The following is a 57671-nucleotide window of genomic DNA, read 5'->3' on the forward strand; positions in this document are numbered from 1 at the left end:
CTTCCTTTGTACTCACCCGAGAATCTCTCTCGCGGCTTTCCTCCGGGCGCTTCCCTTCGGTCTTGCGTTTCCGACTCTATCAGATCTTTTCTCGACCTGATCCCCAGTCAGCGGGGTTTGTCTTCCCGGCCCTTCGGCCGTTCCGACGTCTCAAACCTTAGCGGATCCTCTCGGTGATTCCCAATCGAGCCGATCGGGGTCGTCGAGTCCCATTCGGAATTCAATTCGGGCATGCCGAAATTGTTCCCGTGGGAAGGTCGTGCTGGTGGTTTGATTGCCGCTCGCGCGGCGGGAGGTGCTGCCGGAGAACCGTTACGGCTCCGCGGCAACCCGAAGAACTTTACGGATCGGGCGGGCCACTGTCAAGCACCGCCTGTCCATCCCCTCGTAAGGAGCGGGAAGCCCTGGTCAGTCCAGGTCGCTGAGGCGACCACCCGCGTCCGGCTGCGCGTGCTCCACCCGGCGGAGGAGCCTGGTGAGGACCTCGCCGAGGGCAGTCCGGTCGTCCGGGGACAGGTCCTGGAGGAGGTCCTCCTCGAAGACCGTCGCGAGGCGCATCGCCTCCAGCCACTTCTCGCGTCCCTCGGCGGTCAGCTCCACGATCACGCGTACCCGGTTGTTCTCGTCCCGCTCCCGGGTCACCAGCCCCTCGGCGACCATGCGGTCGATCCGATGGGTCATCGCGGCCGGCGTGAGGCCGAGACGCTTCGCGAGTTCGCTGGGGCCCATCCGGTAGGGGGCGCCGGAGAGGACGAGTGCCTTGAGGACCTCCCACTCGGCGTTGCTGATGCCGAGGGCCGCGGTCTGGCGGCCGTAGGCGACGTTCATACGGCGGTTGAGCCGCGACAGCGCCGAGACGATCTTCTCGACCTGCGGATCCAGGTCCTGGAACTCGCGCTGGTAGGCCGCGATCTGTTCTTCGAGGGTCGGCTCTGCGGCTCCGGGGGTGTCGCCCATGGATCGAGTATGGCACGGGCCCGTTGGCGTTGAAGTCCTTCTGTATGTACTCTTTACATTCGAAGTTTAGCTTCGAAGTCTTCAGTCCTAACCTCTGGAGACTTCACGATCCTGAGAGAGGTGAACGTGACCAGGGCGATGGGCGCAGCGATGCGCCGGATCCACGTGGGTAACGCACTCAGCGCCTTCGGGCTCGGCTTCACCGTCCCCTATCTGTACGTCTATGTGGCGCAGGTGCGGGGACTGGGGGCCATGACGGCGGGGCTGGTGCTCGCCGTCTTCGCCGTTGCCGCGCTGATCGTGCTGCCGTTCGCCGGGCGTGCCATCGTCCGGCGCGGCCCGCTGCCGGTTCTGCTCGCCGCCCTGGTCACCGCCGCCGTGGGGGCGCTGAGCCTGGGGCTCGCGAGCAACGCGACCGCCGTACTGCTGTCGGCGGCGGCGCTCGGTGCCGGGCAGGCCGTGATGCAGCCGGCGCTGGCGACGATGATCGTGGACTGCTCGTCGGCACAGACGCGGTCGCGGGCGTTCGCGACGCAGTTCTTCCTGCAGAACCTCGGGCTCGGCGTGGGCGGGCTCATCGGAGGGCACCTCGTCGACGCCACGCGGGTGTCGTCGTTCACGCTGCTGTTCGCGATCGAGGCGGCGATGTTCCTGCTGCTGGTCGTGGTGATGGCGACCGTGCGGATGCCGCGCTCGCCGCGGATCGAGGAAGCCCCCGCGGCCGCCGCCTCCGCGAAGGGCGGCTGGAAGCAGCTGCTGGGGAACCGGGCGATGGTGCAGCTGTGCGTGCTCGGGTTCGTGCTGTTCTTCGCCTGCTACGGACAGTTCGAGTCGGGGCTCAGTGCGTACGGCGTCGAGGCCGCCGGGATCTCCACGTCCGCGCTGGGGACCGCGCTGGCCGCCAACACCGCGATGATCGTCGTGGCGCAGTTCCTGGTGCTGAGGTTCGTCGAGCGGCGCCGGCGGTCACGGATGATCGCCCTCGTGGGACTGATCTGGGCCGTGGCCTGGCTCACCGCGGGGTACGCCGGGCTGGGGCACGGCAGTCAGGAGATGGCGACGGCCGCCTTCGTCTCGACGTACGCGCTGTTCGGGCTCGGTGAGGCGATGCTGTCGCCGACGGTGGCCCCGCTCGTCGCCGATCTGGCGCCGCGGGGGATGGCGGGGCAGTACAACTCCGCGTTCGCCCTGGTGAAGCAGCTGGCGCTGGCCGTCGGGCCGGCGGTGGGCGGGCCCATGGGGGCCTCGCTGCACGCGCCGTACATCGTGACGTTCCTGCTGTTCTCGCTGGGCATCACCGTGCTGGCGGTGCGGCTGGGGCGGCAGCTGACCGAGGCGCAGGACCAGCCGTGGCGGGCGCGCAGCCGTGTCGTCACCCGGGGCGGGGCCCAGGAGCCGGTGCCGGCGGAGGCGTAGCCCTCGCCGGGGCCACGCCGTCGGGCGGTGTCAGGTCGTCCGAGGGGTCATGCCTGCTTGTTCGGCAGGGCGAACTCGCACCACACCGCCTTTCCGCCGCCGGGTGTTCTGCGGCTGCCCCAGGCGGAGGCGATCGTCGCGACGATCGCGATGCCACGGCCCGACTCGTCGCCCGGTTCCGCCCGGCGGCGACGGGGCAGGTGGTCGTCGCCGTCGGTGACCTCGACGATCAGACGGCGGTCGGTGCGGCGCAGGCGCAGCCGCATCGGTGGGGTGCCGTGCTGGAGGGAGTTGGCCACCAGTTCGCTGGCGGCCAGGACGCCCAGGTCGTGCAGCTCGGCCGGGAAGCGCCAGCTGCTGAGGACGCCGGAGGCGAAGGCACGCGCGCGGGGGGCCGCTTCGACGCCGCCGAGCAGTTCCAGCGCGGCGTTGCGGAAGAGCTCGCCGTCGGCGCCGGTGCGCGCCGGGTGCTGGAGGACCAGGACGGCCACGTCGTCGTCGTGGTCGGCGGTGACGCCGGCCGAGCGGAGCAGGCGGTCGCAGATCACCTGGGGCGTGCCCCTGGCCCCGGCCAGGGCGCGCTGGAGCGCCTCGATGCCCTCGTCCAGGTCGGCGTCCCGGCGTTCGACCAGGCCGTCGGTGTAGAGGACGGCCGTGGATCCGGGGGCGAGCGGGACCGAGCCCGAGGCGTGCATCCAGCCGCCGGTGCCGAGCGGCGGGCCGTTGGGCTCGTCGGCGCGCAGGACCGTGCCGTTCTCGTCGCGGACGAGGATGGGGAGGTGGCCCGCGGACGCGTACACCAGCCGGCCCTCGTTCGGGTCGTGCACCGCGTACACGCACGTGGCGATCTGGTTGGGGTCGATCTCCGTGGCGAGGCCGTCGAGCAGCTGGAGGACCTCGTGCGGAGGGAGGTCGAGGCGGGCGTAGGCGCGGACGGCGGTGCGGAGCTGGCCCATGACCGCCGCGGCGCGCACGCCCCTGCCCATGACGTCCCCGATCACCAGGGCGGTGCGGCCGCCGCCGAGGGTGATCACGTCGTACCAGTCGCCGCCGACCGCGGCTTCCGTGCCGCCCGGCTGGTAGGCGACGGCGATGCGCAGGTCGTCCGGCTGTTCGAGTTCCTGGGGGAGCAGTGACCTCTGGAGGGTCACGGCCGTCTCGCGCTGGCGGCGTTCGCTGGCTCTGACCCGCTCGGCGGCCTCGGCGTGGTCGGTGACGTCGGTGGCGAAGACCAGGACGCCGGCTCCTTCGCCGTCGGCCACCGGGGTGCAGGTGAAGGTGTAGGAGCGGCCGTCGGGGGCCTTGCGGGACTTGACCGTGCGGGGCTTGCCGCTGCGTAGGACCTGCTCGAGGAGGGGCAGCAGGCCGAGCTCGCGGAGTTCGGGGAGCGCGTCGCCCGCCGGTTCGCCGACCTGGCGGCCGCCGAAGGCCGTGGCGTAGGCGTCGTTGACGTAGGCGAGGCGGTGGTCGGGGCCGTGGACGAGGGCGACGAGTGCGGGGACGCGCTCCAGGACCTCGCGCACGGGCAGTTCGTCGACGGCGGGCGTCGACGGCGGGTCGTCGGTCAGCTGTTCGGCGCGGGCCGCGGGAACGGAGCCGTCCCCGCGGCGGTCCGGCGTGACCGCCTGGTCGGTCCGCGCTGCGGCGCGGCGCTGCGTTCCGGGGAGCCGGGCGCTCCAGCGCGTGAAGTTCACGAATCCTTGCCTCGTGTAGTCGTCGTCGACCGGCTCCGGACCTGGCCCGGTCCCCCGGGGGTGGCACGGCGGTGGCCGTGCCGTGTCATGACCCCTGGGAAGTGCAGCACTTGGGAAAAGCCTCGTGGGTTCGGTGGCCGGGGTGGGCGTCGGGCCGCCCCGGCGCGGGGACCAGTCTGGCAGTGTGGCCGACCGGGCCGACATCCGTCAGACGCGGGGGTGGCCGTAGGAGTTCCTCGGGAAGGTCAGGTCGACCCCTTCGGGTCGTAAGGAGGCTTTCCACCGGCCGCGAGTTCGAACTCCGCTCGGGGATGTTCGAGTGAACCGAGGGAGACGATCTCCCGTTTGAAGAGGCCGGCGAGGACCCATTCGGCGAGCACGCGCGCCTTGCGGTTGAAGGTCGGCACCCTGCTCAGGTGGTAGGCCCGGTGCATGAACCACGCGGGGTAGCCCTTCACCTTGCGCCCGTAGACGTGGGCGACGCCCTTGTGCAGTCCGAGGGAGGCGACCGAGCCGGCGTACTTGTGCGCGTACGTCCGGAGGGGTTCGCCGCGCAGGGAGCGGACGACGTTGTCGCCCAGAACCTTCGCCTGGCGGAGCGCGTGCTGGGCGTTGGGGGCGCACTCCGCGCCGGGCGCGCCGGCCGTGACGTCGGGGACGGCGGCGGCGTCACCGGCGGCCCACGCGTGCGCGTGCCCCTCGACGGCAAGTTCCGGGGTGCAGCGCAGGCGGCCCCGGCCGTTGCGCGGCAGGTCGGTGGCGGCGAGCAGGGGGTGGGGTTTGACGCCGGCCGTCCAGACGACCGTGCGCGTGGGGAAGCGCTGGCCGTCGCTGAGCACCGCCACCCGGTCCGCGCAGGACTCCAGGCGGGTCTCCAGGAGGACCTGGATGTTGCGGCGGCGCAGCTCGGTGATGGTGTAGCGGCCGAGTTCCTCGCCCACCTCGGGGAGGATGCGGCCGGTCGCCTCGACGAGGATCCACTTCAGGTCCTCGGGGCGGATGTTGTGGTAGTAGCGCGTGGCGTAGCGGGCCATGTCCTCCAGCTCGCCGAGGGCTTCGACGCCGGCGTAGCCGCCGCCGACGAAGACGAAGGTGAGGGCCGCGTCGCGGATGTCGGGGTCACGGGTGGAGGAGGCGATGTCCATCTGCTCGAGGACGTGGTTGCGCAGGCCGATGGCCTCCTCGACGGTCTTGAAGCCGATGCCGTGGTCGGCGAGGCCGGGCACCGGCAGGGCCCGCGAGACCGAACCGGGGGCGAGGACCAGTTCGTCGTACGGCAGCGGTTCGAGGCCGGCGCCCTCCTCCTCGGTGGCGAGGGTCGCGAGGGTCGCCAGGCGTTTGGCGTGCTGGACGGAGCGGACCTCGCCGACGATCACCCGGCAGTCGGGCAGGACGCGGCGCAGGGGCACCACGACGTGGCGCGGGGAGATGGAACCGGCGGCCGCCTCGGGGAGGAACGGCTGATAGGTCATATATGGGTCGGGGGTGACGACCGTGATCTCGACCTCGCCCCGACCGAGCTCCCGCCTCAGCTTCCGCCGCAGGCGCAGGGCCGTGTACATCCCGACGTAGCCGCCGCCGACAACGAGAATGCGCGCACGTTCCTTCACCATCCCATGACGCACCCGGCGCTTGCGTTTGTCCACAGCCTCGACAATTTGTGTGACCGGGCCGGGAGCGAGCCCATGGTTGGCCGAAACGACCGGCCGTGCGGGAGTCGCGCAGGTCAGGAGGTGTAAGCCGGGTGGAGCAAGGGGGCGCAATCGGGACGTATACGACCCGTACTCCGATCGGGGGGCGCTCCGTGCGGAACCTGCCCCTTCTGAATTGACTGCCTCTCAACTATGTTCGTGTGTCGACGGGGTGTAGGGGGATGCGCTCGTCGGTTCTCGGGTTCGCGACGGGCGGCCCGGTGGCCCGGCGGGCAGGCTCGCGGTAGGGGCCTGTTCCCGGCGCTCCGGCTGCCGAATGCGGGGAGTGTCTCCGGGGGGAGACATCATTACCGGGGGATTTCGTATGCAGATTCAGGACTCTCGTTGGTCATCCGCGACTGCCGTCGCACCTGGTGGCGCGGTCGCGGCGGCGAGCAACGGACGCGGGGACGGCCCGCGGACCGCGCCGCTGCGGGTGGACGCACAGCGCAATCTCGAACACGTACTGCGGGCCGCGCGCGAGGTCTTCGGCGAGCTCGGCTACGGCGCGCCGATGGAGGACGTGGCACGCCGCGCCCGCGTGGGCGTCGGCACGGTGTACCGCCGCTTCCCGAGCAAGGACGTCCTGGTGCGGCGGATAGCCGAGGAGGAGACCTCCCGGCTGACCGACCAGGCCCGGGCGGCGCTCGGTCAGGAGGACGAGCCGTGGTCGGCCCTGTCGCGCTTCCTGCGCACGTCGGTGGCGTCCGGCGCCGGGCGGCTGCTGCCGCCGCAGGTGCTGCGGGTCGGCGTCACCGAGGAGGACGAGCTCGACGGGGCGCGCGTGCCGCAGCAGCGGACCCAGTCCGGCGGCGGTGAACTGCGGCTGGTGCCGGAGCCGTCGACGGCCGGGGACGACGCCGGTGCGGCGGCACTGCTCGACGTGGTGGGTCAGCTCGTGGAGCGGGCGCGCGCGGCGGGCGCACTGCGGCCGGACGTGTCGGTCTCCGACGTCCTGCTGGTGATCGCGACGGCGGCACCGGCGCTGCCCGACGCGGCGCAGCAGGCGGCGGCCTCGGCACGGCTGCTGGACATCCTCCTGGAGGGCCTGCGGTCGCGGCCGATGTGACGGCGGGCGTGGGCGTCACCCGCCCACGCCTCGTCCGCACGTCTTCCGCACCCGGACCGTGCTTCCTCCCCTGCCCGACCCGGTTGCCCGGGTGGTCTGTTGCCCGCCCCGAACGGCTGAGTCCTAGCACTGGCTCACGACCGGCCGCCACGGACGGGTGGATGGTTCCTGCGACCACCTCCTGAACAAAAGCCAATATGGCAACCTGGCCCCTGATCGGGACGGGTTGGGCAGGCGGCGGGGGCTTTCCGCGATGAGTTTTGACGGGCGGGACGGGTCACGCGGTGACCGGGACGGGTCACGCGGTGACGGGGACGGCGAGGCCGGCGGCCTGCCCGCGCCCCAGGTGCCGGCACAACGCGACCGGCGGGAGGACGGCGTCCTGCCGCCGCCGATCGAGCTGCCACCCTCCGACGCCGAGTTGCTCGGCCGGATGCGCGCGGGCGACGACAGCGCCTACGAGGAGCTGTACCGCCGCCACGCGGAGGCCGTACGCCGGTACGCGCGCACGTGCTGCCGTGATCCGCACACCGCCGACGACCTCACCGCCGAGGTCTTCGCGCGCGTGCTCCAGGCGGTGCGCGGCGGACACGGCCCGCAGCACGCCGTACGGGCCTATCTGCTGACCACCGTCCGGCGCGTGGCCGCGAACTGGACGAACACCGCGCGACGCGAGCAACTGGTGGACGACTTCGCGGTGTTCGCCGCCGAGGCCGGCCGGGCCTCCGAGGTGTCCGACACCGACACCATGGACCTGGGCGCGGACGTGCGGGCCATGCACGCCGCCGAACAGTCGCTGGCCATGCGGGCGTTCCGTTCGCTGCCGGAGCGCTGGCAGGCCGTCCTGTGGCACACCGAGGTCGAGGAGGAGTCGCCGAGCGAGGTCGCCACGCTCTTCGGGCTGGACGCCAACGGCACCCGTGTCCTCGCCAGCCGCGCCCGCGAGGGTCTCAAGCAGGCCTATCTCCAGGCCCATGTCAGCGCCACGCTCACCAGCGACGAGGAGTGCGCCCGCTACGCCGACCAGCTCGGCACGTACGCCCGGCGCAGGCTGCGCACCCGGGCCGAGCGGGGGCTGCGCAAGCACCTGGAGGAGTGCGCGAAGTGCCGGCTGGCGGCGAGCCAGATCGAGGACCTCGCGAGCAGCATCCCCGCAGTGGTGCCGGTCGCCGTCATCGGCTGGTTCGGCGCCGCCGGTTACGCGAAGGTGGCCGGGCTCGTCGCGGGCGGAGCCGGGGCGGCCGGGGCGGCGGGGGCCGTTTCCGCCGCGGGCGGCGCGGCGGCGGGCGGCTCGGGAGCGGGTGGGGCGGCTGCCGGCGGCTCGGGAGCGGGTGGGACGGCTGCCGGCTCGTCCGGTGCGTCCGGTGCCGGCGGCGCGGCGGCGGGCGGCTCGTCCGGCGGGGGCGGCGGGGGCGGCGCGGCGGCGTCGGAGGGCCTCGGAGCGCCCGTGAAGGCAGGGATCGCCGCGGGCGTCGTCGCCACGGCGATCGCGGTGGTGGCCCTAGCCCTGGCAGGCGACGACCAGCCCGCCGACGGCAAGCCGGCCGCCAAGCCCCCCGCCTCGGCCCCGGCGGCCCAGCCCGAACCGCCCACGCGCACCCCGTCGGAACCGGCCCCGCAGCCGCCCCTGGCACCCCCCGCGCCGCCCGCGCCGCCGGTCGTGCCGGCGGCCGACCCGCCCCCGAGGCCCACCCCCTCCCCGGCCCCCAAGCCCAGCCCCGCACCCACGCCCCCGCCCGAGCCGTCCCCGACACCGCCGCCGTCCCCCACCCCGACGCCGGCCCCGACTCCGCCTCCGGCGCCCGCGCCTCCCCAGCCGCCCGCCTCGTACCACCTCGGCGAACTCGCGTACGACGTCGTGGGCGACGGCACCGAGCCCGAACTGCGGCTGAGCGGGAGCAGCTGGGTCTGGCAGCGCCACGGCCTGTCGATCGGCGGGACGCGGTACGCGCACGGGGTGACCGTGCACGCCCGGTCGTCCGTCACCGTCGACCTCAATCGCGCGTGCACCTCGTACGAGGCCCTGGTGGGCGTCGACGACTCGACGCTGGGCCTGGGGCGGGTCCACTTCTCCGTCTACGCCGACGGCACCCTGCTCTGGAAGTCCGGACTGATCCGGGGCGGGGACGCGGCGACTCCCGTGGAGGTGAACCTCACCGGGCACCGCACGGTGCGCCTGGTCGTCGAACCGCACGGCCCCTTCGACAGCCTGGCCGTGGCGGACTGGGCGGACTCGAAGTTCCGGTGCGGGTGACGCTCATCCGCCGGACGCCAGTGCCCCCCGGCGTGGTGTGATCCCCGAGGGCACCGCACGCGCGCGTGCCGGTGTCCCGGTCCAGCAGGTGCCCCGCCGGGCCAGCAGCCGCCGTAGCCACAGCTCCAGGGACACGAGGTCCGCCAGGCCGTCCAGGGGGAGCGGCTCGCCCTGGGTGGCGGCGCGCAGTGCCTTGCGGACGACGCGTGCCTCGACCAGGCCCGCCTCCGCCAGCAGGGGCGTGTCGAACAGCGTCATCAGGGAGTCGACCGCGACCCGGAGGCCGGCCCGGGCGGCGGCCGCAGCCGGGGCGTGGGAGGGCGCGCCCCAGCCGGGCGGGAGCTCGGTGACGCCGGCGCCCTGCAGGACCCTGCGCAGGATCGAGGCGCGCGCCCCGGGCTGGACCCGCAGGGCCTCCGGCAGGGCGCGGCAGGCCCGGACGACCTGGTTGTCGAGGAAGGGGGCGTGCAGGCGCTGGAAGCGGATCTCGGCGGCCTGTTCGAGTACCCGGATGTCGGCGGCCGTGCGGGCGAGGGCGGCCCGCGCGCGGAAGTCGCCCGGCCGCTGGCCCGGTCCGAGCCCGGCGCCGGAGCGATGGGTGGCCCCCTGCAAGCGAATCGATACTTCAGCCAGTGCCTCTCCCGTCAGCCATCGGGCCGCCGGACCGGGCCTGGCCCAGGTCAGCGCGGCGAGTGAGGCACCGACCGCGCCGCCGGGTTCCTCGAAGCGCTTCTGCAGCAGCCGCTCGGCGAGGTGCTCCAGGCCCGACCCGTAGGGCGTGCGGGCGAGCCGCCGGGCCGCGGCGTACACGCGCGCGGGGACCAGTACGGACCCGTCCGCCTTCGCGAGGGCGGCCACCGGCCGGACCAGATGGCGCCTTTGGCGGTCCATCAGCAGGTCGGCGAGGCGGGCCGGGTGGGCGTCCAGCACCTGGCGGGCGCCGTAGCCCGTGAGGTGGTCCGCGCTGCCGGACGCGAGCCGGGCGCGGTGCCGGGCGGCCGTCACCAGGCTGGCGCCGGGCTCGTCGGTCAGGGGGCCTTCCAGGGCGGCGTACGGCAGGGTCTCCTCGCCGCCCGCCACCACCACGTGGTGGAAGCGCGGGTTGGCGGCCAGCGCTCCGGCCCGCTCCAGTTCGGCCTCCCGGCCGCCCACCGCCAGATCGTTGAAGGTGACCGCCAGCAGCCGCTCGCCGGCCCCCGTGCCGTGTCCCAGCACCGTCCCCGGCCTCCCGGGCAGCCCGGCCGCCAGCAGCGCCAGCGTCCCCGAGGCGGACCCGCCCGACAGATCGGCCCCGATGCCGGGCACCGGCATCCCGCGCGCGGCACGCCGTTCGGCGGGGCCCATGCCGGGGACGGGCCCGGGGTCGATGTCGGCGCCGGGCACGTGCCGCGGGGCGGCGAGGCGGGCGCGCACGGCCTCCACCAGGGCGTCACGGACGGCGTCCACCGCGCGGTCGGGGTCGGCGGGCGGCGCGGCGACGGCCAGCGAGGCGACCTGTTCGTAGCCGGCGACCTCGCGGGCCCCGGCGCGCAGGATGAGCGCGTGTCCCGGCGGGATGCGGCGCACCCCGTCGTACGGGGTGGAGTCGTGCAGGGCGGCCGGTACGTCGGGGGCGGCCAGCAGGGCGGCGAGGTGGCCGAAGTCGAGGTTGGCCTCGATGAGGTCGGCCAGCGGCAGGGCGGCGGTCGCGTAGGCGGTGCCGCCCGCCCAGGGGGTGTGGAAGACGGGTCTCGCGCCCGCCAGATCGCCGCAGACCGTGATGCGCCGGCCGGCCTGGACGACCGCCGTGTAGCTGCCCGGCCAGGCCGTCAGATGGCGAAGTGCCCCTCCGCGCGCGGTGAACAGTCCGAGGCGCAGCTCCTCGTCGCTGGCGCCGCAGGTGCCGAGGACGGCGATGCGGGTCTGGGCGTCGGCGGAGACCAGCCGGACCTCGTCGGGACGCCAGTCGCCGACGGCCCACAGCGGATCCGGGTCGCCCCAGAGGAGTTGGGAGCCGACGGGGTGCAGGGTCTCGCCGTCGAGACCGGTCGCGCCCGCCGAACCGATCCGGGCGGCTCCCGCGGCGGTGCTGCTCCACCCCACCAACCACCGCATCGACGCCTCCACAGGCTGTGGACAACCAGTGCACCGAACGAACCGGTTCACCATGCTGCCACGAAGAACGCGCCGCAGAGCGGCGGCGGTGCCGCTTGTGATCCCCTGAATGCGCCCCGCGCACCGCCTCGCGCGACCCCGGAACATCCCGGAGATACCCCGGAATCCGCCCGCTGACGCATCGCGGCTGCCCCAACAGCCGCTGGCCGTACGGCAACCGCGACGCGAATGCGCCCCTGATACGCCCCCCGTAGAACACCAACGCGCCCTCAAACCCCGTGGTGGACGCGGAAATACCGCACAGGAGGCGAGGTTGATTTTCGGCCAAATCGACACCGGGCAGGTGCACGTGCATACGCTTCGTGCACGCTCCGTACAGGCTCTGCGCACCGATCGGGCAGCGCACGGTCCGGGAGGCGGAGTTCGCCTCCCGGACCGGTCCACCGCCCGCGGGGATTGAGGCGGCGGTATCCCCCAGCCCACTGGTCCAGTACAGCGGGCCGACCCACGCACAGCCATGGAACCGCTCCCCCGATGGCCGGAGAAGAGCGCACGGACGGGCGCACGGCCACACAACGGGAGCACGCCACAACTGTGCGTATCGGGACCGTACTTCCGTACGGACCACAATCCCGCCATCCGGAACAATGCCCCTTAACGCTTGGGATGCGGCGAACTACGCTGGGTTTACGAATGCCGCGTGGTTATGCCATCGCGGCAGCCGTCTGTGTCGAGGGGTGGCGCATGTCCAGGGAGCAACGCGGGCCGAACGAAAAGCTCGGCGCCGTTCTCGCCCTCGCGGGAATCAGCAACGCGGGACTCGCACGACGCGTCAACGACCTTGGCGCCCAGCGCGGGTTGACGCTTCGCTACGACAAGACCTCGGTCGCGCGCTGGGTGTCGAAGGGCATGGTGCCGCAGGGTGCCGCGCCCCACCTCATCGCGGCCGCGATCGGGCAGAAGCTGGGCCGTCCGGTGCCGCTCCACGAGATCGGGCTGGCGGACGCGGATCCCGCGCCGGAGGTGGGCCTCGCCTTCCCCAGGGACGTCGGGCAGGCGGTGCGTTCGGCGACCGACCTGTACCGCCTCGACCTGGCCGGGCGCCGGGCCGGCTCCGGCGGCATCTGGCAGTCGCTCGCCGGCTCGTTCGCGGTGAGCGCGTACGCCACGCCCGCCTCACGATGGCTGATAACCCCGGCCGACAGCTCGGTCGCGCGCGAGGTGAGCCCGGCCGAGGGGTCCGGCGCACCGGCCAAAGTCGGCCACAGCGATGTGCAGAAGCTGCGCGAGGCCGCGGAGGACGCGCGGCGCTGGGACTCCAAGTACGGGGGCGGCGACTGGCGTTCGTCGATGGTGCCGGAGTGCCTGCGGGTGGAGGCGGCACCGCTGCTGCTCGGCGCCTACTCCGACGAGGTCGGGCGGGCGCTGTTCGGGGCGAGCGCGGAGCTGACCCGGCTCGCCGGGTGGATGGCCTTCGACACCGGCCAGCAGGAGGCCGCGCAGCGGTACTACATCCAGGCCCTGCGGCTCGCCCGGGCCGCGGCGGACGTGCCGCTCGGCGGCTACGTCCTGGCCTCCATGTCCCTCCAGGCGACCTACCGGGGCTTCGGCGACGAGGGCGTCGACCTCGCGCAGGCCGCGCTGGAGCGCAACCGCGGTCTGGCCACCGCGCGCACGATGAGCTTCTTCCGCCTGGTCGAGGCACGCGCCCACGCGCGGGCCGGTGACGCGCAGGCGGCCGGTGCGGCCCTGAAGGCGGCGGAGAGCTGGCTGGAGCGCTCGCGCGACGGGGACAACGACCCGTCCTGGCTGGGTTTCTACTCCTACGACCGTTTCGCGGCCGACGCCGCGGAGTGCTACCGCGATCTGAAGGCGCCGCGCCAGGTGCGGCGGTTCACCGAGCAGGCGCTGTCGAGGCCGACGGAGGAGTTCGTCCGCTCGCACGGGCTGCGGCTCGTCGTCTCCGCGGTCGCCGAACTGGAGTCCGGGAACCTCGACGCGGCATGTGAGCAGGGGGTGCGGGCGGTGGAGGTCGCGGGGCGGATATCGTCCGCGCGGACCACGGAGTACGTGAAGGACCTGCTGCACCGGCTGGAACCCTACGGGGACGAGCCCCGGGTGGTGGAGTTGCGGGAGCGGGCCCGGCCCCTGCTGATGACCCCGGCGTAGGGCGTCGCGCGGCGCGCCGGGCGACGCCCCCGCGGCCCCGTGGCGGGCCGGCGGGTTTGAGGGCGTTGTCAGTGGCGCAGTGCACTATCGAGAGCGGGAGGTGGTGCGGGTGCGGGCCGTCGCTTACGACTGTGACGTGCTGGTGATCGGCGGCGGGATCGTCGGCCTGTCGGCGGCGTACGCCCTCACGCGCGCCGCACCCGGGACGCGGGTGACGGTGCTGGAGAAGGAGGCCGGTCCGGCCCGGCACCAGACGGGGCACAACAGCGGCGTCATCCACAGCGGGATCTACTACCGCCCCGGCTCGCTCAAGGCGCGGTACGCGGTGCGGGGCGCGGCCGAGATGGTGAAGTTCTGCGCGGAGTACGACATCGCGCACGCGGTCACCGGCAAGCTGATCGTCGCCACCGAGCGCGCCGAGCTGCCCCGGCTGCACGCCCTGGTGCAGCGCGGGCGGGAGAACGGCATTCCGGTGCGGGAGCTGGTCGCGGGGCAGATCACGGAGTACGAGCCAGGAGTGCGGGGACTGGCGGCCATACAGGTCGGGACGACCGGGGTGTGCGACTTCGTCGCGGTCGCGCGGCAGCTGGCCGAGGCGTCGGGCGCCGAGATCCGCTACGGCGCGGAGGTGCAGCGCATCGACCGGCGCCCGGACCTGGGGGTCGCCGTGCGGACGGCGGACGGCGACGTGGTGCGCGGGCGGGTTCTGGTGAACTGCGCCGGGCTGTACTGCGACGAGATCGCCCGGATGACCGGCGACGATCCCGGCATGCGGATCATCCCCTTCCGGGGGGAGTACTACGAGCTGGCGCGGCCCGAGCTGGTGCGGGGCCTGGTCTATCCGGTCCCCGACCCGGCGTTCCCCTTCCTCGGCGTGCACCTCACCCGCGGCATCGACGGCGGCGTCCACGTCGGTCCCAACGCCGTCCCGGCACTCGCCCGCGAGGGCTACGACCGTGGGGTGGTCCGGCCCCGTGAGCTGGCCCGGACGCTGGCCTGGCCCGGAGCGTGGCGGATAGCGGGCCGGCACTGGCGCTACGGGGGCGGGGAGCTGTGGCGCTCGCTGTCCAAGGCCGCGTTCGCCCGGGCCGTACGCAGACTGCTGCCCGCGGTGACGGAGGAGGACCTGGTCCCGTCGGCGGCCGGGGTGCGGGCCCAGGCGGTGCTCCGGGACGGCACGCTGGTGGACGACTTCCTGATCCATGAGGGCGCCCGCGCCGTCCACGTCCTGAACGCGCCGTCCCCGGCGGCGACGGCGTCCCTGCCGATCGGCCGGGAGGTGGCCCGCCGCGCCCTGAACACGCTGAACCACATCTGACGCCCCCCACCGCCCACGCCAACACCAGCACGCCCCGGCCACCCACACGCGCCCACGGTGCAGCCACCACGCCCTTCGACCCGCCCACCGGCGCCACACCCCCGCTGCCCTCCACGCCCCGGCGCCCGCACGCGCCCGCCGCCCCCACGCCCGGCACCCGCAGATCCCGGCTGCCCGCACACCTGACCCCTGCACACCTCCGCCGACTACACGCGCCGGCCGCCCCGTGCCTGGCCGCCCGCAAACTCCGACTGCCGCACACGCCTGCCACCCCCACGCGTGGCGCCCGCAGATCCCGGCTGCCCGCACACCCCTGCACACCTCCGCCGACCACGCGCCGGCCGCCCCGATGCGTGGCCGCCCGCAACCCCCGGCCACCCGCACACGCCCACTGCCCGCACACCCCCGACCTGCACGCGCCCGCCGCCCCGGACCTGTGCCCGCCCCTGCCGGCCCCGCCACCCCGCGCCTGCCGCCCGCACCCCACCGCACCCACACCCTCGCCGCCCCACCCCACCGTCGTCCCCGCCGCCCCCGACTCGACGAGCGTCGGGAACGCCACGGAGTCGCTCGGCTCCGACCCCGTAAAATCGACCCCACTGTGTCTGACTCGCTGAACACCCCCGAAGCCCCTCACCCCACCCTCGATGCCGTCGCCGGACGGGTGCGGGTCAAGGGGGAGCCGCGTTTTCCGGACGGCCCGAAGGCGGACCCCGCCGGGTCGCACTTCGAGCGGCGGATCCGGAGTTTCCAGCCGCGGCGGAGCCGGGTGACGGCGGGGCAGGCGGACGCCTTGCAGCGGCTGTGGCCCCTGTGGGGACTGGACATCGACGGCTCGCGGGTCCTGGACCTCGCCGAGCTGTACGGCAACGACAACCCCGTCGTGCTGGAGATCGGCTTCGGCATGGGCGAGGCCACCGCCCGGATGGCCGCCGCCGACCCGGACACCAACATCCTCGCCGTGGACGTCCACACCCCCGGCCAGGGCAATCTGCTCAACCTGGCCGACCAGAGCGGCATCGGCAACGTCCGGGTGGCCAACGGCGACGCGATCATCCTGCTGCGCGAGATGCTCCGCCCGGACTCCCTCGACGGGCTGCGCGTCTTCTTCCCGGACCCCTGGCCCAAGAAGCGGCACCACAAGCGGCGGCTGATCCAGCCGGACTTCCTCACCCTCGCCGCGACCCGTCTGAAGCCGGGCGCGCTCGTGCACTGCGCGACGGACTGGGAGCCGTACGCGGAGGTGATGCTGGAGGTGCTCACCGCGCACCCCGCGTTCGCGAACACCCGGCCCGGCGGAGGTTTCGCGCCACGTCCCGGCTTCCGCCCCCGCACCCGTTTCGAGGGGCAGGGCCTGGAGAAGGGTCATGTGGTGAACGACCTGCTCTTCCGCCGTGTGCGCCGCGAAGGTCAGCCATAAAACCTGCCCTCGTTCGCCTCCTCGCTCGTTAGGGTCAATGCCGTGGCGACCAGTCCCCCGTACCCGACGCACCCCGGCATACCGGCCGGCGGCACCCTGCGGCACGCGCACTGGTGGCACAGGCGGTGGGTGCGGTACGGCGCGCTGATCACGCTGCTCACCCTGTCCGGCCTGGTGATCCTCGCCCTGGTCCGCGAACAGACCGGCACCGAGGGCTTCCTCGTCGGACTCGGCCTCGCGATCCTGCCCGTGCCGCTGCTGATAGCCGTCTTCCGCTGGCTGGACCGGGTCGAGCCCGGACCCTGGCGGAACCTGGTGTTCGCCTTCTCCTGGGGCGCCTGCGCCGCCGCGCTGGTAGCGATCATCGCCAACAGCTTCGCGACCCGGTGGATAGCGACCGCGACCGCCGACCCGACCAGCGCGGACACCTGGGGCGCCACGGTCATAGCCCCGGTCGTCGAGGAGTCCGCGAAGGCGGCCGCGATCCTGCTGCTCTTCCTCTTCCGGCGGCGCGATTTCACCGGCATCGTGGACGGCGTGGTGATAGCGGGCGTCACCGCCACCGGCTTCGCCTTCACCGAGAACATCCTCTACCTCGGCACCGCCTTCGGCACCGACCAGCTGGCCGGTCACAGCGGCATCGCCTCGGTGACCGCCGCGACCTTCTTCGTGCGGGTCATCATGTCGCCGTTCGCGCACCCCCTGTTCACGGTGCTCACCGGCATCGGCTTCGGCATCGCCGCCCTCGCCGGGGAACGCCAGCGACTGCGCCGCGTCCTGCTGCCCCCGGCCGGGCTGCTGCTCGCGATGGGCATGCACGCCTTCTGGAACGGCTCGGCGACCTTCGGCGACTACGGCTTCTTCGCGGTGTACGGCGGCTTCATGGTCCCCGCGTTCGGCCTGCTGACCTGGCTGGTGATCTGGACGCGCCAGCGCGAGCTGCGGACCGTCCGTGAGGAACTACCGGCCTATGTCGTCGCCGGCTGGCTCTCGCCCGCCGAGCCGTTCGCCCTCGGCTCGATGCGGGCCCGCCGGCTGGCCCGCGAGTACGCCGGCCACCACCTCGGCAGACCGGCGGGCCGCACGGTCGCGCAGTACGAGGCGTACGCCACGTCTCTCGCCTTCCTCCGGCGCCGGGGCCGCCTGGGCCGTGCCCGCGCGGACTTCGTCGTACGGGAAGGCGAGCTGCTCCAGGAGCTGTGGAACCGCCGGGACATCGCCCGCCCGGCCCTGGAGTACGCGGCGCGGGCGACCGCTCCGCCCGTGCCGGTGCTGCTGCCGCCGGTCCACGGCTGGGCGCCCGTGCACGGGCCGGCGACGCCCTACCCGGCGTACAACCCGTACCGGACGTAGGGCGAGGACGGCGGCGCGGGGGCGCCCCGGACAGACGAAAACCGGCAGTCCTGACGTCGGGGGGTTGCCGTCAGGACCACCGGAGTTCGCGTCGGACCCGGGTCGGGAGCCTCAGGGGGTGAGGCCCTTGCTCTGCAGCCAGGCCATCGGGTCGATGCCACCGCCGCCGGTGTGCACCTCCAGGTGCAGGTGGGCGCCGGTCACGTTGCCCGTCGCGCCCACACGGCCGATCACATCGCCGGTGGCGACCTTCTGGCCGACACTGACGCCGATCGACGACTGGTGGGCGTACCAGATCTCGGTGCCGTCGTCGAGGGTCAGCACGGTCTTGTAGCCGTACGAGCCGTTCCAGCCGGCCTCGGTGATGGTGCCGCTGTGCACGGCCTTGAGAGGCGTACCGGTCGGCGCGGCGAAGTCGAGACCCGTGTGGTACCCGGAGGACCACAGGGCGCCGGCCTGGCCGAAGGTGGAGGTGAGGGTGTACGACGAGGTCGGCAGCGTGAACTGCTTGGCCAGCGCGGCGAGCCGCTCGGCCTCGGCCTTCTGCCGGGCCTCCTCCTCGGCCTTCGCCTTGGCGGCGGCGGCCTTCTCCTTGGCCTCCTGCTCCGCCTTGGCGGCGGCCTCGGCGGCGGCCTTCTCGGCGGCGGCCACGGCCTCCGCGGCGGCCTTGCTCTCGACCTGCTCCTGCTGCTGCTCGGCCTGCGCGATGATGCGGGCCCGCAGCGTCTCACCGGCGTCGGTGGTGCCCTCCGCGGTGTCCACGGTGGCCGTGGCGAGGCTGCTGAGCGGAGCGGTCGCGGTCTTGGTGTCGGCGGAGCCGGAGTCGTCGTCGGAGATCAGCGAGCCGACGTTCGGCAGGTCGGGCATCGAGATCGACACCGGCGGCTTGCCGGTGTTGGCGCTCGCCATGCCGCCCGCGCCGACCGCGGCTATGACACCGACGCCGAGAACGGTGGAGCTGCGGGCGAGTCCGCCGCCGCGCTGCTTGCTGACACGATGCCGGCCGCGTACGGGAAGGAGGGTCTCCGCGCTGGGATTCCACTCCTCCCACGGCCCCTCGTCGGTGCGCGGCGCGCCGTAGACGAATGTGTCGGTGCCGTCGGCGGTGCGCTGCTGCGGCACGAACGGGGCCTGTGGGGCAGGCCGGTTGGACGCCACGTGGGCGTGCTCCTTTCCTTCCTTCTCGCCTACCGGGTTAGCTGACGGGTTCGGAGCAGGAAGGTCTCCTACGCGCGTAAATCAGCCGTACTGCTACGGCGACATACGCCCGATTCACCCCAATGTGGTGGTTCCCCGGTTCCCTTGTGCGGCCGGTGAGGGCCTCGCGCGGGATTCGGCGCGTGCGCACGGAGCCGCCTCTTGTGACGGCTGGGACGACCGCGCTGCGTTATCGGACGTTAATAGAACCGGGGCCTGATTTCCAAGCTGTTCCACTTGATCATTAACGCTTTCTGTCGGGACGTACAGGTCTATGAACGGCGAAAATCGGGCGAGTTGACCGTCATTCGGAGTCATCTCCACATCTGACGGTGTGTCAGTCGTTATGCGGAGGGCTCTCGTTCGATCACCCGGGGTGACACTCGTCGGCCGGCCGCCGGACCGCGAGCAGCGCCATGTCGTCGGTGGTGCCGCCGCCGCTGTGCAGGCGTACCTCTTCGGCCACCGTGCGCAGCAGTTCGCCGGGGCTGGGAAAGGTCCGGCCGGCAAGGCGGGCAGCGGGGTCGTAGAAGGCGCCGTGCGCGTCGCGGGCCTCGGACAGGCCGTCGGTGTACAGCAGGAGCGTCGCCCCGCCCGGGAAGGGGCACGCCTGCGCACGGTCCGGCCAGGTGCCCAGCTCACCCATCCCGAGCGGCAGCGCCGGATCACGGGCGGGCAGCGTGCTGACCGTGCCGTCGGCGTGCAGCATCAGGGGCGGTGGATGGCCGCGGTTGAGGATCCGTACGACCCCGTCGTCGTGCGGGATCTCGGCGAGGACGGCGGTGGTGAAGCCCTCGAAGGCGTCGATCCCGTCCCGGCGGGTGCCCTCACGCGCCAGCGCCCGCTCCAGCCGCTGCGCGACCGCCTCCAGCGTCGTCTCGTGCTCGGCCGCCTCCCGGAACGCCCCGATGACCACCGCGACCGCGGCGACCGCCCCCATGCCCTTGCCCCGCACGTCCCCGACCACCAGTCGCACGCCGAACCTGCTGTCCTGCACGGCGTAGAGGTCCCCGCCGATGAAGGCGTCGGCCTGGGCGGCCTCGTAGCGCGCGGCGATCTCGAACCCGCCGATCCGCCCGACCGGCTCCGGCAGCACCGCCAGCTGGGCGGCCTCGGCGATCTCCCAGGCCGAGTCGAGGCGGGCGTGGCTGCGCCGGACGAGCACGTTGATCAGGACGGCGAGGAGGGAGACGGTGACCACGGTCGCCAGCTCGGTGAGCGACTCCACCTCCGTGACCTCGTCGAACCGGAGGTCCAGGCCGAGGACCACGAGCACGGCCGCCACCCCGGTGAGGATCGTGGCGCGGCGGGACAGCAGCGGGGCGGCGATCAGCGGGGCGGCGGTGAACAGGGGCGCGCCGGTGAAGCCGCGGGGGGTCATGTAGTCGTAGCCGCCGCCGATCACCAGGAGCAGGGCGGGCAGGACGCGGACGAAGGTGCCGGCATAGGAGATCGGCCGTGTCTCGGGTGGCGGCAGGGGCGGTACCGGGCTCTCCGACGTGGGGAGGTCGTCCGGGTCGCCGGGGACGGAGGCAGGGTCCCTGGGGGCCGGGTCGCCGGGGACGCGGCCGCCGGATCCGGCGTACGGCCCCTCTCCCTCTGCCTCCGCAGGCCGCACTGTCGTCTCCCGTTACGCAGGTCACCGCACCTGTCCAGGGTTCCTGGAGTGGCGGCCCGCTACCAGCCGGGCGGGCCGACCGGATGATGGGCGCGAGCGTGCCGGGAAGCGACTCGGGGCCGGAATCCATGATCTGGATTCCGGCCCCGGGCCTTCAGTAGCGGGGACAGGATTTGAACCTGCGACCTCTGGGTTATGAGCCCAGCGAGCTACCGAGCTGCTCCACCCCGCGTCGGTAGACACCAGTGTACGCCATGCACGGGACGCTCCGCGCCAGGGTTTCCCGCCGCCCTCACCGACCAGCTCTTTCCGCGCTCGCGGTGCGATCACACCGCCTGGTGCCGCTCACCCCCGCCTGGTGCCGCTCACCCCGCCTGGTGCCGCTCACCCCGCAGGTGCCGATTGGGCGCCTTGGCCTCCTCCTCGTACTCCGGAACCACCGCGACCTCCACCCCGGCCGCCGCCAGCGTCCCGCTCCCGTCCGCGTCGCGCACGAAGGTGTCCGGCTCCCGCCAGGCCGTGACCACGCGCCCCACCCCGGCGTCGAGGATCAGCCGCGCGCAGGGGCGGGGCCGGGAGGCGCGGCGGGTGCAGGGCTCCAAGCTGGTGTAGACGGTGGCCCCGGGCAGCCGGGGGTCGGCCGTGTCGATCTTCGCGAGCGCCGCCTCCTCCGCGTGGACGACCGGGTCGCCGCCCTCCCGGGAGTGTCCCCGGGCGAGTTCGGTGCCGTCCCGCGCCACCACCACCGCGCCGACGCTGAACGCCGTGTCCGACGGCGGACACAGCGCCGCCAGCTCGCAGGCCAGGGCCAGCCAGCGGCGGTCGGCGGCCGAGGCGAAGCTGCCGGTGCCGGGGGCGGTCGGCTCGTAGCGCATCAGGACGACGTCCTCGATCCGCCGGGACTCGGCCAGGCGCAGTCGCCCGGACGGGTAGGCGCCGGGCCCGAAGAGCCGGGGCGCGGCCGGGTCGCCGACGAAGAGGGGGGCGAGCACCAGCTGGATCTCGTCCGCGAGGCCCTCCAGGAGGAGCTGGGTGTGCAGGGTGCCGCCGCCCTCGACCATCAGGCGACGGACGCCTCGTACGTCGTGCAGGTGCGCCAGGACCGCGCGCCAGTCGACGGTGTCGCCGAGCGCGACCACGTCGGCCGCCACGGGGTTCTCCGCCAGGCGCCGGGCGCCCTTCGTCGTCGTGTACACCACCTTCTCGCCGCCGGTGTGCCAGAAACGGGCGGCGGGGTCCAGGTCGCCCGTGCCGCTGACCGTGACCTTGAGGGGGTACTCCGGCCTGCCCGCCGCCGTCCGGGCCGCCCGGCGGTCCGGGGAGTTGACCAGCAGCCGCGGGTTGTCGGCGCGGATGGTGCCGGCGCCGATGAGGATCGCGTCGACGGAGGCCCGTACCTCGTCGACCCGGTCGAAGTCGGCGGGGCTGGACAGGAGGAGGCGGTCGGGGCCGGTGTCGTCCAGGTAGCCGTCCAGGGAGACGGCCGCGGACAGGAGGACGTAGGGGTAGGGCATGGGACGCGCTCCGCCTCGGGTCGGGGTCGGGGACCGGCGGCCTGCCGGCCGGGGGGCCGCGTGCCTGGTGGCGCGCCGGCCCGGGCTATGTGATTCAAGTTTTAAGCAAAACTACACTGGCGGCATGACGACTCGCTGGCTCACCCCGCAGGAGCAGCGCGCCTGGCGCGCGTACATGGGGGCCACCCTTCTCCTCGAGGACGCGCTCGACCGGCAGCTCCAGCAGGAGGCCGGTCTGCCGCACATGTATTACTCCATCCTCGCCAATCTCTCCGAGGCCCCGGAACGCCGGCTCCGGATGACCGATCTCGCCGAGCACCTGAAGATCACCCGCAGCAGGCTGACGTACGCCGTCACCCGGCTGGAGAAGGACGGGCTGGTACGGCGCGAGGACTGCCCCTGGGACAAGCGGGGGAGCGTGGCCGCGCTGACGGAGGAGGGGATGGCCACGATCGAGCGGCTGGCGCCGGGACATGTGCGGACGGTGCGCGCGACGCTGTTCGACCATCTGACCCCGCAGCAGGTGGGCCAGCTGGAGGAGATCTTCACGGGGGTCGCGCAGGCGTTGCAGGGAGAGGACGAGGGGGGCGCGTCGGGCGATGTGCCCTGGCGGCGCCGGTCGTCGCCCTGCTCCTGAAGCCGGTCGGGACCGCACAAGGGCTGTTTGCTTTAACTTTAAAGCATGGGGTAGGGTCGCCGATCAAGAGGCTGCTTCAAAACTGAAACAACCGATCCCGGAGACCCGTATGCCCGACTTCACCGCCGCCACCGTGCGCGCCCGCGTCCGGGTGCCGCTGCGCTTCCACGACGGTTACAGCGTCGACGCCGACCTGGTCACCTTCCACGGTCTGGCCGACGGCCAGGAACACGTGGCCGTCGTCCTCGGCGAGCCCGGCCCCCGCCCCCTGGTGCGCCTGCACTCCGAGTGCCTGACCGGCGACGTCTTCGGCTCGGCCCGCTGCGACTGCGGCCCCCAGCTGCGCGAGGCCGTCGAGCGCATCGCGACCCGCGGCGGGGTGCTGCTCTACCTCCGCCAGGAGGGGCGCGGCATCGGCCTCTACAACAAGCTCGACGCCTACGCCCTTCAGGACCAGGGCCTCGACACGTACGAGGCGAACACCGCGCTCGGCCTCCCCGAGGACGCCCGCGACTACACGGCTGCGGCCCAGATGCTCGGCGCCCTGTCCGTGACGGACCTGGACCTGCTGTCCAACAACCCCGACAAGGCCGAGCAGCTGCGCGGTCTCGGCGTGGCCGTCCACGAGCGCGTCCCCACCGGTGTCTTCACCACCGCCCACAACGTCCGCTACCTGCGCGCCAAGGTCCTCCAGACCCAGCACACGCTGCCGCTGGCGGAACTGACCGGAGAGCTCGCACTCGCGCCCGCGCACGCCGCGTGCGGCTGACGGCGGATCAGCGCGCCGGGACCCGGCTCGACTTGAGGAACACACCAGCCCCCGGCTCGGATCCTGCGAGCCGGGGGCTGTCCTGTAGGCCCTGTGGGACTCGAACCCACAACCAATGGATTAAAAGTCCACTGCTCTGCCAATTGAGCTAAGGGCCCAGGCGATGTTGCCTCCCCGAGCATAGCCGGAGGAGGCCGCGTCGCCGATCGGGTATCCGGGAGACAGGGCCGGGTGCCTGAAGGAAGGGTCCGGAAGCGCTGGAGATCCACCGGTTCGCGAGCCGAGACGGGCACCGGACGGGCACCTGACGAGCACCCGACCGGCACCCGTCAGGCGCCGCCCCCGCGACGCGCCGGTCACCGCCTAGAACAATCCCTTGTAGTCCTGCCAGCCCGTGCTGATGCGTGCGCGGGTGCCGAAGGAGCCCTTGCCGGTGCCGGGGATCCGGTAGAGCGCGCCGGTGGTGTCGCGTGCGATCAGGTCGGCCGCGCCGTCGCCCGTGACGTCGCCGGCGCCGACGACGACGTTGTAGTTGACGCCCCAGGCGGGGGACAGCTTGACCCGGGAGGCGAAGGTGCCCTTGCCGGTGCCGAAGTAGCGGTAGAGCGCGTTCGTCGTGTCCTGGGCGACCAGGTCGCCGATGCCGTCGCCGTTGAGGTCCCCGGCGCCGACGACCTTCTTGTACGTCTTCCAGTTGTCGTAGAGCTTCACGCGCGGGGCGAACGTGCCGGTGCTGGTGCCCTTGTAGAGGTAGACGCCGCCGGTGGCGGTGTTGCGGGCGATCAGGTCGGGGCGGCCGTCCTTGTTCACGTCGCCGGGCGAGGTGAGGACGTTGTACTGGTTCCAGCCCGTGCCGGTCGCGATGGTCGTGTAGGAGGTCGACGGCTTCAGCGGGGCGCCGCAGTCCGGCTTGTACAGCCGTACCGTCCCGCCGCTGTACTTGACCAGCACGTCGTTGCAGCGGTCGCCGTCCATGTCACCGACCGGCACCGCCTTCACGCTCGTCGGCCAGCCGGTGCCGGTGAGCTTCTCGGTGAACCCGCCCCTGCCCGTGCCCTGGTGGAAGGTCAGACCTCCGGAGGAGCTGAGGCTCAGCAGGTCACCGACGCCGTCCACGATGCCCGACGGGCCCATGTGGTCGTGGCGCACCGGGCTGCCGTCGTACAACCGGACGGTGCCGCGGGTCTCCAGCGGGCCGCCGACGCCGTCGGCGGGGTTGACGGTGAGTGTCCAGTCGTAGGTGCCGTTGGGGAGACGGCCGCCGGTCGCCACGTTGCCGTCCCAGCCCACCGTCAGCTCGCCGCGGACGGACTCCCTCTCCCGCTCGTGGACGTCGACGGTCCTGCCGGTGACCTTGTCGCGCACGGTCAGTCGCCAGCCGGCCGCGGGCTTGGACAGTTGCAGCGTGGTCACCGGGTCCAGGACGGCGTCGACCTCCCGGGCCTGCACGGAGGTGGCGTTGCGTGCGGGGCGCAGCAGGCGCAGCGGCTGCTGCGGCACGCCGGAGGGAACGAGGTGGACGCGTTCCTGCGCGTCGACGTAGGCGGCGTTGCCGCCCGCCTCGTCCACCGTCCAGCGCACGTCCCGCTGCGAGACACCGGTGTCGGGCAGGTCGCCGATCACCCGGCTCACGGGCGGGCCGTCGGCGACCGTGGTGAGCGTCAGCTTCCCGGCGGCCCGGTCGTGCGTGACGACGTAACCGTCGCCCAGCTCGGCCTCGCCCGTGGGCACCGGCACGGACTTGTTCGCCGTCCGGTCGAAGACCCCGGCGCGTCCGTCGCAGGCCCAGTACAGGAAGCGGCCCAGCGCCTGGAGTTCGTCCGGGGTGCAGCCCGCGTCCGTGGTGAGGGTCTCGGTGGTCCGGCCGGTGACCAGGTCGTAGGCGGTGACGCTGCCGGGGGTGGCGCCCGCGCTCCACAGCACGGAGCCGGACAGCGCGGCGGCCACGGGCGTACGGATGAGCTCCGGGGCTCCGTCGTCGCCGATCCAGTACACCGTCTGCTCGGTGGCCGTCCGGTGGATCAGGTAGTCGCCGGAGACGTCGGTGATCCGCCCCCCGGCCGGTACCGTGCGCTGCCAGGGGCCGGACGGACCGGCGACGCGGATCACGTCCTGCTCGGCCGAGCGGTGCTCCAGCCACGCGATGTTGCCGTCGGCCGAGGCACGGACGGGGGCGCAGGCGTCGTCGTCGACCGGGCAACGGCCGACGACGACGCTGGAGTCGGTGAGGGGAGCGGCCGAACCGAAGACCGGGGTGCCCGTCGGCGCGACCGTCCGGGTCCGGGCGACACGGGTACCGGTGGCCCCGCTACTGGTGCCGTAGTCCGTGACGACGAGCCTGCCCTGGTCGAGCGAGAGTCCCTGGATCGCGAACGACGGCTTGCCCAGGGACTTGATCTGCGTCACGACGGGCCGGCCGTCCGGGCCGGGCTGGATGCGCTGGACACCCCAGTCGTCCGTGCCGGTACGACCGATGACCACGGACGTACCGTCGGACGCGGTGGCGATGCCCGGGCTCGACGACGTGAAGAGGGTCACCTCGGGACCGCCGGCGATGGGCCTGGCGTAGGACCCCTGGACCAGCCAGTCACCGACCACGGTGAGTTCCTGCGTCGGGTTCATGCCGCCGTCCCGCAGGGTGACGCGGACCGGGTCGGCGGCGAGGTCGGCACGGTCGTGGACGAGGACGGTCGGGTCGCTGGGGTTGTAGAGGACCAGGTGGTCCTCGGTGATCCGGACCTTGAGATAGGGATCGGCCGACGGGGCCGTCCAGCTCCGGACGCGGCCTGTCGTCGTGTCGACCTCGACCACCATGGACTCCCAGGTGCCCGTCAGCCCGGCCCGGAACAGCACCGTCTCGCCGTACCTGCCCAGCGGGCGGGCCATCGTGTATTCCTCGGGCAGCCCCGTCACCGTCATGTCGCGGGTGCTGCCGTCGGGCTCCGGGGACAGCAGGTGGGTCTCCCGCCGGGTCGTCCCGTCCTCCTCCTGCGTTCTCCGCTCCGCCACCACCACGTCGTCGTAGGCCGTGAGGCTGCCCATCTCCATGTCGTCGGGGACCCGGACCGTGCGGGTCGTGCCGTCGGCCGCGTTCCACAGGTCGACGTGGTGGTCCGCGTAGATGTACGCGATGACGTCGCCGACCGGGCGGAACCGGCTGTAGCCCGTCGGGTGCACGACCTTCACGGATCTGCCGTCCGCGTACCGCGTCCAGACCAGACCGGAGCCTTCCAGGGTGTGGAACACGCCCTGGGCTCCGGCTCCGTCGGCGCCGGAGCCCGTGATCTGGAGCGTCGCCCCGAGGTACGTGCTCCGCAAGGTCGCCGGCACCACCGTCTCCTGCGGCGTGTCCGCGACGGCGGTACCCGGCAGCAGTGGGGTCAGTCCGCCGGCCAGGACGGCGCAGGCGGCGACGAGACGCAGACGTGTGAAGCCATGGCGAGCCATGAGGGTCCCTCCCCGGGAGAACGGAGACGGTCCCGGCACCACCACGGCACCTCCGGCCCCCCGGCCGTCACACCCGTCTCACGAAAACGGTTGATGCTACAACCGCCTCCGCCCCCTGGGGAAAGGCATTACCTACCGCTCTTACCTGCTGTTCACCGGCCTGACCACGGAAAGCCGTGACCCCCCACCGACGGATCGGTGGGGGGTCACGGCTCGGATCAGTGACGCGGCTCTCGGCCGGCGTCAGCCGTTGCGCTTCCAGCGGGGCTTGTCCTCGCGGCGCCCGAAGGAACCGCCGCCGCGGTGGTCGTCACGGCGGCCGTACGGACGCTCGTGACCGCCGGTGCGGAAGCCGGGGCGGTCGCCCTGGCGGTCCCGGTTGAAGGGGCGGTCGCTGCCGCGGTGGCCACCACGGTCGTCACGCCGGTCGAAGGAACGGGCGGGACGGTCGTCACGGCGGAAGCCGCCTCGGTCACCACCCCGGTCGTCGCGACGCTCGAAGGAGCGGCCGCCACGGTCGTCACGACGCTCGTCGCGGCGGAAGCCACCACGGTCACCGCGGTCGTCACGACGCTCGAACGAACGACCGCCACGGTCGTCACGACGCTCGAAGGAGCGGCCACCACGGTCGTCACGACGCTCGTCGCGGCGGAAGCCACCACGGTCACCGCGGTCGTCACGACGCTCGAACGAACGACCGCCACGGTCACCGCGGTCGTCACGGCGGAAGCCACCACGGTCGCCACGGTCGTCACGACGCTCGAACGAACGACCGCCACGGTCACCGCGATCGTCACGGCGCTCGTCGCGGCGGAAGCCACCACGCTCGCCGCCGTCACGACGCTCCCGGCGCTCGTAGGAGGAGGCCCCGAACCGCTCGGGCCGCTCGGGCCGCTCGAAGCGCTCGACGTCCCGCGCCGCCACCTGCTCCGGCACCGACACCTCGACGACGTCCGGCAGCTCGGCCGCCACGGGCGCCTCGGCCTGCGCCTCGACGACCGCCGCCTGCGGGTCCTCGCCGCGCTCACGGGCCACCCGGGCCACCAGCCGGTCGGCCTCCTCGCGCAGCTCGCCGGCGCGCCGCTGCGCGCGCTCCAGCTCCTTGGTGAGCTGGGCGACCTCGCGCTCGGCCTGCTGCGCCGCGTTGCCGGCGGACTCGGCCTGCACCTCGGTCATCGACCGGGCACCGGTGATCTCGGCCACCTCGGGGTCGAACGCGCCGGCGCCCTGGATGATGTGGCGCGAGGCGTCGACGCCCGCGTCCTCCATCAGGCGGAAGATCTGGCGGCGCTGGTGCGGCAGGGAGAGCGAGACGACCGTGCCGGTGCGCCCGGCACGCGCGGTGCGGCCGGCCCGGTGCAGGTAGTCCTTGTGGTCACCGGCGGGGTCGACGTTGAGCACCAGGTCGATGCCGTCGACGTGGATGCCGCGCGCGGCGACGTCCGTCGCGACGAGCACGTTGACGTACCCGTCCTTGAAGTCCGCCAGCGTCCGGGTGCGGGCGCCCTGCGTCATGCCGCCGTGCAGCGCCTCGGCCTTGGCACCGGCGTCGCGCAGCTGCTCGGCGACGCGGTCGGCGCCGAGCTGGGTGCGGACGAAGATGATGGTGCGGCCCTTGCGGGAGGCGATCGCGGCGGTGACCGGCGCCTTGTCCTTGGGCTTCACGATCAGGATGTGGTGCGACATGGTCGTCACCGCGCCCTGGGCGGCGTCGACCTCGTGGGAGACCGGCTCGTTGAGGTAGCGGTCGACCAGGGTCTGGATCTCGTTCTCCATGGTGGCGGAGAACAGCATCCGCTGACCGCCCGCCGGAACCTGGTCCAGCAGCTCGGTCACCTCGGGCAGGAAGCCCAGGTCGGACATCTGGTCGGCCTCGTCGAGGACGGTGATCTGCACGTCCTCCAGCGAGCAGGCGCCGCGGCCGATGATGTCGCGGAGCCGGCCGGGCGTGGCGACCAGCACGTCGACGCCCCGCTCCAGGGCGTAGATCTGGTTCCCCATCGACGTACCGCCGCAGACCACCTTCATCTTCAGCCCGAGGACGTCCCCGTACGGCTGGAGCGCGTCGGCGACCTGCATCGCCAGTTCGCGGGTGGGGGTGAGGATGACGGCGCGGGGGCGCTTCCTCTCGGTGCGGCCGCCGGCCAGCGTGGCCAGGGTCGGCAGTCCGAAGGAGAGGGTCTTGCCGGAGCCGGTGCGGCCACGGCCGAGGATGTCCTTGCCGGTCAGGGCGTCCGGGATGGTCGCGGCCTGGATCGGGAAGGGGGTGGTCACACCGTTCTGCGCGAGCTTGCGCACGACGCCCTCGGGCAGACCGAGGTCGGCGAAGGTGATCTCGGGGGCCTCGGCGGCCTCAGGGGTCAGGTCCTCGCCCGCGGGCATGACGGAGTGATCGGTACTGGTGATAGACATACGTCTGCGAAACCTTCCGGAGTCTCATCGGCACGCGCCCGTCAACTCCGTGATTCGCACACGACCGCCTCAATGCGGTCCGCCACGGCAAGGGAGAGTACGCGCCACACGGCGCGCTCTGCGGTGGCGCCGGGCAAATGGGATCAAACGATCTACCACCATACGCACCCACCACCCCGGAAGGCAAACCGGTCCGGAAACGCCTGGTCGGCGCCCCGGAGGAGTCCAGCATCCGGCGGGTGATCCCGGCCGCCGCCGGACGGTGGGCCCGCGCTAGACCGGTGAGCCCGCCTCCGGCGCCGGCTCCCGCTGGACCAGCTGGGGACTCGTGTCCTCGTGCGCCGAGGAGGACGGCTCGGCGACCGTCGGCTCCGGGCTGGTCGGCGGCTCCGGCGAGGGCGGGGGCGGTTCGGGGTCCGTGGTGGTGCGGGTGGGGGTCGGCTCGGGCGGGGGCGGCGGCGGGTCGCCCGGCTTCACGGTGTGCCCCGGCCTGGCCGGCGCCGAGCCCGACGCGGTCGCCCCCGGCGCCTTCGCCGAGCCGGACGGGCCCGGCGAAGCACCCGGCGAGGCCGACCGGCCGCCCTTCCCGTTCTTGCCCCGCCCATGATCGGCGCCGCCCGCGGCCCCGCCGCCCGCGACACCTCCGCCGGACCAGGCCGTTCCCCCGTCGGGCGCCTCGCCGCCCCGTGGCCCGGCCGAGTGCGAGGGCCTGGCCCGGTCGCCGTCGCCGTCACCCACGCTCATGCAGCCGGCGGCAGCGGCGACGGCCACGACGGTGGCGGCCAGGCGGACAGGTACGTACAAGCGGCGCACGGGCAGCCACCTCCGGGGCGGGGTGATGGAGTCAACCTGCCCAACTCCCGCCGCCCACAAGAGGACACGCGACCCGTTACCCGTATCCCAGCGCGTGCAGCCGCGCGTCGTCGATCCCGAAGTGGTGGGCGATCTCGTGGACGACCGTGATCTCGGTCTCGGCGACGACGTCCTCGCGCGAATCGCACATCCGCAGCGTCGGCCCCCGGTAGATCGTGATCCGGTCCGGCAGCACCCCCGCGTACCACTCCCCCCGGTCGGTCAGCGGCGTCCCCTCGTACAGCCCGAGCAGCTCGGGGTCGTCGGCGGACGGTTCGTCCTCGACGAACACCGCGACGTTGTCCATGAGCCGCGTCAGCTCCGGCGGGATCCGGTCCAGCGCCTCGGCGACCAGTTCCTCGAACTCCTCGCGCGTCATCTCCAGCACAGGCCCATTGTCCGGTACGGCGCCCCGGTTCGAGACCCCCGCCACCACGCGCGTACGACCCACTCGGCGCCGCATATCCACCCGCGCGCCTGGGCATACGGGACCAATGGCCCGCGTCCCAGCCGCAGTCCTGACCACCATCAGGCGTTTCCGTGTCCACCGCCGCACCCGCCCCACCGCCGAGACCGCGCTCGTCCCGTCCCCCGCGAACCGCTGGACCAGAGCCCTGGGCCTGACGGCCGTCGTCCTGCTGGGCGCATGGCTGGGGCTGCTGGTCGTCGGGAACGTCCGGGTCCCGGTCGGCCCGATGGACACGACGATGACCCTGCGCCCGTCCCTCACCGGCGGCACGAAGATCAACGTCTCCCCGCTGGGCGCCCTGCACCTGGACAGCCACCTCGCCCCGGTCCGGCTCGACGTGAACGTCGACCAGCTCGACCCGGAGCGCTCCCAGGCCCTGGTCGACCACCCCGAGCGCATCTCCGGACTCCAGGACGAGGTCGCCCGGGACGTCGGCCAGGGCGCCCTCGGCCTCGCCGTGCGCTCCTGCGTGGCCGTCGTCGCCGGCGCGACCGCGCTCGGCCTCGCCGTCTACCGCCGCCCGCGCCGCGCGCTCGCCGCCGGCGGTATCGCGCTCACCCTGCTGGCGGCCTCGGGCGCGACGGCGTACGCCACCTGGAACCCCAAGTCGGTCCTGGAGCCGAAGTTCTCGGGGCTGCTGTCCTCGGCCCCCTCGCTGGTCGGCGACGCGCGCAGCATCGTCACCGAGTTCGACGTCTACCAGCAGGAGTTGGCGCGCCTGGTGACGAACGTGACGAAGCTCTACGACGCCACCTCCACGCTCCCCGCGTACCGGCCGGACCCGACCACCATCCGCGTCCTGCACGTCTCCGACATCCACCTCAACCCGGCGAGCTGGAAGATCATCGCCTCGCTGGTGGAGCAGTACGAGGTGAACGTGATCGTCGACTCCGGGGACACGATGGACCACGGCACCTCGGCGGAGAACGGGTTCCTCGATCCGATCGAGGACCTGGGCGCCCCGTACGTCTGGGTGCGCGGCAACCACGACTCGCGGATCACCCAGCGCTATCTGGAGGACCTGAAGAACGTGCACGTCCTCGACGACGGCCGTGCCGTCTCGGTGGCGGGGCTGCGGTTCGCGGGGATCGGGGACCCCCAGTTCACCCCCGACCGCAGCGAGAAGGCGGGCGCCGAGGCCTCCCAGGAACTGGCCGGCGCCCGTCTGGCCACCGCCCTGCGCGACCGGAGCGCCGCCGGCACGCCGGTGGACGTGGCCGTGGCCCATGAGCCGCAGGCCGCCCGGCAGACGGACGGCGAGGTCCCCCTCGTCCTGGCGGGCCATGTGCACCACCAGGAGATGGAGGTCCTGCCCTACGGCACCCGGCTGCGCATCGAGGGCTCGACCGGCGGCAGCGGACTGCGCGCGGTGGAGGACGCCCACCCGGACCCGATCGAGGCGTCGATCCTCTACTTCGACCGCGACACCCGTCGCCTCCAGGCCTGGGACGCGATCCGCCTGGGCGGCCTCGGTCTCACCACGGCGGAGGTCAGCCGCCATCTGGTGGAGGAGAACCAGCCGGGCGGCGCGTCGTCGGACCGGCCGGGGGCGACACCGACGGAGCAGGGGGGAGGCCGCCCGGAGGCGACGCCGTCCGGCGCCTCGTCCCCGGTTCCGTCCCGCACCCCGTCCCCGGTGCCCTCCGGCGAGCGAAGTCCGTAAACCGTTTTGGCGATCCCTCCCGCCATCCCATATGCTTCTCACGTCCCCGACGCGCTGAGAAGCGCGCAGGCGGGCCGATAGCCCTCATCGTCTAGCGGCCTAGGACGCCGCCCTTTCAAGGCGGTAGCACGGGTTCGAATCCCGTTGGGGGCACGCAGTTCGGTGTGCGACACTTAGCTACGTTGGTTCGCGCACCACCCACACCTGGTCCTGTGGAGCAGTTTGGAGTGCTCGCCACCCTGTCAAGGTGGAGGCCGCGGGTTCAAATCCCGTCAGGACCGCTCGGGGTTGCACAAACCCCGTGGCTGGGTAGCTCAGTTGGTACGAGCGATCGCCTGAAAAGCGATAGGTCGCCGGTTCGACCCCGGCCCCAGCCACAGAAGAAGCCCCCGTCGAGATCATCGGCGGGGGCTTCGCGTTGTCCGTGGGCCCGCCCGGGACGAAATCATTCGCCACGGATTTCCCGAGGATGAGATCCTGGAACCCGTATGTCTACGCAGCCTGCCCTCGCCACCCGCCTGACGGACCTCTCCCTGCGCGACGCGCACCGGCTCGGTCGCAGGCTCGAAGGCGCACGGAAGATCCGCAAGCCGGAGGCCCGTGACGCCGTACTCGCCGAGATCGAGGCGGAGATCGAGAAGGCCGAGACCCGGATGGCCGACCGCCGGGCGCAGGCGCCCGTGGTCAGCTATCCGCCGCAGCTCCCCGTCAGCCAGAAGAAGGACGCGATCGCCGACGCCATCCGCGACCACCAGGTCGTGATCGTCGCCGGTGAGACCGGGTCCGGGAAGACCACGCAGATCCCCAAGATCTGCGTGGAGCTCGGCCGGGGCGCCCGCGGCATGATCGGCCACACCCAGCCCCGCCGGATCGCCGCCCGCACGGTCGCCGAGCGGGTCGCCGAGGAACTCGACACGCCGCTCGGCGAGGCCGTCGGCTGGAAGGTCCGCTTCACCGACCAGGTGAACCCGGACGCCACCTTCATCAAGCTGATGACCGACGGCATCCTGCTCGCCGAGATCCAGACCGACCGCGAGCTGCGCGCCTACGACACGATCATCATCGACGAGGCCCACGAGCGGTCCCTGAACATCGACTTCCTGCTGGGCTATCTCGCGCAGCTGCTGCCGAAGCGGCCGGACCTCAAGGTCGTCATCACCTCGGCGACCATCGACCCCGAGCGCTTCTCGCGGCACTTCGGCGACGCCCCGATCATCGAGGTCAGCGGGCGGACGTACCCCGTGGAGGTGCGCTACCGGCCGCTGCTCGAAGAGGAGTCGGACGACGCCGACCGCGACCAGATCACCGCGATCACGGACGCCGTCGAGGAACTGATGGGCGAGGGCAAGGGCGACATCCTCGTCTTCCTCTCCGGTGAGCGGGAGATCCGCGACACGGCGGACGCGCTGGAGAAGAAGAAGTACGGATTCACCGAGGTCCTTCCGCTGTACGCGCGGCTCTCGCACGCCGAGCAGCACCGGGTCTTCCAGCAGCACACCGGACGCAGGATCGTTCTGGCGACCAACGTCGCCGAGACCTCCCTCACCGTCCCGGGCATCAAGTACGTCATCGACCCAGGCTTCGCCCGCATCTCGCGCTACAGCCACCGCACCAAGGTCCAGCGCCTGCCCATCGAGGCGATCTCCCAGGCCAGCGCCAACCAGCGCAAGGGCCGCTGCGGCCGTACGTCCGACGGCATCTGCATCCGCCTCTACAGCGAGGACGACTTCGAGGCCCGCCCGGAGTTCACGGACGCGGAGATCCTCCGTACGAACCTGGCGAGCGTCATCCTGCAGATGACCGCCGCGGGCCTCGGCGACATCGAGAAGTTCCCCTTCATCGACCCGCCGGACCACCGCAACATCCGCGACGGCGTGCAGCTGCTCCAGGAACTGGGCGCGCTGGACCCGGCGCAGAAGGACACCCGCAAGCGGCTCACGGACACCGGCCGCAAGCTCGCCCAGCTCCCGGTCGACCCGCGGCTGGCCCGGATGGTCCTGGAGGCCGACAAGAACGGCTGTGCCCGCGAGGTCATGGTCATAGCCGCCGCGCTCTCCATCCAGGACCCCCGTGAACGCCCGTCGGAGAAGCAGGCCCAGGCCGACCAGCAGCACGCCCGCTTCCGGGACGAGACCAGCGACTTCCTCGCCTACCTCAACCTCTGGCGCTACCTGCGCGAGCAGCAGCGCGAGCGCGGCTCGTCGTCCTTCCGCCGCATGTGCAAGCAGGAGTACCTCAACTTCCTGCGCATTCGCGAATGGCAGGACATCTACACCCAGCTGCGCACGGTCGCCAAGCAGATGGGCATCCACCTCAACGAGGACGACGCCCCCGCCGACCACATCCACACCTCCCTCCTCGCCGGCCTCCTCTCCCACATCGGGATGAAGGACGTGAAGGACGGCAACAAGAACGAGTACCTGGGCGCGCGCAGCGCCAAGTTCGCGGTCTTCCCCGGCTCGGCGCTGTTCAAGAAGCAGCCCCGCTTCGTGATGTCCGCCGAACTCGTCGAGACGTCCCGTCTCTGGGCCCGCGTCAACGCGAAGATCGAGCCCGAGTGGGTCGAGCCCCTCGCCGGGCACCTGATCAAGCGGACGTACAGCGAACCGCACTGGGAGAAGGACCAGGCGGCGGTGATGGCGTACGAGAAGGTCACGCTGTACGGCGTCCCGATCATCGCCCAGCGCAAGGTGAACTACGGCCGGATCGACGCGGAGGCCAGCCGCGAGCTGTTCATCCGCAACGCGCTCGTCGAGGGCGACTGGCGCACCCACCACAAGTTCTTCGCGGACAACCGCCGCCTCCTCAGCGAGGTCGAGGAGCTGGAGCACCGCGCCCGGCGCCGCGACATCGTGGTCGACGACGAGACCCTGTTCGACTTCTACGACCAGCGGGTGCCCGAACACGTCGTCTCCGGCGCGCACTTCGACTCCTGGTGGAAGCGCAAACGGCACGAGCAGCCCGACTTCCTCGACTTCGAGCGCGAGATGCTCATCCGCGAGTCGGCGGAGGCGGTCACCAAGGCGGACTACCCCGACTCCTGGCGCCAGGGCCCGCTCAAGTTCCGGGTCACCTACCAGTTCGAGCCGGGCGCGGACGCCGACGGAGTCACCGTCCACATCCCGCTCCAGGTCCTCAACCAGGTCACCGACGAGGGCTTCGACTGGCAGATCCCGGGCCTGCGGGAGGAAGTGGTCACGGAGCTCATCCGCTCCCTGCCCAAGCCGATCCGCCGCAACTACGTGCCCGCGCCGAACTTCGCCAAGCGCTTCCTGGACGCGGCCGTGCCCCTCCAGGAGCCGCTCACCACGACCATGGCCCGCGAGTTGAAGCGCATGGTCGGCGTGCCCTTCACCGCCGACGACTTCGACTGGGCCAGGGTCCCCGACCATCTGCGGATCACCTTCCGGATCGTCGACGAGCGACGCCGCAAGCTGGCCGAGGACAAGGATCTGGAAGCGCTGCGGCTCCAGCTCAAGCCGAAGGCCCGCAAGGCCCTCTCGCAGGCGGCCGCGGCGACCGCGGAGCGCAGCGGCGGCGAGTCCGTCGAGCGCACGGGCCTGACCGACTGGACGATCGGCACCCTCACCCGCGTCTTCGAGACCCGCCGGGCCGGCCAGCCCGTGAAGGCCTACCCGGCCCTCGTCGACGACGGTCCGGCGGCGGACACGGTCTCCGTACGGCTCTTCGACACCGAGGCGGAGCAGGCCGAGGCCATGTGGCGGGGCACGCGCCGGCTCATCCTGCGCAACATCCCGGTCAATCCCGCGAAGTTCGCCTCGGACAAGCTGACCAACGCCCAGAAGCTCGCCCTCTCGGCCAACCCGCACGGTTCCGTCCAGGCCCTCTTCGACGACTGCGCGACGGCGGCCGCGGACAAGCTGATCGCCGACTTCGGGGGGCCGGTGTGGGACGAGGAGTCGTACCGCAAGCTCTACGACAAGGTGCGGGCCGAGATCGTCGACACGACCGTGCGCGCGGTGGCCCAGGTTCAGCAGGTCCTGGCCGCCTGGCAGGCCTGTGAGCGCCGTCTGAAGGCCGTACGCAGCCCCGCGCTGCTGGCAAACCTCAAGGACGTGCGCGAGCAGTTGGACGCCCTTGTGAAGCCCGGTTTCGTGACGGCGGCGGGGCTCGGCCGGCTGCCGCACCTCATGCGCTACCTGGTGGCCGCGGACCGGCGTCTGCAGCAGATGCCGACGAACGTCCAGCGGGACACCACCCGCATGGAGAAGGTCCAGGAGATGCGGGACGAGTACGCCTGGCTGCTGGAGCAGATGCCGCAGGGCCGGCCGGTGCCGGCCGCCGTCCTGGACATCCGCTGGATGATCGAGGAGCTCCGCGTCAGCTATTTCGCGCACGCGCTGGGCACGGCGTACCCCGTGTCGGACAAGCGGATCGTGAAGGCGATCGACGCGGCGGCGCCGTGAGGAGCCCCGCACACTAAGTGAGTTCGACCAGGCGGCCCGGCTCCTGTACAGTCTCTTCTCGCAGCGCAACGCAGAAATCGCGCCGCGAAACCTGGTCCTGTGGAGCAGTTTGGAGTGCTCGCCACCCTGTCAAGGTGGAGGCCGCGGGTTCAAATCCCGTCAGGACCGCAGTACGACCGAGGCCCGCATCCCGTCAACGGGGGCGGGCCTCAGTCATGACCGAGCCCGCACACACCACGCGGCCTCACCGCACTGGAGGCCGCGCCCGCGGCGCAGCCGCAGTCGACACAGCACATCCCGTCAGGACCGCAGTACGACTGAGGCCCGCATCCCGTCAACGGGGGCGGGCCTCAGTCATGTTCAAGGGGGCGGGCCTCGGTCGTGGGGGTCTGGGGTGGCTTGACGGCGTCAGATTCGGTCGGTACTCAGAAACCAGGGCAACACGCCCGCTGGGCCCCCGGAGGTGGCGTATGGCGGCATCGGTGAGGCATGAGACGCGGGCCTTGCTCCGGGCGCATCTGGCGGCCGCGTCGTCGTACCGGCATCTGACCCGGCACTGCCCGGTCTGCCATCGGCTGCTGCGCCTCGCCCTCGCCACGGATCCCGCACCGCTCGCCACGGACACCCCCGAGGAGAGCGTCGCGGACGAGCGTCCCGCCGACGCATGAGTGCCCCGCGCACCCGGCCTCACATCCCCAACTCCCTTACCGCACATAGGCCGGAGGCAACAAGCACGGGGGCATGTGACGGGAGTCACCGCATGAGTTTCTGAAACAGCGGTACTTACCGTTCTCCTACAACTGGTCAATTTAATATGTGCAATTGCACTCTCACGAGGGGCCTCCACACAGCAGCTCCGACACCCCTCCCCAGACTCCGACAAGCCCGCCCACAGGCCGACCACCCCGCACACAAAAAAGATCGCGCTGGACCCGGCGGAGTCCAGCGCGATCGACGACGCACCCTGTCAGTTGCCTGAAGCCACTGGGCGAGAGCCCTGTTGGGGCAGGACCCGCGTCGGTTGGAGCTTGGTTTCGGGCGCCTCGGCAGGTGGGGGGACCCGACCGATTTGCCCCGTTATTCAGTTGTTCAGGCCTCGCTGCGCTGCTGCGGGATGCCCGCGAGCAGAGCGCGCACCTCAGCCTCGCGGTAACGGCGGTGCCCGCCGAGCGTACGGATGGAAGTGAGCTTGCCGGCCTTCGCCCACCGCGTGACCGTCTTCGGGTCGACGCGGAACATCGTGGCGACCTCAGCCGGGGTCAGCAGCGGCTCGGCATCAGGGGTGCGAGCGGTCATGAGCGGCCTCCTCGGGAGAACCGAACCTTCTCGGTTCTTTCCTCTAAATTCTGCACCTTGACCCGCGTTGCCCGAAATGGCGGACGCGAGTCGAGTCGGTTATAGGACGAACGGCTTGTCCTCGGCACTACAACTACACCATCTGTCCAGCCGCGTCGGCCAAACCGATGGAATTGCCCTCCCAGGTGTTCATCAGCGACGGATGCCGATGGACCATGCCATAGCGGACAGTCACGCCACTGTGACGATCAGTCACAGGGCGATCAGGAGTCACCAGACCCCCCAAAGCACGCATTACGTAGAATCCGCCCACAGTTGAACACACCAGGACGGACAGAGTCCTCCCCGGACTCCTTGTCCTATTTTGGCATGAGGATGGGCAAGGGACGCAAGAGCCATGTACGTGCGCTCCATCACGCTTGTCGCATGCGTCACACTCTTGACACATACGCCCAGATCGGGCTCCGGATCCCTTGTTGACGGACCGTAAGCCAGGTCACAGAACGGTACGTCAGTTCGCCGAACGCAGGTCCCGCACCGATCGCCAGCGCTCCACGAGGCGGGCGTACGCCTCGCCCGCCGCGACCCCGTCGCCCTGGCGCAGCGCCTCGATCCCCTCGGCCACGTCGGCCGCCGAGTGGTCGCCCTCGAGGTCACCGGCCCGCAGGGCGTGCACCAGCCCGCCGTAGTCGAGTTCGACCAGGGAGCGCGGGTGGAACTCCTCCAGCCAGCGCCCGACGTCCACGAGGCCCTCGATCAGCGGCCCCTCGTCCATGGCGTTCCGCAGCGTGCGCAGGCCCCGGGCCACCCGGCGGCGGGCCTGGACCATGGGGGTGCGGTAGCGCAGCACGGGCGGGGCGGCGTCGGTGCCGCCGGAGCCCTTGTCGTACTCCCGCTCCTCGTCGGAGACGAGGACGAACCAGTTCAGCGGCACCTGCCAGGTCGCCGTGCGGATCCAGGGGCGGGCGTCCGGGTTGCCGGCCAGCCAGCGCTCGTAGTCCTGGGTCGCCTGGTGGCGCAGGACCGGCGGCAGCACGGCGTCCAGCAGCGGGGGCGGGAGCTCCTCCGCGAGATCACCGAGGGCCTGCCAGCCGCGCAGCCGGGTCCGCCAGGGGCAGACGTGGACCACCCCGTCGGCCTCCAGCACGAAGGCGTCCGCGCTCTCGTGCACGGGCACGGGCACGGGCGGGGTCGGCAGCAAGTCGGCCAGCGAGCGGCGCAGTTCGTCCTGGTACGAGGGACGGTCGGGCCGGCGGGCGTAGCGCGTCCAGTGATCGCGCTCCTGCTCCGGGAAGGCGGCCAGCGGCTCGTACACGCGCAGGTACGCCGCGTACGGGACGATCACCGAGGACACCTTGGGCACGCCTGCTCCCTCCCCCGCCGCCTGCCGGGGAAACCTGCGGAACCCGCCCACAAACGCGCGGGAAAACTATGCAAATCGTCGCACGGACGTACTCCGTGCGGAGGTGATCCTGAGCACTGCTCGGTCGGCGGGGCCGGGAGGCTCTAATCTCATGCTCACAGGCCCCGCCACCCGCACGGGACCCCGTCCGATCGCCGCTTTTTACCTCAGGAGTCACCACCGTGACCGACGTAACCGGCGCACCTGCTGATGTACTGCACACCCTGTTCCACTCGGACCAGGGCGGACATGAGCAAGTCGTGCTCTGCCAGGACCCCGCGAGCGGCCTGAAGGCCGTGATCGCCCTTCACTCCACCGCCCTCGGCCCCGCCCTCGGCGGTACCCGCTTCTACCCGTACGCGAACGAGGCCGAGGCGGTCGCCGACGCGCTCAACCTCGCGCGCGGGATGTCGTACAAGAACGCCATGGCCGGGCTGGACCACGGCGGTGGCAAGGCGGTGATCATCGGCGACCCCGAGCGGATCAAGAGCGAGGAGCTGCTGCTCGCCTACGGGCGCTTCGTGGCCTCCCTCGGCGGCCGGTACGTCACCGCCTGCGACGTCGGCACGTACGTCGCCGACATGGACGTCGTGGCCCGGGAGTGCCGCTGGACCACCGGCCGCTCCCCCGAGAACGGCGGGGCGGGCGACTCGTCCGTCCTCACGGCCTTCGGCGTCTACCAGGGCATGCGTGCCTCCGCCCAGCACCTGTGGGGCGACCCCTCGCTGCGTGGCCGCCGGGTCGGCATCGCCGGTGTCGGCAAGGTCGGCCACCACCTGGTGGAGCACCTGATGGCGGAGGGCGCCGAGGTCTACGTCACGGATGTGCGCGAGGACGCCGTGCGCCGGGTCACCGAGCGGCACGCGGGCGTCACGGCGGTCGCCGACACCGACGCGCTGATCCGCGTCGACGGCCTCGACATCTACGCCCCCTGCGCGCTCGGCGGGGCGCTGAACGACTACTCCGTGCCGGTGCTGACCGCGCGGGTGGTGTGCGGCGCGGCCAACAACCAGCTGGCCCATCCGGGTGTCGAGAAGGACCTCGCCGACCGCGGGATCCTCTACGCGCCCGACTACGTGGTGAACGCCGGCGGCGTCATCCAGGTCGCGGACGAACTCCACGGCTTCGACTTCGACCGGTGCAAGGCGAAGGCGGCGAAGATCTACGACACCACGCTGGCCATATTCGCACGTGCGAAGGCGGATGGGATTCCGCCGGCCGCCGCGGCCGACCGGATCGCCGAGCAGCGGATGGCGGAGGCCCGCGCGGCCCGCGGATGGTGACGTTCCGCAGGCCTCCTCGGAGGGTTTGAGCGGTACCTGCCGGTGGACAGTTGGAGAGAACTCTCACTTCGACCGGCGGGTCGTCCGCCAATAAGTGGTTAAAATCGCCACTGACCAGCGAGGACGGGGCGCCTCGCAGGTTCTGTGCACACGCGCGTGCTGCGGGCGACGTACCGTATGGGCGCGGGCTCAGGTACCGTGGAAGCCCTACGGACCGGTCTCTCCACGGAGAGCCCGTGCCGGAACATGAACGCGTGTCAAGACTCTGGGGCCGTCGAGCCCCGTCGTTGAGGGGGTCGAGCCATGGGGCGCGGCCGGGCCAAGGCCAAGCAGACGAAGGTCGCCCGCCAGCTGAAGTACAACAGCGGTGGGACAGATCTCTCACGCCTGGCCGAGGAGCTGGGCGCATCGACTGCGAATACGTCACCGAGTACGAACGGTGATCAATTCGAGGACGATGAGCAGGACGACGACCTGTACGCACGGTACGCCGACCTCTATGAGGACGACGACGAGGACGAGGAAGGCCAGTCCTCACATCGTCGCGGCGCTTGACCTTGCACTGAACACCCACCCGGTCGGTGACCCCTGGTCACCGACCGGGTTCTGTGCTGCCCGCAGGGGGCTCAGCTGTCGTAGTCGCCGACCAAGGCCGCGCCCGTGGGGTGCTCGCCACGGTCCGTGATCTCGCCGGCCACCCATGCCTCGACCCCACGGTCGGCCAGGGTCGCCAGGGCCACCTCGGTGGACTCCTCCGGGACGACGGCGATCATGCCGACGCCCATGTTGAGGGTCTTCTCCAGCTCCAGGCGCTCGACGTCGCCCAGCCTGCCGACCAGGTCGAAGACCGGCGCCGGGGTCCAGGTGGAGCGGTCCACGATCGCGTGCAGGCCGTCCGGGACGACGCGGGCCAGGTTGGCCGCGAGGCCCCCGCCCGTGACGTGGCTGTAGGCGTGCACCTCGGTGGTGCGGGTGAGCGCCAGGCAGTCCAGCGAGTAGATCTTCGTCGGCTCCAGCAGCTCCTCCCCGAGGGTGCGGCCGAGGTCGTCGACGTGGGCGTCCAGGGACAGGCCCGCCTGGTTCAGCAGGACATGCCGGACCAGCGAGTACCCGTTCGAGTGAAGACCGGAGGACGCCATGGCGATGACGGCGTCACCCGTTCGGATGCGGTCCGCGCCCAGCAGCCGGTCGGCCTCCACCACGCCCGTACCGGCGCCGGCGACGTCGAAGTCGTCCGCGCCCAGCAGCCCGGGGTGCTCGGCCGTCTCACCGCCCACCAGGGCGCAGCCGGCCAGCACGCAGCCTTCCGCGATGCCCTTCACGAGGGCGGCGACCCGCTCGGGGTGCACCTTGCCGACGCAGATGTAGTCGGTCATGAACAGCGGCTCCGCGCCGCACACCACGATGTCGTCCATGACCATCGCGACCAGGTCGTGGCCGATCGTGTCGTACACACCCATCTGGCGGGCGACGTCGACCTTGGTGCCCACGCCGTCCGTGGCGGAGGCGAGGAGCGGGCGCTCGTAGCGCTTGAGGGCGGAGGCGTCGAAGAGGCCGGCGAAACCGCCGAGGCCGCCGAGGACCTCGGGGCGCTGCGTCTTCTTCACCCACTCCTTCATCAACTCGACCGCGCGGTCGCCCGCCTCGATGTCGACACCGGCGGCCGCGTAGGAGGCACCGGTGACAGGACCCGTCGCCGGAGGCGACTGATTGTCTGCAGCAGACATTGCCTGGGATCTTTCGGTTGGTGATACGAGGCTTCTGAGCGCCTACGGACGGCGGATCGCGTCGGCCGCGGCCGTGGCCGCCGGACCGGCCGCCAGCTCGGTCTCCAGAAGCTGCTTGCCCAGCAGTTCGGGGTCCGGGAGCTCCATCGGGTACTCGCCGTCGAAGCAGGCGCGGCACAGATTCGGCTTGGCGATGGCGGTTGCGTCGATCATGCCGTCGATGGAGATGTACGCCAGGGAGTCGGCGCCCAGCGAGGTGCCGATCTCCTCGATCGTCATGCCGTTGGCGATGAGCTCGGCCCGGGTGGCGAAGTCGATGCCGAAGAAGCAGGGCCACTTGACGGGCGGCGAGGAGATCCGGATGTGCACCTCGGCGGCGCCCGCCTCGCGGAGCATGCGGACCAGGGCGCGCTGGGTGTTGCCGCGGACGATCGAGTCGTCGACGACGACCAGCCGCTTGCCCTTGATGACTTCCTTCAGCGGGTTCAGCTTCAGTCGGATGCCGAGCTGGCGGATCGTCTGGGAGGGCTGGATGAACGTACGTCCGACGTACGCGTTCTTCACCAGACCCGCACCGAAGGGGATGCCCGAGGCCTCGGCGTAGCCGATGGCGGCCGGGGTGCCGGATTCCGGGGTCGCTATGACCAGGTCGGCCTCGGCGGGCGCCTCCTTGGCGAGGCGGCGGCCCATCTCGACCCGGCTCAGGTACACGTTCCGGCCGGCGATGTCGGTGTCGGGGCGGGCCAGGTAGACGTACTCGAAGACACAGCCCTTGGGCTTCGCGTCCGCGAATCGCGAGGTACGCAGGCCGTTCTCGTCGATGGCGAGGAACTCGCCCGGCTCCACCTCGCGCACGAAGCTGGCGCCGACGATGTCCAGGGCGGCGCTCTCGGACGCCACGACCCAGCCGCGCTCCAGGCGGCCGAGGACCAGCGGGCGGACGCCCTGCGGGTCACGGGCGGCGTAGAGGGTGTGCTCGTTCATGAAGACGAGGCTGAAGGCTCCCCTGACCTGCGGCAGGACGACCGGGGCGGCCTCCTCGACGGTCAGCGGCTTGCCGTCGGCGTCGACCTGCGCGGCCAGCAGGGCCGTCAGCAGGTCGGTGTCGTTGGTGGCGGCGACCCGGGTGGTACGGCCGTCCTGCTTGGGCAGTTCGGCGACCATCTCGGCGAGCTTGGCCGTGTTGACCAGGTTGCCGTTGTGGCCGAGCGCGATGGAGCCGTGCGCGGTCGCGCGGAACGTCGGCTGGGCGTTCTCCCACACCGAGGCACCGGTGGTGGAGTAGCGGGCGTGACCGACCGCGATGTGTCCCTGCAGGGAACCGAGAGACGTCTCGTCGAAGACCTGGGAGACCAGGCCCATGTCCTTGAAGACGAGGATCTGGGAGCCGTTGCTGACCGCGATTCCCGCGGATTCCTGGCCCCGATGCTGGAGGGCGTAGAGCCCGAAGTACGTGAGCTTTGCGACCTCTTCGCCAGGAGCCCAGACACCGAAGACGCCGCATGCGTCCTGGGGGCCCTTCTCGCCGGGAAGCAGATCGTGATTGAGTCGACCGTCACCACGTGGCACGCCACCGAGTGTAGGCGAGGTCGTCCACTGGTCCGAATTGGGGATACCGGGCGGTAAGGGATCACTTTCCGGCGCCGGCCGTGACCGTCTCGCCGTTTTCGCTGGTCAGCGTCAGGCTGTGGTGGTCCAGTCGATAGGTCACCGTGCCGTCGAAGAAGCCCAGCAGGCGCTTTTCGGTCGCCATGAGTGAGGCTTCGCACATCATGCGCGTGGTGGACGCGGGGCCGAGCGTGATGCGCCCGTCACGGACGGTGGCCTCGGCGGTCACCTTGTTGCAGGTGAGCCGGCCGCTGACCTGGCCGGTGGCCTCGTCGAAGGTGAGGTGGGCCGTGCCTTCGGCGCCCTGGGGGAGGGACTCCGAGGTGCCTTCCGGGCCGCCCTTGCCGAGGGCGGTGATCGTCCACTTCGTCCCGTACAGCGGGGCGGCCTTCTCCTCCGTCAGGCGGACGGTGTCGCCGGCCTCCGTGGTGAGCGTCAGGTGGTCGCCTTCGACCTCGGTCCGCAGGGCCCCGTCGGCGAGGGTGCGGGCGAGGTTCTTCTCGAAGGTCATGGGCTTCTCCTCGCAGGCCATCTCGGTCGTGGTCGCGTCGCCGAGCCGGACGCGGTCGCCGTCGAAGGAGGCCTGCGCGCTGAAGTGGTTGCAGCCGTAGTTGCCCTGGGCCTTGCCGCTCTCGTCGATCGTGACGTGCGCGTCGGCGGGGGCGTCGTGCTTCGTGCCGCCGACGGTGACGCTGTCGACGCTCCAGTGGACGCCGGTGACGGGCTTCGAGGCGTCGGCCGTCGTACTGCCCGCCTGCTCACTGCCGCAGGCGACGGCGAGCGGAAGGAGAGCGAGGGCCGAGGTGACGGTGAGGTACTGCTTCTGCCTGGACATGCCGATTCGACGGGGCGGGTGGGGTGATCGGTTCCCCTCTCAGGCCATCAGGGGGAGCAGATTCGCCAGATCGGCCCGTTCCCCGCTGGCGCTCACCTTGGCCTCGGCGAGGGCGTCCGGCCAGGTGAGGCGTCCGGTCGCGAGCCGGATCCAGGTGAGCGGGTCCGTCTCGACGACGTTGGGCGGGGTGCCCCGGGTGTGCCGCGGACCCTCGACGCACTGCACCACGGCGTACGGCGGGATCCGTACCTCGGTGGAGCCGCCCGGGGCCTTCGCGGCGAGCGCGTCGGCGAGGAGGCGGGTCGCGGCGGCGAGGGCCTGCCGGTCGAGGGGGACGTCCAGTCCCGGCACCGCGGCGTTGAGGTCGTCCGTGTGCACGACCAGCTCGACGGTGCGGGTGACGACGTAGTCGGCCAGGGGGAGCGCGCCGGCGCTGGTCGGGAGCAGACGGGTGCCCGGGTGCGCGTCGAGGTCGGCGGTGAAGCGCCGCTCGACGTCGGCGAGGTGGGCGTCCAGGTCGGGATGGCGCTCGGCGAGGTGCCGGGCCGTGCCGGCGATCGCCGGTGCGTCGGCGCCGATGGCGGCGGGCCAGTCGGACAATCGCGCGTCCTGCCGCGCGGGCTCGGCCTCGCCGAGCAGCCGGCTCACGGCGGCGAGTGCCATCCCGATGTGCGCGACGAGATCCCGCACGACCCAGTCCCCCAACCGCGTGGGCGACGCGAGCTGCTCCGGCGTGAGGCCACGCACGGCGCGACGCACCTCGCCGAACTGGGCCAGAACGGCAGCACGGGTCTTGCCGGGGTCGTAGGCACGGGGGCGTTTCTTGGCCGGGGGCATGGCGGTGAGCCTAGTCAGCGGCGAAGGTCGAGGACGCAGCCCCCACACGGGAAGGCCCCGCCCGGGTACGGGTGGGGCCTTCTGCCGTTGGGCGGGTGGTCAGGCGAGGAGGGCCGGGATGGTGGACTCGTGTGCGGTGCGGAGTTCTTCCAGGGTGAGGGTGAACTCGCCCTGGAGGTCGATCGTCGTGCCGTCGACGACACCGACCCGGGTGGCCGGGAGGGCGCGGGCGCCGCACATGTCGGTGAAGCGGAGTTCCTCGGAGCGGGGGACCGCGACGATCGCGCGGCCCGCGGACTCGGAGAAGAGGAACGTGAAGGCGTCCAGGCCGTCGGGGACGACCAGGCGGGCGCCCTTGCCGCCGAGCAGCGCCGACTCGACTACCGCCTGGATCAGTCCGCCGTCCGACAGGTCGTGCGAGGAGTCGATCATGCCGTCGCGGGAGGCGGAGATCAGGATCTCGGCCAGCAGGCGCTCGCGCTCCAGGTCGACCTCGGGCGGCAGGCCGCCGAGGTGGTCGTGGACGACCTGGGACCAGGCCGAGCCGCCGAACTCCTCACGGGTCTCGCCGAGGAGGTAGAGCAGGTGCCCCTCCTCCTGGAAGCCGACCGGGGTGCGGCGGGCCACGTCGTCGATCACGCCGAGGACGGCGACGACCGGCGTCGGGTGGATCGCCGCCTCGCCGGTCTGGTTGTAGAGGGAGACGTTGCCGCCGGTCACGGGCGTGCCCAGCTGCTGACAGGCGTCCGCAAGACCGCGTACCGCCTCCGCGAACTGCCACATCACCGCCGGGTCCTCGGGGGAGCCGAAGTTCAGGCAGTCGGAGACCGCGAGCGGCTTGGCGCCGGTCGTGGCCACGTTCCGGTAGGCCTCCGCCAGGGCCAGCTGCGCGCCCTTGTACGGGTCGAGCTTGGCGTAGCGGCCGTTGCCGTCCGTCGCGATGGCGACGCCCAGGCCGGTCTCCTCGTCGATCCGGATCATCCCGGAGTCCTCGGGCTGGGCGAGGACGGTGTTGCCCTGCACGAAGTGGTCGTACTGGGAGGTGATCCACTTCTTCGACGCCTGGTTCGGGGACGCCACCAGCTTGAGGACCTGGTCCTTCAGCTCCTCGGCCGACTCCGGACGCGGCAGCTTGTTCGCGTCGTCCGCCTGGAGCGCGTCCTGCCAGGAGGGGCGGGCGTACGGACGCTCGTACACCGGGCCGTCGTGGGCGACGGTCCGCGGGTCGACGTCGACGATCTTCTCGCCGTGCCAGTAGATCTCCAGGCGGTCGCCGTCGGTCACCTCACCGATGACGGTGGCGATCACGTCCCACTTCTCGCAGATCTCCAGGAAGCGCTCGACCTTGCCCGGCTCGACGACCGCGCACATCCGCTCCTGCGACTCGCTCATCAGGATCTCCTCGGGGGAGAGCGTCGAGTCGCGCAGGGGTACGTCGTCGAGGACGACGGTCATGCCGCCGGAGCCGTTGGAGGCCAGCTCGGACGTGGCGCAGGACAGACCCGCGGCGCCGAGGTCCTGGATGCCGACGACCAGCTTCTCGGCGAACGCCTCCAGGGTGCACTCGATGAGGAGCTTCTCCTGGAACGGGTCGCCCACCTGGACCGCGGGGCGCTTGGAGGGCTTCGCGTCGTCGAAGGTCTCGGAGGCGAGGATGGAGGCGCCGCCGATGCCGTCGCCGCCGGTCCGGGCGCCGTACAGGATGACCTTGTTGCCCGCGCCGGACGCCTTGGCGAGGTGGATGTCCTCGTGCCGCATCACGCCGATGGCACCGGCGTTGACCAGCGGGTTGCCCTGGTAGCAGGAGTCGAAGACGACCTCGCCGCCGATGTTGGGCAGGCCCAGGCAGTTGCCGTAGCCGCCGATGCCGGCGACGACGCCGGGCAGCACGCGCTTGGTGTCGGGGTGGTCGGCGGCGCCGAAGCGCAGCGGGTCGACCACCGCGACCGGGCGGGCGCCCATCGCGATGATGTCGCGGACGATGCCGCCGACACCGGTGGCCGCGCCCTGGTAGGGCTCGACGTACGACGGGTGGTTGTGCGACTCGACCTTGAAGGTGACCGCGTAGCCGAGGCCGACGTCCACGACACCGGCGTTCTCCCCGATGCCGACCAGCAGCGCGTCGCTCTGCGGCGCCTTCTCGCCGAACTGGCGGAGGTGGACCTTGGAGGACTTGTAGCTGCAGTGCTCGGACCACATCACCGAGTACATGGCGAGTTCGGCGCCGGTCGGGCGGCGGCCGAGGATCTCCACCACCCGCTCGTACTCGTCCTTCTTCAGACCGAGTTCGGCCCAGGGCAGCTCGACGTCGGGGGTCGCGGCCGCGTGCTCGACCGTGTCCAGAGGCGTCCGGCTCATGCGTTGACCAGCTTCTTGAGGATCGAGGTGAAGAAGGGCAGGCCGTCGGTGCGGCCGGTGCCGATGAGGGACTCGACGGCGTGCTCCGGGTGCGGCATGAGGCCGACGACGTTCCCGGCCGCGTTGGTGACGCCGGCGATGTCGCGCTGCGAACCGTTGGGGTTGACGTCCAGGTAGCGGAAGGCGACCCGGCCCTCCGCCTCCAGCTCGTCGAGTGTGCGCTCGTCGGCGACGTACTGCCCGTCGATGTTCTTCAGCGGGATGTGGATCTCCTGGCCGGCGCTGTAGTCACTGGTCCAGGCGGTCCGGTCGTTCTCCACCCGCAGCTTCTGGTCGCGGCAGATGAAGTGCAGGTGGTTGTTGCGCAGCATCGTGCCGGGCAGCAGATGGGCCTCGGTGAGGATCTGGAAGCCGTTGCAGATGCCGAGGACCGGCAGTCCGGACCTCGCCTGTTCGATGAGGGGCTCCATCACCGGCGAGAAGCGGGCGATGGCGCCGGCGCGCAGATAGTCGCCGTAGGAGAATCCCCCGCACAGCACCACGGCGTCGACCTGCTTGAGGTCCTTGTCCTTGTGCCAGAGGGCGACGGGCTCGGCGCCGGCGATACGGATCGCGCGCTGCGTGTCCCGGTCGTCGAGGCTGCCGGGGAAAGTGACGACGCCAATACGAGCGGTCACTTGGCGGCCTCCGCGACTTCCTCCACCTTGATGGTGAAGTCCTCGATCACGGTGTTGGCGAGGAAGGATTCCGCGAGCTCGTGGATGCGGGCGAGCGCGGCCTCGTCGACCGGTCCGTCCACTTCCAGTTCGAATCGCTTTCCCTGACGTACGTCGGAGATGCCGTCGAAACCGAGGCGCGGCAGTGCGCGCTGCACCGCCTGGCCCTGGGGGTCGAGGATCTCCGGCTTGAGCATGACGTCGACTACGACGCGTGCCACTGGCACTCCCGGTGTGTGGTGCTGAGCAGGTTCCTTCAGACTACCCGCACAAAATTTCTACGCGGGTAGAGTTGTAGGAAGCTACGGATCGATGGTCACGGTCATGCATCGACAGCGCGCGTTCACGAAAAGTTCCGGGAAAGATGCGAGATCCACCCGCGAGAGCTATTGCATCGGGACACGCGGAGAGATTTAGTCGGGCTTCACAATGCTTTGCCGGGCACTGTACAAATGAATTGGCAAAAGCCGACACTCGGCATGTCGTCGCAGCTGAGCTGGATAGACGTGCCGTACGAAGGGACCGATATTCGTGGCGCAGAAGGTCGTGGTCACTCTCTTTGACGACATCGACGGCTCGGAAGCGGCGGAAACGATCGCCTTCGGACTCGACGGCAAGTCGTACGAGATCGACCTGAATGAAGCCAATGCCAAGAAACTGCGTAAGGCGCTCGCGCCCTACGTGGACGCCGGCCGCAAGCGGTCGAGGTCGGGCAAGGCCTACCGGCAGACGGAGGTCGCCCCCGATCCGGCGGCCGTGCGGGCCTGGGCACAGGCCAACAAGATGGACGTGCCGGCCCGGGGCCGCATCCCCAAGAAGGTCTACGAGGCGTTCACCGCGGCGCAGTGAACCCGGCGTCCGAACCGGCTCCGTGGGCCGGGCCCCGACGGGCGTTCAGACGCCCCCTGGCGCAACCGACTTGCACAGCACCCCAGGTGATCAGCTAGAGTCTGGAGCACGCCGACGGGCCGGGAAGAAAAAACCCAGCTCACGGAGTACATGCGGGTGTAGTTCAGTAGTAGAACATCCCCCTTCCAGGGGGAAGGCGCAGTGTGCGATTCCTGTCACCCGCTCTGCATCGCCGTACAGACCACACTTGTGGATCAGGTAGGCTGGTGCTCGCACCGATCGGTGAAAGCCGATCGGGGGCATATGCGGACGTAGCTCAGTTGGTAGAGCGCAACCTTGCCAAGGTTGAGGTCGCGAGTTCGAGCCTCGTCGTCCGCTCTCTTTATCGAAGGCCCCGGTCATTGACCGGGGCCTTCGGCGTATGTACGGGAGTCCGGCGCCGTGTCCGAAGAGGCGTCTGACATTTGTCATGAGCAGTGATGACACCGCGCACTGCTTCCGGCGATCGCCCGCCGGGATGCTGAAGGCATGAACACGAACGAGCACGATCATGTGATTGAGGTCACCGATCTGAGCCGTGTCTACGGGGGCGGGTTCGAGGCGGTACGCGGGGTCACGTTCCACGTGAAACATGCCGAGGTCTTCGCGCTGCTGGGCACCAACGGGGCGGGCAAGACGTCGACCGTCGAACTGCTGGAAGGCCTCGCGGCACCGTCCGGGGGCCGCGTCCGGGTACTGGGGCACGACCCCTACGCCGAGCGCGCCGCCGTCCGGCCGCGGACCGGGGTGATGTTGCAGGAGGGCGGCTTCCCCTCCGAGCTGACCGTCGCGGAGACCGTCCGGATGTGGGCCGGCTGCACGACCGGGGCACGGCCCGTGGGCGAGGCGCTGGAGATGGTCGGGCTCGGCCGGCGGCCCGACGTCCGCGTGAAGCAGTTGTCCGGCGGCGAACGGCGGCGGCTCGACCTTGCGCTGGCGCTGCTCGGCAGGCCCGAGGTGCTGTTCCTGGACGAGCCGACGACCGGGCTGGACGCCGAAGGGCGCCGGGACACCTGTGACTTGGTCCGGGAACTGCGGGACGCCGGAACGACGGTGCTGCTGACCACGCACTACCTGGAGGAGGCCGAGGGTCTCGCCGACCGGCTGGCGATCCTGCACCAGGGGCGGATCGCCGAGACCGGGACCCCCGCCGAGGTGACGGCGACCCAGCCGGCCCGGATCTCCTTCGAGCTGCCCGAGTCCTACTTCCTCGGGGACCTGCCGGCCCTCGGCGAGCTGGGCGTCGTCGGGCACGAGACGGACGGCCGGACGGTACGGCTGCGCACGCACGAGGTGCAGCGGACAGCCACCGAGCTGCTCCTCTGGGCCCGCGGTGCCGGAGTCGAGCTGCGCGGGCTGGATGTGCGATCGGCCTCTTTGGAGGAGGCGTTCCTGCGGATCGCCGGGCAGGCCACGGCCGCGGCGGAGAAGGAAGGGGTGGCGGCATGAGCAGCACCACGGCCGGGGGCCGGATGTCCTCGCTGGCACGGGCGGAGTTGACGCTGCTGGGACGCAGCCGCGCCACGCTCGTCACGGCGGTGGCCGTACCCCTGTTGCTGCCGCTCAGCGTGCGCACCGCCGTCGACGAGATGGACCTCGCGGACGCCGGGCTCACCGTCGGCACGGTGCTGCTGCCCGCCGCCGTCGGCTTCTCCCTGCTCTTCGCCGTCTACTCGGCCCTGACCAGCGCCTATGTCGTGCGCCGGGAGGAACTCGTCCTGAAGCGGCTGCGCACCGGTGAGCTGCGGGACAAGGAGATCCTGCTGGCGACCGCGTTGCCGGCGTCGGCGATCGGGCTGGCCCAGTGCGTCCTGATGGCGGTCGGCGGCACGGTGCTGCTCGACCTCGGGGCACCGCCCGCACCCCATCTGGCGGTCGTGGGAGTGCTGGTGGGCGTCGTGCTGTGCGGGGCCCTGGCCGCGGTCACGGCCACCTTCACCCGGACCGCCGAGAGCGCCCAGGTGACCAGCCTGCCGCTGCTGTTCGTGTCCATGCTCGGCTCGGGCGTGACCATTCCCCTCGAAGTGCTGCCCGACCGGATCGCCTCGGTGTGCGAACTGCTGCCGCTGACGCCCGTCATCACGCTGGTGCGGGGCGCGTGGACCGGGGATCTGCCGGCCTACGAGGCGCTCGGGGCGCTGGCCGTCGCGCTGGCCTGGACGTGCCTCGCCGTGTTTGCTGTACAGCGGTGGTTCCGGTGGGAGCCGAGGCGCTGACGGACGGGAGTGGCGGTCGGATGTCCAGGCCGGGGCGATGGTGGCGGAGCAAGAGCACGCCGGCGAAGGTGGAGACGTACACACGGTGGTCGTTCCACTTCTTCCCGGTGGTCGAGGTGGGAGCGTGCGGCCTGCCGCTCCTCGGAGGAGTGCGGCAGCCGCTCGGGGCCTGGCTGTTCCTGCTGATCTGCGCGCACGCGGCGTTCTGCGCGCTGGTCGCCGCCTGGGCACTGGACTGGGTGCGGGGCCTGCGTCCCCAGCCGCTGCGGACGATGTGGGCGCTGGGCGTCTTCAGCGCGGCCTCGGTCGTCCTCGTGCTCGTGGTCCTCGACCGCGGCCCGGCCGACGACGACACCGCGACCGCGCTCGGCACCATGACCGCCGCCGTGCTGTCGTTCGGCGTGGGCGCGCTGGCCCTCGGCATCCGGGACCGGCGACGGGTGGTCGGCCTCGTGCTCGGCTTCTCGGCGGGGACCGCCCTGACGGCCCTGGCACTGGGCCGTTCCCCGTCCCAGGCGCTGGTGACGGGGGCGGTGGCGCTGTTCGCGACCGGCTTCCTCGCGTTCACCTCCGTCTTCTCCGTCTGGCTGCTCAACGGCGTCTACGAACTCGACGCCGCCCGGGAGACCCGGGCCCGGCTCGCCGTGGCGGAGGAACGCCTGCGGTTCGGGCGGGACATGCACGACGTGGTGGGACGCAACCTCGCCGTGATCGCCCTGAAGAGCGAGCTGGCGGTGCAACTGGCGCGGCGTGGGCGGCCCGAGGCCGTGGAGCAGATGATCGAGGTGCAGCGGATCGCGCAGGAGTCGCAGCGCGAGGTGCGGGAGGTCGTACGGGGCTACCGGGAGGCCGACCTCGGGGTCGAACTCGCCGGTGCGCAGGGCGTGCTGACGGCCGCCGGGATCGCCTGCGAGGTGTCCGGGGAGGAGACGGCGGCGGGACTGCCGGACGAGGTGCAGTCGGCGCTGGGGTGGGTGGTGCGGGAAGCGACCACCAATGTGCTGCGGCACGGGAATGCCGAACGATGCGTGGTGGGGCTGCGGATGCACAAGGGGCGGGTGGTACTGACCGTGGAGAACGACGGAGTGACGGCTGTCGCAGGCACCGGCACAGGCACGGGAACGGGCGGGGGCTCGGGGCTCGCCGGGCTGCGGGAGCGGCTGGCGGCGGTCGACGGGACGCTGGAGGCCGGTCCCTCCGGCCGCGGGCTGTTCCGGCTGGTGGCCGAGGTGCCGCTGACGACTGCCGTAGGGGTGGCGCCGTGACCGTGCGGGTGCTGCTCGCCGACGACGAGCATCTGATCCGGGGCGCGCTGGCCGCCCTGTTGTCGCTGGAGGACGACCTCGTGGTGGTCGCCGAGGCGGCGAGCGGGCCGGAGGCGCTGGCGATGGCACGGGCGCACGAGCCCGATGTGGCCGTGCTGGACCTCCAGATGCCGGGAGCCGACGGTGTGAAGGTCGCCACATCGCTGCGGGCCGAACTGCCCGGCTGCCAGACGCTGATCGTCACCAGCCACGGGCGGCCGGGACATCTGAAGCGGGCCCTGGCGGCGGGCGTCCGGGGCTTCGTGCCGAAGACGGTCAGCGCGCAGCGGCTCGCGGAGATCATCCGTACCGTGCACGCCGGGAACCGTTACGTCGACCCCGAGTTGGCCGCGGACGCCATCTCCGCCGGTGACTCGCCCCTCACCGCCCGGGAGGCGGAGGTCCTGGAGCTGGCCGCCGACGGGGCACCGGTCGCGGAGATCGCCGAGCGGGCGGCGCTGTCCCAGGGGACCGTGCGGAACTATCTCTCGTCGGCCGTGTCCAAACTCGGTGTGGAGAACCGGCATGCGGCCGCACGTCTCGCCCGCGAGCGAGGTTGGGTATAGTTGCTGACGCGCCACGGCGCACTGCGGACGTAGCTCAGTTGGTAGAGCGCAACCTTGCCAAGGTTGAGGTCGCGAGTTCGAGCCTCGTCGTCCGCTCCGAGAAGAGCCCCCCGGTTTCGACCGGGGGGCTCTCCGCGTTCCGCTACGACCAGCCGAGGCCCGTCAGACGCTCGTACGCCTCCACGTACTTGGCCCGGGTCGCCTCGACGACGTGCGGCGGCAGCGCCGGCGGGGGCTGCTCGCTCCCGCGGTCCCAGCCGGACTCGCCAGAGGTCAGCCAGTCACGGACGTACTGCTTGTCGTACGACGGCTGCGTGCGGCCCGGCTCCCACTGGTCGGCCGGCCAGAAACGGGAGGAGTCGGGGGTGAGGACCTCGTCGGCCAGGACGAGGTCGTCGCCGTCGAAGCCGAACTCGAACTTGGTGTCGGCGAGGACGATCCCCCGGTCCCGGGCGATGTCGCGGGCGCGGCCGTAGACGGCGAGGGTGGCCTGGCGGAGCTGGGCGGCGGTCTCCGCGCCGACCTGGCGGGCGACCTCCTCGTAGGAGACGTTCTCGTCGTGCTCGCCGACCTCGGCCTTGGTGGCCGGGGTGAAGATCGGGGCGGGGAGTTCGGAGCCGTCGACGAGGCCTTCGGGGAGGGCGAGGCCGCAGACCGTACGGGTCTCCCGGTACTCGGCGAGGCCGGAACCGGTGAGGTAGCCGCGGGCCACGCACTCCACGGGGACCATCCGCAGGGACTTGCAGACCAGGGTGCGGCCCGCCCAGTCGGCGGGGGCGCCGACCGGGAGTTCGGTGCTCAGGACATGGCTCGGAACCAGGTCGGCGAGCTGGTCGAACCACCACAGCGACAGCTGGGTGAGGACGCGGCCCTTGTCGGGGATCTCGGTCGGCAGCACCCAGTCGTAGGCCGAGATGCGGTCGCTGGCGACCATCACGAGGTCGCCCGCCTCGTTCCGGTACAGCTCGCGCACCTTGCCGGTGTGCAGATGGACCAGGCCCGGAACCTCGGTCGGCTCGGGCTTTTCGACGAATCCGGACACGGTTCCTCCCCGTGGTTCTGTCCAAGTGGGTCGATTCTCCCGTATGCCGGGAAGGGCGGGGACAGCGGGTCGTGAGGGTGCGGACGGTCGGGCCGGGTGGGCGCCCGCCGTGATCAGTCCCGTTTGCAGATGCGGTCCAGGAGATTGGCGGTGGCGCGCTGGATGCGCGGGTCCACATGGCCGGGGCGGTCCAGCGCCGGGGACCAGGCGAACGTTCCTGCGGCGAAGACCAGGGCGCCGGAGGGGGCGCGGTAGAGGGAGGTCTCCTGGTGGCGCAGGACGCCCTCGCCGTCGGTGTACGGGGAGTGGGCGAGCAGGATCCGCTCGTCGTGGTCGGGCAGCGGGGTGCGCGGGAAATAGCGGTCGGCCTCGCCGGCCACCAGACCCTCGATCTCGTCGCCCTCGTGCGCGCCGGTCGCCTCCCACAGCCAGTGGCCCGCGTTGCGGACGATCAGCGGCTGCGGTTCGGGGACCCGGCCCGCGTACTGGATGCCGATCAGCTGCTGCTCCGGGCGGTCGATCTCCCGCCACAGCAGCGGCCTGCCGGGGCCCTTGCGCTTGCGGCAGGTCAGGAGGCGGTCGGGGGTGCCGGACGGGGACGGGCCCAACTCGACCTGCCAGTAGAGGGAGTTGGAGGACAGGAAGACGAGGGAGGTGCCCTGCTCGCGGGCCAGCTCCGCCGTGCGGCGCATGTTCGTCGACCAGTACTCGTCGTGGCCCGGGAAGACCAGGCCCCGGTAGCGCGTGGGGTCGACGCGGCCGGCGTGCAGGTCGCGGGCGTCGGCGTAGGCGAGGTCGTAGCCGTAGCGCTCGGCCCAGCGGATGAAGTCGTAGGCGTGGCCCACGTGCAGGGGCAGGCCCGCTCCGGCGTACGGCCGGTCGAAGGAGACGGTCGTCGCGGCGTCGGCCTCGCCGAGCAGCCGGCCGCTCTCGTCCCAGGCGTGGTACAGGCTCGCGCCGGTGCGGCCGTCCTCGGGATAGAGGTTGTACGCCTGCCAGGTGACGTCCGGCAGCAGCAGGAGCAGGTCGGCCGGGTGGTCGTCGCGGACCGTGAACGGCACGTGGGAGCGGTAGCCGTCGGCGGTGGTGAGGACGGCGACGTACGCGCCGACGCTCCAGTCCGACGGGATCTGCAACCGCCAGGACAGCCACCAGTGGTGGCAGGAGACCGTGCGGTCGGCGGTGAGCGGCGGGGGCTGCACGATGCCGGAGAGGCGGGGACTGGTGGTGATCTTGGCCGCGCCGTCGCCGCCGTAGTGCCCGATGCGGTAGACGTCGACGGCGAATTCCTGGGGCGGGTCGACGGTGACGTGGAAGTCGACGGCCTCGCCGGGGGCGGCCGCGCCGGTGGAGACGAAGCCCTTGATCTGGCGGCGCACGTCGTCGGCGGCGCGGGGACCGCCGGAGCGCGGGGCGGGGACGCGCGCGGACGCGGTGCCCAGGGCCTGCCGGCCGGCGGGGGCCGGGTCCACGTACCAGGGGACCACCTGGCCGGTGTCGTCGAAGTACGTCTCGCTGCCCCGCAGCCAGGGAAGCGGGCCCTGGCCGAAAGGATCCGTCACGGCGTGTGCCAGTGCTCCCGACTCCCAGCGTCGAATCTGCTCCGACCCCATGGTCGTTCCCCTCCCTCGGCGCCGTGTGTTCTGTTCGTGCGGTCGCTCTCGGCGGCGGTGAGTGTGCTGTGGCGCGGTGCGGTGCGGTTTCTTCTGTTGTGGATCGCTTTGGGCCGCTTTGGTGTGGCCTGTTATCGCGTTTGTACGACTGTCTTATGTCGCGTGCGATTGCCATGTGCGCGTTCCTTACCCAGCACATCACATTACGCACGGACTTCGTCACTGTTCGTTTCGAATTGACCGAAAGCGGAAGCGGTGGCTCCGCAGGAGGCGGGGCCAGGAGGGGTGCGGGCCGAAAGGCGGGCGGTCTCGCCCGGCTCAGACGAGACGTACGGGCTTCTCCGCGCGTATCCCGACCTCGGCCAGCCAGGCTCTGAGCGGCGCCGGGTCACCGTCCTCTATGAGGCTCAGGACCCGGGGGGTCAGGTCGGCGGCGCGCTCGCCCTTGACCAGGAGGGAGGGGCCGTCGAGCCAGTCCAGGCCGGGAGCGGCGCCGGCGGTGTCCATCGCGGCGCAGCAGACCATCGCCGTGACGTGGTCGGCGAGGAGCTCGCGCGGGGTGCGTGGAGGTTGCAGGGGGAAGAGGGGGAGGGCGCCGTCGTCCCACAGGGCGTCCGGGCTGGGGGCGGGCGCGCTGGCGCGCGGCGGGGCGTGGACCGCTTCCTCGCGGGCGAGTTCCGCGCTGAGGCCCGCGGCGAGGGCGGCGCTGCGGGGGTCGCTGGGCGCGGAGTCCTCCGGGTCCTCGAAGTCGGCGAAGTCCGCAAGGTCTTCGAGATGTTCGAGGTGTTCGATGTGTTCGAGCGCCTCTGGTTCCGGGAGGTCCGCGTGTGCGGTGTCAGGGGCCGGGTCGGGGGTCCGGGTCCCGTCGAGGACGGTGGCCGGGTCGGTGGGCCGGTCCGGGGCAGGGGCGGCCCGGTCGGCGTCGAGCGGCGTGGCGTCGGCCGTCGGGGCTTCGTGGTCCGGGTGCGGGGGCGGGTCGTCCGTCAGGTGGTTCAGGACGCGGGCCAGGGTGGGGCCGTGGTCGGTGTCGCGGGTGGCGCGGCGTACGCCGAGGGTGTCCAGGACGCGGTGGAGGCGGGCGGCGTCGGTGCGCCACTTGCGGTCCACGACCTCGTCCGGATACTCCTGCCAGGCCACCGGCGACCAGTCGGGACCGGACTCCGCCGGGCCGCCGTGGAAGAGGCGGGCCGCGAGCAGCGAGGTGGCCTCGTCGACCACGCCGGGCTCTTCGAGGAGGTCGCAGGCGGGACGCTCGCCGAGGCGCGAGGCGAAACCCTCGGCCAGGCGGTCCCGCCGGGACAGCTCGGTGAGGGCGGCGACGACACCGGCGTCCAGCCGGGACGGCCAGCGGCCCATCCGCCAGGCGGGCAGCGCGACCCGGGTGAGCAGGCGGTCCCAGCCGGCGTACGCCAGGCCGACCTGTTCCTGCGCGACGATCCTCAGTCCGTAGTCCACAGCCTGTGCACGCTCGGCCGCCGCCGCGGCGACCCCGCGCTCCATCTCGGCCGCGTGCTCGCGGCAGCTGCGCAGCAGCAGGCGG

General features: G+C 71.9%; 42 protein-coding genes, 9 tRNA genes and 1 riboswitch (1 of these 52 running past the window's edge). Of the genes, 26 read left to right on the forward strand and 25 right to left on the reverse strand.

The window, feature by feature from the left end; all coding sequences use genetic code 11:
* Positions 1-408: 408 nt before the first annotated feature.
* Positions 409-957 (reverse strand): MarR family winged helix-turn-helix transcriptional regulator, encoded by a 549-nt coding sequence (locus ACIP2X_RS19625; protein ID WP_401674527.1) that lies wholly within the window; start codon positions 955-957, stop codon positions 409-411.
* Between the two features lie 138 nt (positions 958-1095).
* On the opposite strand from ACIP2X_RS19625, the gene ACIP2X_RS19630 reads away from it, so the two are divergent.
* Positions 1096-2373, forward strand: coding sequence for an MFS transporter (locus ACIP2X_RS19630; protein WP_401675802.1), 1278 nt, complete (start codon positions 1096-1098; stop codon positions 2371-2373).
* Between the two features lie 47 nt (positions 2374-2420).
* Here ACIP2X_RS19630 and ACIP2X_RS19635 read toward each other — a convergent pair whose 3' ends face one another.
* The gene (locus tag ACIP2X_RS19635) at positions 2421-4067 is read right to left on the reverse strand and encodes a SpoIIE family protein phosphatase (protein WP_401674530.1); all 1647 of its coding nucleotides are present in this window, start codon (positions 4065-4067) and stop codon (positions 2421-2423) included.
* 245 nt (positions 4068-4312) lie between these two features.
* Positions 4313-5680 (reverse strand): NAD(P)/FAD-dependent oxidoreductase, encoded by a 1368-nt coding sequence (locus ACIP2X_RS19640; RefSeq protein WP_401674532.1) that lies wholly within the window; start codon positions 5678-5680, stop codon positions 4313-4315.
* Positions 5681-6083: 403 nt separating this feature from the next.
* Between ACIP2X_RS19640 and ACIP2X_RS19645 the strand changes: the two genes are divergently transcribed.
* On the forward strand, positions 6084-6827 hold the full coding sequence (locus ACIP2X_RS19645) for a TetR/AcrR family transcriptional regulator (protein WP_401674535.1): 744 nt from the start codon (positions 6084-6086) through the stop codon (positions 6825-6827).
* A 253-nt stretch (positions 6828-7080) separates the two neighbouring features.
* A complete protein-coding gene (locus ACIP2X_RS19650; RefSeq protein WP_401674538.1) occupies positions 7081-9081 on the forward strand; it encodes a sigma-70 family RNA polymerase sigma factor in 2001 nt (666 codons plus the stop codon).
* 3 nt (positions 9082-9084) lie between these two features.
* Here the strand turns inward: ACIP2X_RS19650 and ACIP2X_RS19655 are convergent, their stop codons facing one another.
* Complete coding sequence (locus ACIP2X_RS19655; RefSeq protein ID WP_401674540.1) at positions 9085-11175, reverse strand: asparagine synthase-related protein; 2091 nt, start codon at positions 11173-11175, stop codon at positions 9085-9087.
* A 744-nt stretch (positions 11176-11919) separates the two neighbouring features.
* Here ACIP2X_RS19655 and ACIP2X_RS19660 point away from each other — a divergent pair.
* From ACIP2X_RS19660 to ACIP2X_RS19675, 4 genes are all read left to right on the forward strand, one after another.
* Positions 11920-13344: an MFS transporter gene (locus ACIP2X_RS19660; protein WP_401674543.1), complete on the forward strand. Its 1425-nt coding sequence runs from the start codon at positions 11920-11922 to the stop codon at positions 13342-13344.
* A 79-nt stretch (positions 13345-13423) separates the two neighbouring features.
* Complete coding sequence (gene lhgO / locus ACIP2X_RS19665; RefSeq protein ID WP_401674546.1) at positions 13424-14662, forward strand: L-2-hydroxyglutarate oxidase; 1239 nt, start codon at positions 13424-13426, stop codon at positions 14660-14662.
* 601 nt (positions 14663-15263) lie between these two features.
* Positions 15264-16082, forward strand: a complete 819-nt coding sequence (gene trmB / locus ACIP2X_RS19670) for a tRNA (guanosine(46)-N7)-methyltransferase TrmB (protein ID WP_401674549.1) — start codon at positions 15264-15266, stop codon at positions 16080-16082.
* 42 nt (positions 16083-16124) lie between these two features.
* Positions 16125-17435 (forward strand): PrsW family intramembrane metalloprotease, encoded by a 1311-nt coding sequence (locus tag ACIP2X_RS19675; RefSeq protein WP_401674552.1) that lies wholly within the window; start codon positions 16125-16127, stop codon positions 17433-17435.
* Between the two features lie 111 nt (positions 17436-17546).
* Here ACIP2X_RS19675 and ACIP2X_RS19680 read toward each other — a convergent pair whose 3' ends face one another.
* From ACIP2X_RS19680 to ACIP2X_RS19695, 4 genes are all read right to left on the reverse strand, one after another.
* Complete coding sequence (locus ACIP2X_RS19680) at positions 17547-18593, reverse strand: M23 family metallopeptidase (RefSeq protein ID WP_401674555.1); 1047 nt, start codon at positions 18591-18593, stop codon at positions 17547-17549.
* Between the two features lie 11 nt (positions 18594-18604).
* A riboswitch (cyclic di-AMP (ydaO/yuaA leader) is annotated at positions 18605-18784 on the reverse strand.
* Between the two features lie 215 nt (positions 18785-18999).
* On the reverse strand, positions 19000-20250 hold the full coding sequence (locus ACIP2X_RS19685) for a PP2C family protein-serine/threonine phosphatase (protein WP_401674558.1): 1251 nt from the start codon (positions 20248-20250) through the stop codon (positions 19000-19002).
* Between the two features lie 158 nt (positions 20251-20408).
* Positions 20409-20482, reverse strand: a tRNA-Met gene (locus tag ACIP2X_RS19690).
* A gap of 133 nt (positions 20483-20615) precedes the next feature.
* Positions 20616-21764 (reverse strand): dihydrofolate reductase family protein, encoded by a 1149-nt coding sequence (locus ACIP2X_RS19695; protein ID WP_401674561.1) that lies wholly within the window; start codon positions 21762-21764, stop codon positions 20616-20618.
* 124 nt (positions 21765-21888) lie between these two features.
* Here ACIP2X_RS19695 and ACIP2X_RS19700 point away from each other — a divergent pair, with 124 nt between their 5' ends.
* The gene (locus ACIP2X_RS19700; protein ID WP_401674564.1) at positions 21889-22401 is read left to right on the forward strand and encodes a MarR family winged helix-turn-helix transcriptional regulator; all 513 of its coding nucleotides are present in this window, start codon (positions 21889-21891) and stop codon (positions 22399-22401) included.
* 109 nt (positions 22402-22510) lie between these two features.
* Positions 22511-23170, forward strand: coding sequence for a GTP cyclohydrolase II (gene ribA, locus ACIP2X_RS19705; protein WP_401674567.1), 660 nt, complete (start codon positions 22511-22513; stop codon positions 23168-23170).
* 85 nt (positions 23171-23255) lie between these two features.
* Here ribA and ACIP2X_RS19710 read toward each other — a convergent pair.
* From ACIP2X_RS19710 to ACIP2X_RS19730, 5 genes are all read right to left on the reverse strand, one after another.
* Positions 23256-23328, reverse strand: a tRNA-Lys gene (locus ACIP2X_RS19710).
* A gap of 205 nt (positions 23329-23533) precedes the next feature.
* Positions 23534-26617, reverse strand: a complete 3084-nt coding sequence (locus tag ACIP2X_RS19715; protein WP_401674570.1) for an FG-GAP repeat domain-containing protein — start codon at positions 26615-26617, stop codon at positions 23534-23536.
* A 243-nt stretch (positions 26618-26860) separates the two neighbouring features.
* Positions 26861-29029: a DEAD/DEAH box helicase gene (locus ACIP2X_RS19720; protein ID WP_401674573.1), complete on the reverse strand. Its 2169-nt coding sequence runs from the start codon at positions 29027-29029 to the stop codon at positions 26861-26863.
* 273 nt (positions 29030-29302) lie between these two features.
* Positions 29303-29842 (reverse strand): hypothetical protein, encoded by a 540-nt coding sequence (locus tag ACIP2X_RS19725; RefSeq protein WP_401674578.1) that lies wholly within the window; start codon positions 29840-29842, stop codon positions 29303-29305.
* 76 nt (positions 29843-29918) lie between these two features.
* Positions 29919-30269, reverse strand: coding sequence for a metallopeptidase family protein (locus tag ACIP2X_RS19730; RefSeq protein ID WP_401674581.1), 351 nt, complete (start codon positions 30267-30269; stop codon positions 29919-29921).
* 106 nt (positions 30270-30375) lie between these two features.
* Here ACIP2X_RS19730 and ACIP2X_RS19735 point away from each other — a divergent pair, with 106 nt between their 5' ends.
* The 7 genes from ACIP2X_RS19735 (at position 30376) to ACIP2X_RS19765 (ending at position 37108) form a co-directional block, all read left to right on the forward strand.
* Positions 30376-32013: a metallophosphoesterase gene (locus tag ACIP2X_RS19735; protein WP_401674584.1), complete on the forward strand. Its 1638-nt coding sequence runs from the start codon at positions 30376-30378 to the stop codon at positions 32011-32013.
* Positions 32014-32093: 80 nt separating this feature from the next.
* Positions 32094-32166, forward strand: a tRNA-Glu gene (locus tag ACIP2X_RS19740).
* 53 nt (positions 32167-32219) lie between these two features.
* A tRNA-Asp gene (locus ACIP2X_RS19745) sits at positions 32220-32294 on the forward strand.
* Positions 32295-32316: 22 nt separating this feature from the next.
* Positions 32317-32390: transfer RNA gene (locus ACIP2X_RS19750), tRNA-Phe, on the forward strand.
* 111 nt (positions 32391-32501) lie between these two features.
* Positions 32502-36440 (forward strand): ATP-dependent RNA helicase HrpA, encoded by a 3939-nt coding sequence (gene hrpA / locus ACIP2X_RS19755; protein ID WP_401674587.1) that lies wholly within the window; start codon positions 32502-32504, stop codon positions 36438-36440.
* Positions 36441-36533: 93 nt separating this feature from the next.
* Positions 36534-36608 (forward strand) — tRNA-Asp (locus ACIP2X_RS19760).
* 302 nt (positions 36609-36910) lie between these two features.
* Complete coding sequence (locus ACIP2X_RS19765) at positions 36911-37108, forward strand: DUF6274 family protein (protein WP_401674590.1); 198 nt, start codon at positions 36911-36913, stop codon at positions 37106-37108.
* Between the two features lie 421 nt (positions 37109-37529).
* Here the strand turns inward: ACIP2X_RS19765 and bldC are convergent, their stop codons facing one another.
* On the reverse strand, positions 37530-37736 hold the full coding sequence (gene bldC / locus ACIP2X_RS19770) for a developmental transcriptional regulator BldC (RefSeq protein ID WP_003949541.1): 207 nt from the start codon (positions 37734-37736) through the stop codon (positions 37530-37532).
* Between the two features lie 511 nt (positions 37737-38247).
* The gene (locus ACIP2X_RS19775) at positions 38248-39099 is read right to left on the reverse strand and encodes a hypothetical protein (protein ID WP_401674593.1); all 852 of its coding nucleotides are present in this window, start codon (positions 39097-39099) and stop codon (positions 38248-38250) included.
* Between the two features lie 221 nt (positions 39100-39320).
* On the opposite strand from ACIP2X_RS19775, the gene ACIP2X_RS19780 reads away from it, so the two are divergent.
* Positions 39321-40421 (forward strand): Leu/Phe/Val dehydrogenase, encoded by a 1101-nt coding sequence (locus ACIP2X_RS19780; RefSeq protein ID WP_401674596.1) that lies wholly within the window; start codon positions 39321-39323, stop codon positions 40419-40421.
* A 303-nt stretch (positions 40422-40724) separates the two neighbouring features.
* The gene (locus ACIP2X_RS19785; RefSeq protein WP_401674599.1) at positions 40725-40976 is read left to right on the forward strand and encodes a DUF3073 domain-containing protein; all 252 of its coding nucleotides are present in this window, start codon (positions 40725-40727) and stop codon (positions 40974-40976) included.
* Between the two features lie 71 nt (positions 40977-41047).
* Here the strand turns inward: ACIP2X_RS19785 and purM are convergent, their stop codons facing one another.
* The 7 genes from purM to purS all read right to left on the reverse strand — a co-directional run bounded on the left by purM (position 41048) and on the right by purS (position 48723).
* On the reverse strand, positions 41048-42148 hold the full coding sequence (gene purM, locus ACIP2X_RS19790; protein WP_401674602.1) for a phosphoribosylformylglycinamidine cyclo-ligase: 1101 nt from the start codon (positions 42146-42148) through the stop codon (positions 41048-41050).
* A 42-nt stretch (positions 42149-42190) separates the two neighbouring features.
* Positions 42191-43717 (reverse strand): amidophosphoribosyltransferase, encoded by a 1527-nt coding sequence (purF, locus tag ACIP2X_RS19795; RefSeq protein WP_401674605.1) that lies wholly within the window; start codon positions 43715-43717, stop codon positions 42191-42193.
* Positions 43718-43778: 61 nt separating this feature from the next.
* On the reverse strand, positions 43779-44591 hold the full coding sequence (locus ACIP2X_RS19800; RefSeq protein WP_401674608.1) for an META domain-containing protein: 813 nt from the start codon (positions 44589-44591) through the stop codon (positions 43779-43781).
* A gap of 39 nt (positions 44592-44630) precedes the next feature.
* On the reverse strand, positions 44631-45428 hold the full coding sequence (locus ACIP2X_RS19805; protein ID WP_401674611.1) for a sterol carrier family protein: 798 nt from the start codon (positions 45426-45428) through the stop codon (positions 44631-44633).
* Between the two features lie 99 nt (positions 45429-45527).
* Positions 45528-47786 (reverse strand): phosphoribosylformylglycinamidine synthase subunit PurL, encoded by a 2259-nt coding sequence (gene purL, locus ACIP2X_RS19810; RefSeq protein ID WP_401674614.1) that lies wholly within the window; start codon positions 47784-47786, stop codon positions 45528-45530.
* Entirely contained in the window at positions 47783-48463 is a 681-nt protein-coding gene (gene purQ, locus ACIP2X_RS19815; protein WP_401674617.1) for a phosphoribosylformylglycinamidine synthase subunit PurQ, read from the reverse strand. Before purQ ends, purL begins: the two co-directional genes overlap by 4 nt.
* On the reverse strand, positions 48460-48723 hold the full coding sequence (gene purS / locus ACIP2X_RS19820) for a phosphoribosylformylglycinamidine synthase subunit PurS (protein ID WP_399888867.1): 264 nt from the start codon (positions 48721-48723) through the stop codon (positions 48460-48462). The genes purQ and purS overlap by 4 nt, the downstream gene beginning before the upstream one ends.
* Before the next feature lie 310 nt (positions 48724-49033).
* Between purS and ACIP2X_RS19825 the strand changes: the two genes are divergently transcribed.
* The 8 genes from ACIP2X_RS19825 to ACIP2X_RS19860 all read left to right on the forward strand — a co-directional run bounded on the left by ACIP2X_RS19825 (position 49034) and on the right by ACIP2X_RS19860 (position 53572).
* The gene (locus tag ACIP2X_RS19825; RefSeq protein ID WP_365454801.1) at positions 49034-49351 is read left to right on the forward strand and encodes an Lsr2 family protein; all 318 of its coding nucleotides are present in this window, start codon (positions 49034-49036) and stop codon (positions 49349-49351) included.
* Between the two features lie 152 nt (positions 49352-49503).
* Positions 49504-49575: transfer RNA gene (locus ACIP2X_RS19830), tRNA-Gly, on the forward strand.
* Between the two features lie 81 nt (positions 49576-49656).
* Positions 49657-49729 (forward strand) — tRNA-Gly (locus tag ACIP2X_RS19835).
* A 150-nt stretch (positions 49730-49879) separates the two neighbouring features.
* Positions 49880-50839: an ABC transporter ATP-binding protein gene (locus tag ACIP2X_RS19840; protein ID WP_401674622.1), complete on the forward strand. Its 960-nt coding sequence runs from the start codon at positions 49880-49882 to the stop codon at positions 50837-50839.
* Positions 50836-51606, forward strand: coding sequence for an ABC transporter permease (locus tag ACIP2X_RS19845; RefSeq protein WP_401674625.1), 771 nt, complete (start codon positions 50836-50838; stop codon positions 51604-51606). Before ACIP2X_RS19840 ends, ACIP2X_RS19845 begins: the two co-directional genes overlap by 4 nt.
* A 20-nt stretch (positions 51607-51626) precedes the next feature.
* A complete protein-coding gene (locus tag ACIP2X_RS19850; protein ID WP_401674628.1) occupies positions 51627-52871 on the forward strand; it encodes a sensor histidine kinase in 1245 nt (414 codons plus the stop codon).
* The gene (locus ACIP2X_RS19855; protein WP_401674631.1) at positions 52868-53476 is read left to right on the forward strand and encodes a response regulator; all 609 of its coding nucleotides are present in this window, start codon (positions 52868-52870) and stop codon (positions 53474-53476) included. Before ACIP2X_RS19850 ends, ACIP2X_RS19855 begins: the two co-directional genes overlap by 4 nt.
* A gap of 23 nt (positions 53477-53499) precedes the next feature.
* A tRNA-Gly gene (locus ACIP2X_RS19860) sits at positions 53500-53572 on the forward strand.
* Positions 53573-53618: 46 nt separating this feature from the next.
* On the opposite strand, the gene ACIP2X_RS19865 is transcribed toward ACIP2X_RS19860, so the two are convergent.
* From ACIP2X_RS19865 to ACIP2X_RS19875, 3 genes are all read right to left on the reverse strand, one after another.
* Complete coding sequence (locus tag ACIP2X_RS19865) at positions 53619-54518, reverse strand: phosphoribosylaminoimidazolesuccinocarboxamide synthase (protein WP_401674634.1); 900 nt, start codon at positions 54516-54518, stop codon at positions 53619-53621.
* A gap of 113 nt (positions 54519-54631) precedes the next feature.
* On the reverse strand, positions 54632-56131 hold the full coding sequence (locus ACIP2X_RS19870; protein WP_401674637.1) for a N,N-dimethylformamidase beta subunit family domain-containing protein: 1500 nt from the start codon (positions 56129-56131) through the stop codon (positions 54632-54634).
* A gap of 318 nt (positions 56132-56449) precedes the next feature.
* On the reverse strand, positions 56450-57671 hold the 3' portion of the coding sequence (locus tag ACIP2X_RS19875) for a hypothetical protein (protein ID WP_401674640.1). It continues 716 nt past the right edge of the window; the window shows 1222 of its 1938 coding nt (coding positions 717-1938); the start codon falls outside the window, past its right edge; its stop codon occupies positions 56450-56452.

This window comes from Streptomyces sp. NPDC089424 (assembly GCF_044749345.1).
Lineage (GTDB): Bacteria > Actinomycetota > Actinomycetes > Streptomycetales > Streptomycetaceae > Streptomyces.

Excerpts from the sequence above, each read along its gene's own strand:
- ACIP2X_RS19625 (WP_401674527.1), bottom strand. The coding sequence starts at position 957 with ATGGGCGACACCCCCGGAGCCGCAGAGCCGACCCTCGAAGAACAGATC.
- ACIP2X_RS19630 (WP_401675802.1), top strand. The coding sequence starts at position 1,096 with ATGGGCGCAGCGATGCGCCGGATCCACGTGGGTAACGCACTCAGCGCC.
- ACIP2X_RS19640 (WP_401674532.1), bottom strand. The coding sequence starts at position 5,680 with ATGGTGAAGGAACGTGCGCGCATTCTCGTTGTCGGCGGCGGCTACGTC.
- ACIP2X_RS19645 (WP_401674535.1), top strand. The coding sequence starts at position 6,084 with ATGCAGATTCAGGACTCTCGTTGGTCATCCGCGACTGCCGTCGCACCT.
- ACIP2X_RS19650 (WP_401674538.1), top strand. The coding sequence starts at position 7,081 with ATGAGTTTTGACGGGCGGGACGGGTCACGCGGTGACCGGGACGGGTCA.
- ACIP2X_RS19655 (WP_401674540.1), bottom strand. The coding sequence starts at position 11,175 with ATGCGGTGGTTGGTGGGGTGGAGCAGCACCGCCGCGGGAGCCGCCCGG.
- ACIP2X_RS19660 (WP_401674543.1), top strand. The coding sequence starts at position 11,920 with ATGTCCAGGGAGCAACGCGGGCCGAACGAAAAGCTCGGCGCCGTTCTC.
- ACIP2X_RS19695 (WP_401674561.1), bottom strand. The coding sequence starts at position 21,764 with ATGCCCTACCCCTACGTCCTCCTGTCCGCGGCCGTCTCCCTGGACGGC.
- ACIP2X_RS19700 (WP_401674564.1), top strand. The coding sequence starts at position 21,889 with ATGACGACTCGCTGGCTCACCCCGCAGGAGCAGCGCGCCTGGCGCGCG.
- ribA (WP_401674567.1), top strand. The coding sequence starts at position 22,511 with ATGCCCGACTTCACCGCCGCCACCGTGCGCGCCCGCGTCCGGGTGCCG.
- ACIP2X_RS19715 (WP_401674570.1), bottom strand. The coding sequence starts at position 26,617 with ATGGCTCGCCATGGCTTCACACGTCTGCGTCTCGTCGCCGCCTGCGCC.
- ACIP2X_RS19720 (WP_401674573.1), bottom strand. The coding sequence starts at position 29,029 with ATGTCTATCACCAGTACCGATCACTCCGTCATGCCCGCGGGCGAGGAC.
- ACIP2X_RS19735 (WP_401674584.1), top strand. The coding sequence starts at position 30,376 with ATGGCCCGCGTCCCAGCCGCAGTCCTGACCACCATCAGGCGTTTCCGT.
- hrpA (WP_401674587.1), top strand. The coding sequence starts at position 32,502 with ATGTCTACGCAGCCTGCCCTCGCCACCCGCCTGACGGACCTCTCCCTG.
- ACIP2X_RS19765 (WP_401674590.1), top strand. The coding sequence starts at position 36,911 with ATGGCGGCATCGGTGAGGCATGAGACGCGGGCCTTGCTCCGGGCGCAT.
- bldC (WP_003949541.1), bottom strand. The coding sequence starts at position 37,736 with ATGACCGCTCGCACCCCTGATGCCGAGCCGCTGCTGACCCCGGCTGAG.
- ACIP2X_RS19785 (WP_401674599.1), top strand. The coding sequence starts at position 40,725 with ATGGGGCGCGGCCGGGCCAAGGCCAAGCAGACGAAGGTCGCCCGCCAG.
- purM (WP_401674602.1), bottom strand. The coding sequence starts at position 42,148 with ATGTCTGCTGCAGACAATCAGTCGCCTCCGGCGACGGGTCCTGTCACC.
- ACIP2X_RS19800 (WP_401674608.1), bottom strand. The coding sequence starts at position 44,591 with ATGTCCAGGCAGAAGCAGTACCTCACCGTCACCTCGGCCCTCGCTCTC.
- ACIP2X_RS19805 (WP_401674611.1), bottom strand. The coding sequence starts at position 45,428 with ATGCCCCCGGCCAAGAAACGCCCCCGTGCCTACGACCCCGGCAAGACC.
- purL (WP_401674614.1), bottom strand. The coding sequence starts at position 47,786 with ATGAGCCGGACGCCTCTGGACACGGTCGAGCACGCGGCCGCGACCCCC.
- ACIP2X_RS19840 (WP_401674622.1), top strand. The coding sequence starts at position 49,880 with ATGAACACGAACGAGCACGATCATGTGATTGAGGTCACCGATCTGAGC.
- ACIP2X_RS19845 (WP_401674625.1), top strand. The coding sequence starts at position 50,836 with ATGAGCAGCACCACGGCCGGGGGCCGGATGTCCTCGCTGGCACGGGCG.
- ACIP2X_RS19850 (WP_401674628.1), top strand. The coding sequence starts at position 51,627 with ATGTCCAGGCCGGGGCGATGGTGGCGGAGCAAGAGCACGCCGGCGAAG.
- ACIP2X_RS19870 (WP_401674637.1), bottom strand. The coding sequence starts at position 56,131 with ATGGGGTCGGAGCAGATTCGACGCTGGGAGTCGGGAGCACTGGCACAC.